The following is a 53,916-nucleotide window of genomic DNA, read 5'->3' as shown; positions in this document are numbered from 1 at the left end:
TTCAGCCTCCGGCAGAGAGGCGGTGGGCGCGCGACCGGTGCTGCTGCGCCGGTCCGCTTCCAGGAACCGCGGGGTGGGCTTGTGGCTGGCGAGGCTGCGCATCCACCAGATCACCGCGAAGAACGCCATCGCGATCAGTACCAGCACCAGCTGCCCGAGCGGGGTCCGGTACGGCGCGGTGTAGGCGCGGTTCAGCGAGCCGACCCCGATCACTCCCAGGATGATCATCACCATCCAGCGCACCGTGGCCCGGTGCTTGGCCCGGTCCGCCTCGATGGCGCGGCGTTGCCGCACCTCCTCGCGCACCGACTCGGCGAGGTCGGCGAGCGCGCTCGCGAGGCCGGGTCCCCGGTCGGCGGCGCGCAGCAGCAGGGCCGCCAGGACCTTGTCCGCGGTGGAGTCGTTGAGCTCGTCGGCGAAGGCGCGCAGCGCGTCCTCCGGGGTCCAGCGGGACTGGAGCCGTCCGACCAGGTCGGTGATCTGGCGCTCCAGCGCGGCGGGGGCGGTGCGGCGGCTGGTGACGATGGCCTGTTCCAGACCGACGCCGAGGAGCAGCACGTCGGCGATCCGCTGGGTCCATTCGGCCAGTGCCTCCAACTGCTCGATGCGGCCGGTGTGGGAGCGGGTGGAGGCGAGCAGCCAGGGGACCAGGAAGACCAGCGCGGGCAGCAGCAGCGCCGTCAGCGGGACGCCGGTGTAGAGCCAGGCCCCGGCGCCGGCCGCCACCGCGATGCCGATCTGGATCCGCCGCCGGGACAGGTCCTCGGCCAGCCGTTCGGAGCGGCTCGGTCCCGGCCGGTACTGCTCCGGCCTGGGCTCGCTGCCGCGCAGGAACCAGACCAGCGCGACCAGCCCGGCCACCACGGCGGCGCCGCAGAGCATGTAGAGCAGCGTCACCTCGCACCTCCGGCCGTGATCCGAAGGTCCAGCGGCCGGCCCCAGGACCCGTGCGGGGAGTCCAGCAGCCGGGCGTCGAAGCCGACCCGGCGCAGGTCGTCCAGGCAGGCCGGCGGGGTCTGCGGGACGGCCCGTTCCTCCGCTCCTCTCGGGCCGAAGATGCTGTTCAGGGCCGGACGGCCGCTCTCCCCCATGCCGACGACCTCCAGGACGTGCGAGACGAAGCGGTGCCGCCGGCCGCCGATGGGCGTCTCGTCGACCATGGTGACGTGGACGACGAAGTCCAGGGCGTTGGCGGTGAGCCGGTAGGCGAGGGTGTCGGTCATCTGCGAGCCGTACTCCAGGCAGAGTTCGGCGATGCGGTCGATGACCATGTGCGGGGTGCGGGCGTGCAGGGTGCACATCGAGCCGCCCTCGCCGTTGGTCATCACCCGGAGCATGGGGACGACCTCGGCGGAGCGGACCTCGCCGACGATGATGCGGGTGAGCGTCATCCGCAGGGCCGCGGGGATCAGCTCACCGATCGTCAGCTCGCCCGCGGAGCGGCCGTCGACGCGTTCACCGTTGCCCTCGCGGGCCTCCATCGGGACGACCTGACGCAGATGGCCCAGGGTGTGCAGCCACAGCTCGTACTCGGACTCCAGGGTGCCGACCCGCTCGTCCGGGGGGATCTCGCCGGCCATGGCGCGCAGCAGGCTGGTCTTGCCGACACCTTGGGTGCCGGTGATCATGACGTTCTTGCGGGCCCGGATCGCGGCGGCGAGGAAGGCGGCGAGGGTGCTGTCGATGGTGCCCATGGCGACCATGTCGCCGAGGGTGGCGCTGGCGATGCGGTGGCGCCGGATCGCGACATAGGGGCGGGGGGTGACCCCGGTCATGGCCTGGAGCCGCATGCCTCCTTCCAGCCGCAGGGCCAGGGTGGGGCTGGACGTGGAGAGGCTACGTTCGCCGCCGCCGTGACGGCGCGCCAGGTCCTGGAGCAGCTCGATGAGTTCCTCGTCGCTGTCGGCGACCGGCGGCACCTGCCGCAGCGGCTGGTGGGCCCGTGAGATCCAGACGTCGTCGCAGCCGTTGACCAGGATGTTCTCGATCTCCGGGTCGTCCAGGTAGGGCTGCAGCCGGCCGGCCCGGAACAGCAGGTCGTAGACCGCCTCGGCGAGGGCGCGGTCCTCCTCGCGGGTCGGCGGCGCTCCGTGGGTGAGGGCGTAGGTGTCGGACCAGCGGGCGACGGCGTCCTCGATCAGCGCGCGGCCGCGCTGGCGCCTGGTGGCCGGGTCGGCGGCGGCGCCGCGCTGGTCGTCGAGCAGGGCGAGCTGCTCGTGCAGTTCGGAGGCGACCTGCCGCTTGAGGACGCGGGCGACCTGCGGGTCGGGAGCGGGGGCGGCCGCGAACGGGGAGACGGTGGGCGGGACCGCCGAGGCGGGGGACGGCGGTACCGGCGCGGGCAGCACCGGGTGCTGGACTGCGGTCGGCGACCAGGCGCCGAAGCCGCTGCCGTTGGCGGGTCCGGAGCCGTTGCCGTTCAACGGCGCTGCGTGACGGGAGGTCATCGTGCACCTCCGCTGGGCGTCGCGGCGTGCCGGGGCTGCGTGCCGGTGTCCGTTCTCCAGCGCGGCTCCACCTCCTGGCCGGGGCCGGTGGGGCCGCCCGGCGTCTGCGGCGCGAACGGCTGCGGTACGGGCTGGCGCGGCGCGAAGCCCGCGAGCGGGGCGGGTTGAGGCTGCGGTTGCTGCTGGTGCTGCGGGTGAGCCGCAGGCTGGGGTTGGGGCTCGGGCTGCGGGAACGGAGCGGCCTGCGGCGCGGGGGCCGGTGCGGAGGTGCCGAGCCGCAGTCGCCGGCGGCCCGTCAGCAGCCGGACCTCGTCGGCCGTCGAGCGCACCGCGCGCATCAGCGCCGAGCGGACGAACCGCCGGTCGCCGCTGTCGCCGCCGTCGGACAGCACCCGCGCGCTGCGCGGTTCGTACGGCAGCAGCCCCAGCACCGGTGCGCCGAGCGCCCGGCCGACCTCGGCCGCCGCGTACGGGCCCTCGTGCACCAGGATCAGCCCCAGAGCGTCGGAGCCGGTGCCGTTCGCGTCCAGGTCGCCCGCCAGCGCGGCCACCCTCGGCCGGGCCGCGCTCAGCCCGCGCAGCGTGGTGCGCACCGTGACCAGGACCGCGTCGGCGCGCCGGGCCAGCGGCGCGGAGGGGCCGTGGGCGCCGTTGCGGCCCAGGTCGACGATGACGTCGCAGCCGGCCGCGTCCAGGTCGTGACAGGCCGCCACCAGCGGCTCCCAGGTGTAGGCGAGGCCGGGGGCCTGGGCGGGGTCGGTGAGACCGGGAAGCAGCAGCCGGTTGCCGGCGCCGTCCGTGGAGAGGTCGACGAGTTGCTCCCACAGTGTCTCGGCCAGTCGCCCGCGTCGGTCGGCGACGGCGAGGTGGCGCAGTCCGTACCCGGCGTCCAGTCGGCCTTCGAGGGCCCCGGCGAGGACTGCGCCGCCGTCCGGGTCGCATTCCAGCAGGACCGCCCGGCGGCCCTCGGCGAGTGGCCAGGCCAGCAGCAGCGCCAGGGCCGTGGTGGTGGCCCCCGGGGCGCCGGGGCCTCCGCTGATCGCGACGACTGCCATCAGCCGCTCCCCTGGGCTGCCAGCAACAGGGCGAACTTCCCGCTCGCCGCGAGGTCGGCGACGGCCGCGCCCTGGGCGGACGGGACGGCGAGGTCCACGACGACCGTGCCGTCGGTGTCCGGCGTCCCGATGTCGACAACGGTCGCGGTCAGCGCGCTCAGGGCGTTCGCGGAGGACGAGCCGTTCCCCGACGACGAGTTGCCGGCCGCGGACGGGGTGGCCACCAGCACGATCCTGGTGCCGGGCTGCAGTTTCACGGCCGGGAGCTGGGTGTGCTTGGTGGCGACGCCCACCACCTGCTGGCCGGACTGCACCAGCGGCGCGTTGGTGAGGTCGCCGCTGGTGAGCAGGGTGCCGGCCTTGAGGTCGGCGGTGGCGCGCAGCCCGACCACCCTGCTGTTGACGGAGAGGGGCTTGAGCGCCGGGTCCAGCGGGATGTGGGCCTCCGTCAGATCGGCGCTGGTGATCGCCTGTCCGGCCGGGACGTTGCGGGCCAGGGCGATGACGGCGACGCGTTTGCCGGTCGCCGTGTAGAGCGCGGCGCCGCCGAGGCCGCCGGCGGCGATCAGCGCGACCGCGAGCGCGAGCACGGCCGGCCGCCGGCGACGGGCTCCGCCGATCCGGTAGGGGGCGGGGGCGCCCGTGGCGAGCGGTGGGCGGGTGGCCGTGAGCGGCCCGGTCGGGGTATCCACCGTGCGGTCGCCTCTCAGGAGTTCTTCGTGGGCTGGTTGAGTACCTGGAGCTCGTCGACCCGCAGGGTGGTCGCCGGTCCGGCGATGGAGTCGGCGTCGAAATCCCCGCCGAAGCCGAGGACGTTCGACGACCAGTGGACGTGCCAGGCGACGGTGGCGGTGATGGCGTAGAGCTGTCCGGGCTGGTTCGCCGAGGGCTGCCGGTAGGTGTAGCCGCAGTCGGGTGAGGGATTGCTGCCGTCCGACACGTTGTAGGGGGTCCCCGGATTGTCGCCGGTGCAGCCCACCGACCCGCCGTCGCCCATGTTCCAGGTGATCCCGGTGGACCACGCCTCCAGCTTCACCCAGATCCCGTCCTTGCTCGCGATTCGGATGATCTTGCCGCCGGCGCCGGCCCAGGCGTTGTTCCCCCTCTCGATCCACAGCCAGATCGGTGCTCCCACCAGAGCGGTCCCGCCGGGGGCGGTGCGCACGACCGGGCGACCGCGTTGGACCGCGTCCCACGCCTGCCTGGCCAGCACGCCGGGGTTCACCCCTTGCGCGACCGGCGGAGCGCCGGCCAGATAGATCTCCACGGAGTCGCCTGCGGCCTGGTTGGAGCAGGTACGGAGGTAGATGGCTCCCGCGCCCGGCGCGTGGCCCGCCCAGAGCGGGTCGCCGGCCGGCGGCTGCGGCTGCACCTCCATGTAGTAGCAGCCGTCCTGGGGATCCAGCGCGCCGTACTGGTTGCTGCAGTCGACGACCTTGCCGCCGTACGTGCAGATGTTCGCGCCGCCGCCCCCTCCCCCGCCGCCCCCGGTGGAACCCGGCGAGGGCGGTGTGCTGGCGCCGACGCAGAGCCAGTCGACGGCGCACGGCCCGCTGGTGGCTGCCGCCGCGCGCGGGCTGTGCAGCCACAGTGGCGAGGACAGGGCGAAGACCAGGGCGGCGAGCAGGGCCGCCCAGCGCCGGTGACGGACCGTCGGGGCCTGTGGCCCCGGTCCGGCTGCCCTCAGCATGACTGCCCTGTGTCTTCACGGACTTCGGAGATCATCCAGACACCCCCCACCGTTCGTGCCGTCGCGGTCACCCGGTAGCGCGTCAGCCGCTGGGCCGGATCGCGCAGTTGACGTGTCTTCTGGTCGATCTGGTGCCAGTCGGTGATGTCCAGGCAGTCCTGGACGGTCGCGCTCTGCACCCCGCTGGACGGGGCGACGGTGCCGATTCCGGTCACCGCCGGGTTGTTGCGCGGGGCCCCCGACATCAGCAGTCCGGCCTGGTTCAGCCGTTGGGAGTCCGTGTACGCGCCGCTCAGTGCCGTCCCGGTGGAGTACGTCTGCAAACCGCTCCCGGTGACCACTCCGCTGTCCAGCGCCTTGACCTGAGCCGCCCAGTACCCCGCGTAGGCGCGCAGCACCAGCACCGCCGTGGTGCTGCTCGGCAGCGCCGAGGCCGCGGCCTGCAGCGAGACCCCGGCGGAGGGCGCCAGCGCAGCGGTCTGCGCCGTGCTCGGCAGCGTCTGCACGGTGCCGCCCGACGAGCAGGCGGCGAGAACCGGCGTGGCCGAAGCGGCGGCAGCGGCGATCGCGGCACCACACCGCAACGTCCTACCCATGTGTCGCATTGATGCCCCCTCGCCGCGTACTCCCCAGGTGGCGATGAATCAGCACACTATTACTCGTTTGCTGTCATGTCCTGAGTGTGGCTGATTTTCTCGTTAACGAAATGTGCACGTCAATCACTTCCGTACGGCTGTTCCCCACTGGTCTCCCGCAGTACCCCCCGTAGCACCGCGCGGTTGCGCAGCAGCAGCCTGGACGCGGCCGGGGGACCCAGCCAGCGCGAACCGGGGGTGTCCCGGGCCTCCAGGGTGCTGTGCAGCGCCGCGGGGTCCAGCACCGCGGGCTGGCCCGGCAGTCCCTGCCGTACCGCCTGGTCCAGCAGCGCGGAGAAGCCTCCCGCCGTGGCCGTCACCGCGCCGACCCCGGTGACCGCCCCCGCGGACCCGGACCGGCCCCAGCGCGGCGGCGCGTACGGCTGGAGCCGTCCCCAGAGCCGGACGCCGACCGCGTCGAAGGCGGCACTCGCCCAGGCCTCGGCGCCGACGACGGCGTCGACCACCAGCAGCGACTCGCCCCGGGCCGCCCCCGCGCCGTGCGCCAGCGCGCTGACCACCCAGTCCCAGGCCAGACCGCGGCCGTGCGCGTTGTCACGCCCGCTGCCCGCGGTGACCAGCACCGGGCGCCGGCGCCGGACGTCCCAGGTGAACTGGCCGCCCAGATAGACGACCAGCAGCCTGCTGTCCCGTTCCACGGCCTCCTTGACCGCGGTGAGCAGCATGTTCGCGTCCGCGTCCGGCGGAATCGCGGTGACCTGGCAGCGCCCCGCCCCCGCGTCGAACATCGCTCCCGTCACCACCCGCGCGAACAGCTCGCCCCCTGCGGCCGCCCCGATCGATCCCGCGAAGGCACGTTCCTCGGGGCACTCCGCCCCCAGCAGCACCAACTCCACCACCATGCCCACTGCCCCCCATCAACGGATGCCCCTTTCCCACTACTGACCGGGACTATGTGCCCTACCCCCGACAAGTTTCCGACCGCAGACTCGAAGCCATGGACCCGATCGACCTTCCCCGGACCCCGCACACGACGCTCAGTGCCGACGAATGCCTGCGCCTGCTCGCCCGCGGCTCGCTCGGCTCGCTGGGCCGGATCGTCTACACCCGCCACGCGCTGCCGGTGGTGCTGCCGGTCCGCTTCGACCTGGACTTCTCCGGCGCGCTGACCGTCACCACCCCCGACGGCAGCGGCCTGGCCGCCGACCTGGACGGCACCGTCGTCGCGTTCCAGGTGGACAGTGCACATCAAGACGCCGCGCATCAAGACGCCGCACCTCAAGACGCCGCCGACCGGGGGCCCTACGACGCGGCGAGCGTCTCGGTGATGGTGCACGGCACCGCCCGGGCGACCAAGGACGGTACCGGGCTGCGGCTGGTGCCCGAGCTGATCAGCGGCCTGCGGCTGGAGACGGGGTCGGCGGAGAAGTGACCCGCCAGTAGCTGTAGCCTCCACCCAACACCGGACCTGCAGGAGGAGTGTCAGCATGGCGGCTTTCGCATCGCTCGCCGAGTTCACCGCGGCCGTGGGCACCGAGCTGGGCAGCAGCGAGTGGCTCACCATCGACCAGGAGCGGATCAACCTCTTCGCCGAGGCCACCGGCGACCACCAGTGGATCCATGTGGACCCCGAGCGCGCTGCGGAGGGCCCGTTCGGGACCACCATCGCGCACGGCTATCTGACGCTGTCGCTGATCCCGGTGCTGGTCAAGGAGTGCTACAGCATCGAGGGCAGCATCCAGATGGCCGTCAACTACGGCTCGGACAAGGTCCGTTTCCCGGCTCCGGTGCCGGTCGGCTCCACCATCCGGGCGACCGCCGAACTGGTGTCCGTCACCGAGGTGACCGGCGGGGTCCAGGCCGTGATCCGGGTGACCATCAGCGGCAAGGACGGCGGCAAGCCGCACTGCGTCGCCGACACCATCACCCGCTTCTACGCCTGACGACTGCCGAGCCGCGGCGGCGGGCCGCGGGTACGCTTCCCGGGAATCATGGATTCCTCGTCCTAGGAGGCGCTGTGCCCGGTTCCGGCCCCTGGTACGCACGCTACGCACGCATCGCTGATCTGCGTCCCGCGGCGTTCGGCGCGGAGCCGACCGGGGAGCGGCTGGCGCGGATCCGCCGCTCCCCCAACTTCGTGGACGGCGCGTTCCGCAACCCCGTCCCCACCCGGCGGCTGGCCGACGGGGCGTTCCCGGGGGCTCTGCGGGTGGGGCTGGCCAAGAAGCGGACCCGGCCGGCCGAGACCGTGCCGGTGCACCGGCTCACCGGGGCCGAGCTGGACGTGCCGCCGGCGAGCGGGCTGCGACTCACCTGGATGGGGCACGCCACGGTGCTCGCCGAGATCGGCGGGCGGCGGGTGCTGTTCGACCCGGTCTGGGGCGAGCGCTGCTCCCCCTTCGCCGGGTTCGGACCGCGTCGGCTGCACCCCGCACCGCTGCCGCTGGCCGAGCTCGGCCCGATCGACGTGGTCGTGGTCTCGCACGACCACTACGACCACCTGGACATGCACGCGATCCGGGCACTGGTCCGCTCCGGCGCGGACTTCGCCGTCCCGCTGGGGGTCGGCGCCCACCTGGAGCACTGGGGCGTGCCTGCGGACCGGATCACCGAGCTCGACTGGAACGAGTCCGCGCGGATCGCCGGGCTCACCCTCACCGCGACCCCGGCCCGGCACTACTGCAGCCGCGGGCCGCGGACCAGCCGCTACCAGCTGTGGGCCTCCTGGGTGGTCCAGGGAGGTGACCACCGGGTCTTCCACAGCGGCGACACCGGCTACTTCCCCGGCTTCGCCGCGATCGGGGCCCAACACGGCCCCTTCGACGCCACCATGGTCCAGGTCGGCGCCTACAGCGAGTTCTGGCCGGAGGTGCACATGACCCCGGAGGAGGGCGTCCGCGCCCACGGCGACCTGACCGGCGAGAGCGGCTCGGTGCTGCTGCCGATCCACTGGTGCACCTTCGACCTGGCACCGCACGCCTGGGAGGAGCCGATCGAGCGCACCCTGGCCGCGGCCGTGCCGCTCGGGCACACGGTGGCCACCCCGCGCCCCGGCGAACCGTTCGAACCCGCCGCCGGCACCGACTTCCGCCCCTGGTGGCGCGCGGTCGCCGCACCGCTGGACGGAGCGGAGGCGGCGACGGAGACCACCCGTACCTCGGCCGGCTCCGCGGAGCCCGAGGGCGTCCCGGTCTGAGCCTGTCGCCCGGAGCTCGATGTCCGAACGCCGGGACCACGTCACCGAAGGAGTCAGGTCAGCCCATGAGCGCAACCGAGTTCGTCTACCAGATCTACATCCGGACCTCCCCGGAGCGCCTCTACGAGGCGCTGACCGACGCCGAGGCGGCCCAGCAGTACTTCGGCGGCTGGGGACCCAAGTCCGACTGGCGGGTCGGCTCCCCGGTGCTCTGGAAGATGGGTCCCGGCGGGGTGTACGAGGACCTCGACCAGCATGTGATCGCCGCCGAGCCGGGCCGGCGGCTCGCCTACAGCTGGCACCGGGTGCTGCCGATGCACCGTGAACTCTTCGCCTCGGAGGCGGAGTTCAAGGCGGCCCACACCGAGAAGTCGAAGGTCTCCTTCGACATCGAACCGGCCGAGAACCCCACCCTCGGGGTGCGGCTGACGCTCACCCACGACGGCTTCGACACCCCGGAGAGCACCATGCTGGCGGGGATCAGCAGCGGCTGGGTGATGATCCTCTCCTCGCTCAAGACGATGCTGGAGGACGCCCAGCGCTCTCAGCGAACTTAGCGGATCGGCAGGCCGGAGAGGGTGCGGGCGATGACCAGGCGCTGGATCTCGCTGGTGCCCTCGAAGATGGTGAAGATGGCGCTGTCGCGGTGCATCCGCTCGACCGGGTACTCGCGGGTGAAGCCGTTGCCGCCGAGGATCTGGATGGCCTGGGCGGTGACCCACTTGGCCGTCTCGCCGGCGTAGAGCTTGGACATCGAGCCCTCGGCGGAGGTGAACGGCTTGTTGTTGCTGGCCATCCAGGAGGCCCGCCAGACCAGCAGCCGGGCGGCGTCGATGCGGGTGCGCATGTCGGCGATGGTGAAGGCGATGCCCTGGTTGTCGATGATGGGACGGCCGAACTGCTCGCGGGTCTTGGCGTACTCCAGCGCCACCTCGTAGGCGGCCCTGGCCACGCCCACGGCCTGGGCGCCGACGGCGGGCCGGGAGGCCTCGAAGGTGGCCATGGCGGCGTTCTTCACCTTCTCGGTGCGCTCGCCCCGGGCCGCCGCGGCGGCGCGCTCGCGGGCCCGGGCCAGCCGCTCGTCCAGCTTGTCCTTGCCGCCGAGCAGGCAGTCGCCGGGGATCCGGACGTTGTCCAGGACCACCTCGGCGGTGTGCGAGGCGCGGATGCCGTGCTTCTTGAACTTCTGGCCCTGGCTCAGGCCGGGGGTGTTCGGCGGGACCACGAAGGAGGCCTGGCCGCGGGCGCCCAGCGAGGGGTCGACCGAGGCGACGACGACGTGGACGTGAGCGATGCCGCCGTTGGTGGCCCAGGTCTTGGTGCCGTTGAGCACCCACTCGTCCTTGGCCTCGTCGTAGACCGCGCGGGTGCGCATCGCGGCGACGTCCGAACCGGCGTCGGGCTCGGAGGAGCAGAACGCGGCGACCTTGACGTCGTCCGGGGTGCCGAACATCTGCGGGGCCCACAGGCCGACCTGCTCCGGCGTCCCGTTGGCGACCACGCCGATGGCGGCCAGGCCGCTGCCGACCAGCGACAGGCCTATGCCGGCGTCGCCCCAGAACAGCTCCTCCATGGCGATCGGGATCCCGAGGCCGGTGGGGTCGAAGGACTGGGTGGCGAAGAAGTCCAGGGAGTAGATGCCGACCTTGGCGGCCTCCTGGATGACCGGCCAGGGCGTCTCCTCGCGCTCGTCCCACTCGGCGGCGGCCGGACGGATCACGTCGGCGGCGAAGCCGTGCAGCCAGTCGCGGACGGCGATCTGGTCGTCGTTGAGGTCGAGGGTGAAGTTGGACATGATCAATTGCTCCCGGGCAGGTCGGGCGTGGTTTTCATACGGTTTGAGCGGAACTGGTGTTACCTTCGGTAACTGACTGCCCAGTCTGTTACTCACGAGTAAGGAATGTCAAGGAATGCCGACCACCGACCGCCGCAGCGAACTCCTGGACGCCGCCGACCGGGTGGTGCGCCGGGACGGGCCCCGGGCCAGCATGAACACCATCGCCGCGGAGGCCGGCATCACCAAGCCGATCCTGTACCGGCACTTCGGCGACAAGAACGGCCTCTACCGGGCGTTGGCCGAGCGGCACACGGCAGGGCTGCTGGAGGCAGTACGGGCGGCGCTGGCGCTGCAGCTGGAGCGGCGGGACCGGGTCGAGGCGGTCATCGACACCTACCTCGCCGCGATCGAGGCACGGCCCCAGGTGTACCGCTTCCTGGTGCACCCCGACCCGGCGGCGGACGGGCTCTCCCCGGCGGGGCCGCTGGCGCCGGCGCTGCGGATGATCGCGGACGAGCTGACGCTGGCGGTGCGGGAGCAGGTGGATCTGGGGCCGGACAGTTGGGTGCTGGCGGCGGCGTGGGGGCAGGCGATCACCGGGATGGTGCTGGCGGGGGGTGACTGGTGGCTGGAGACGCGGCCGTTTCCGCGGGAGCGGATGGTGCAGACGCTCGCGGATCTGCTGTGGGGGCGGCTCGCGGCGGCGGGTGAGCGGCCTACGGCGGGGGGCCACTGAATACGTTTGTGACGGTTTGTTCGGGGCTCTGCGTAGTGGGTGGTTCTCGCGCGCGCAGTTAATCAAGCACAGCCCCGCGCCCCTAGGTGTGCGGGTGGTACCAGTCCGAGCGGCGGGCTTTGCGATGGGCGGTGGTGGCACGCAGACCGGTGAGGCGGTTCAGGAAGACGGTGCCGTCGAGGTGGTCGGTTTCGTGTTGGAGGCAGCGGGCGAAGAAGCCGGTGCCCTCGATCTCGAGGGCGGCGCCGGTGACGTCCTGACCCCGTACCAGGGCGCGGTCGTGGCGGGGGGTCTGGGCGCGCAGGCCGGGGAGGGAGAGGCAGCCCTCCTCGCCGCGCACCTCGACGCCGTCGGCCTCGACGAGGACCGGATTGACCAGGTGTCCCAGATGGCGGACATCCTCGTCGTCCGGACAGTCGAAGACGAACACCCGCAGACCCACCCCGATCTGATTGGCTGCCAGGCCCACCCCGTCCGCCGCGTACATGGTGGCGAAGAGGTCCTCGACCAGCCGTTCGAGCTGGTCGTCGAAGGTGGTGACGGTGGCACAGGGGGTGCGCAGAACCGGTTCGGCCCAGGGAATGACGGGGTGCACGGTGCCGCTGCTGCCGGGGATGCGGGGACGCGTTCGAGCCATGGGCAGGAGCCTAGGCGTGATGCTGCTGCTTGGCGGAATCGGCCTTGCCGGTAGGCTGAGCGCGTCTGTACACAGGAGGAGAGCGACCACGATGCCAGCGAACCCCGAGCCGGCCGGACCCTCGGCCACGCTGCCCCCGCGCGCCAAGCTCGCCGTGACAGCGGGCAAGGTCGCCGCTGCGGTCTCGCGTACGGCCGGACGCGGCAGCGGTTCCGTGATCGGCGGGAAGGTCGCCCTGCGGCTCGACCCCGACCTGCTGCGCAGCCTGGCCGAGAACCTGGACGTGGTGCTGGTCTCCGCCACCAACGGCAAGACCACCACGACCCGGCTGATCGCCGAGGCGCTGAAGGCGGCCGGGCCCGTGGTGTCCAACGCCCTGGGCGCCAACATGCCGGCCGGGATCACCTCGGCCCTGGCCGACGGCAGCGACGCGCGCTTCGGCGTGATCGAGGTGGACGAGAAGTACCTGGTCGGCGTCGCCAATGACACCGCTCCCAAGGCGATCGCGCTGCTCAACCTGTCCCGGGACCAGCTGGACCGGTCCTCGGAGACCCGGATGCTCGCCGAGAGGTGGCGCGAGGGTCTGCAGGGCAGCGAGGCCGTGATCATCGCCAACGCCGACGACCCGCTGGTCACCTGGGCGGCGTCCTCCTGCCGCAAGGTGGTCTGGGTGGCCGCCGGGCAGGCCTACCGCGAGGACGCCTGGTCCTGCCCCAGCTGCGGCGGCGTGATGCAGCGGCCCGGCGAGGACTGGTTCTGCCCCTCCTGCGGCTTCCGCCGCCCGCAGCCGCACTGGGCGCTGCAGGGCGAGCACGTGGTGGACCCGCAGGGGCAGGGCTGGCTGATCCAGCTGCAGCTGCCGGGCCGCGCCAACCTCTCCAACGCGACCAGCTCCGCCGCCGTCGCCGCGGTCTTCGGGGTGCACCCGCAGATCGCGCTGCAGCGGATGCAGGGCGTCCAGGCCGTGGCCGGGCGCTACGAGTCGGTGCAGTTCGCCGGCCGCGAGGTCCGGCTGCTGCTGGCGAAGAACCCGGCCGGCTGGCTGGAGACCTTCACCCTGATCGACCAGCCGCCCGCGCCGGTGATCCTCTCGGTGAACGCGCTGTCGGCCGACGGCACCGACACCTCCTGGCTGTGGGACGTCGACTACGAGCGGCTGATCGGCCACCCGGTGTTCGTGATGGGCCAGCGCAAGCTGGACCTGGCGGTCCGGCTGGAGGTCGCCGGGGTGCACTTCCAGGTGGTCGAGACGCTGGCGCAGGCCGTCGCCGCGGCCCCGCCCGGACGGATCGAGGCCATCGCCAACTACACCGCGTTCCAGCAGCTGCGCCGCGACGTGCGCGGCTGACGAAGAGGAATCGACTGCCATGAGCGAGAGCGCACTGCGCCTGGTCTGGGTCTACCCGGACCTGCTGAGCACCTACGGTGACCGCGGCAACGTCCTGGTCGTGGAGCGGCGGGCCCGCCAGCGCGGCCTGGAGGTCGCCAGGATCGACGTACGGTCCGACCAGCCGATCCCGACCAGCGGGGACATCTACCTGCTGGGCGGCGGCGAGGACCGTCCGCAGCGGCTGGCCGGCGAGCGGCTCCGGGCCGACCCGGGCCTGGGCCGGGCGGTGGAGAACGGCGCGATCGTGCTGGGCGTCTGCGCCGGGTACCAGATCATGGGCCACGAGTTCATCGACGACATGGGCCAGCGCACCCCGGGCCTCGGCCTGCTGGACGTGTGGAGCACCCGCGGCGAGGGCGCCCGCAATGTCGGCGACATCCTGGCCGAGCCCGACCCGCGGCTCGGCCTGCCCACCCTGACCGGTTTCGAGAACCACCAGGGCATCACCCACCTGGGCCAGGGCGTCTCACCGCTGGCCCGGGTCACCGTCGGCGGCGGCAACGGAACCGGCGACGGAACCGAGGGGGCCTGGCGGGACACCGTCTTCGGCACCTATCTGCACGGTCCGATCCTCGCTCGCAACCCGAGCGTGGCGGATCTGCTGATCAAGCTGGCGCTGGACGTCAGCGCACTGCCGCCGGCCGACAACACCTGGTACGACGCGCTGCGCGCCGAGCGCATCGCGGCCGTCCAGCAGCCGGCGCAGTAACGCACGCCACCGGCGATCCGCAGTCGTCGGCGCACCACCTGTGTGCCGCCCGTCAGGGTGCAGGGCCGCACCCGTCAGGGGCGTGCGGCGCGCAGAGCAGGACCCTCCCCGCGCGGGACGGCGAAGGAGCCGCCCCGCGTCCGCTCCAGCCTGGCCGGAGGCTGGTGGGCGGTATCATCACGATGGGGTAAATAGTCCGATTTGCCATACCTTCATGCAGGCGAAACGCTCACGTCGATCCCCCGTGGGCCGAGCCCTGTACGGTGGGCGGGTTGTCGGGCGCTGAAGTCCGGTCGTTCCGGTTCTGCTCGGGAGTTGCAAAGCGATGCGTATTGGTGTGCTGACCAGCGGCGGAGACTGCCCCGGTCTGAACGCCGTGATCCGCTCCGTGGTCCACCGCGGCGTGGTCGACCACGGCGACGAGATCATCGGCTTCGAGGACGGCTGGCGTGGCCTGCTGGAGGGCCAGTACCGCGAGCTGACCCTGGACTCCGTCAGCGGCATCCTGGCCCAGGGCGGGACCATCCTCGGCTCGACCCGGGTGCAGCCCAGCCATCTGCGCGACGGCGTGGCCCGGGCCAAGGCCTACTGCGAGGAGCTCGGCCTCGACGGGATCATCCCGATCGGCGGCGAGGGCACCCTCAAGGCGGCCCGGCTGCTCTCCGACGGCGGGCTGCCCATCGTGGGCGTGCCCAAGACCATCGACAACGACATCGCCTGCACCGACGTCACCTTCGGATTCGACACCGCGGTCTCGGTGGCCACCGAGGCGCTGGACCGGCTGAAGACCACCGCGGAGTCGCACCAGCGGGTCATGGTGGTGGAGCTGATGGGCCGCCACACCGGCTGGATCGCGCTGCACGCGGGCATGGCGGCGGGCGCCCACGCCATCATCGTCCCCGAACGCCCCTTCAACATCGACCGGGTCACCGCGGTGGTGCGCGAGCGCTTCGAGCGCGGCAAGAAGTTCGCCATCGTGGTCTGCGCCGAGGGCGCCAAGCCGGAGCCCGGCACCATGCACTGGGAGGAGGGCAGCGTGGACATCTACGGCCACGAGCGCTTCACCGGTGTCGCCACCCAGCTGTCCATGGAGCTGGAGCACCGCCTGGGCAAGGAGGCCAAGCCGGTCATCCTCGGGCACGTCCAGCGCGGCGGCACGCCCACCGCGTACGACAGGGTGCTGGCGACCCGCTTCGGCTGGCACGCCGTCGAGGCCGTCCACAAGGGCGCCTTCGGGCACATCACGGCGCTCCAGGGGACCCAGATCAACCTGGTGCCGCTGGCCGAGGCCGTCGCCGACCTGAAGACCGTCCCGGCCGAGCGCTACGCCGAGGCCGAGACGGTCATCTGACGGACCCTGCCATCACCGGGGGCCTCAGCCGGAATGTCCGGTCTGGGGCCTTCGTCATACAGTGTCCGCATGGAGATCCTTGCGTACGGTGTGCAGGCCGACGAGAAGCCCCTGATCGAGAAGGCCTTCGCGGGCCGCCACCCGGTGCACTGCCTGGACGTCTTCCTCAACGCCGACACCGCCCCGCTCGCGGCCGGCCACGAGGTCATCAGCACCAGCGTCAACGCCGGCCTGGACGCCACCGCGCTGCGGATCCTGGCCGCGGGCGGGACCAGGATGATCGCCCAGCGCTCCACCGGCTTCAACAACATCGACCTGCCCGTCGCCGCCGAGCTCGGCCTGACCGTCGCCCGGGTCTCCTCCTACTCCCCCTACTCCGTCGCCGAGTTCGCCTGGACCCTGGCCATGGCGGTGAACCGGAGGATCACCCGGGCGGTGTCGCGGACCCGGGAGTTCGACTTCCGCCTGGACGGCCTGATGGGCCGGGACGTCCACGGGATGACGGTGGGGGTCATCGGCACCGGCAAGATCGGCGAGTGCTTCAGCCGGATCGCCCACGGCTTCGGCACCACCCTGCTCGGCTGGGATGTCGCCGAGAACCCGGCCTGCGTCGGACTGGGCATGGACTACACCTCGCTGGAGCGGCTGCTCACCGAGTCCGACCTGATCAGCCTGCACGTCCCGCTGCTGCCGGACACCCACCACCTGATCGACGACAGCGCGCTGGCCCGGATGAAGCCCGACGCGCTGCTGATCAACTCCAGCCGCGGCGGCCTGATCGACACCGCCGCCCTGGTCGAGTCGCTGCGCTCGGGCCGCCTCGGCGGGGTGGGCCTGGACGTCTACGAGGAGGAGACCGGGCTGTTCTTCTTCGACCGCTCGCTGGAGGTGGTCACCGACGACACCCTGGCCCGGCTGATGACCTTCCCGCAGGTGCTGGTCACCTCGCACCAGGCCTACTTCACCGAGACCGCAGTCTCCCAGATCATCGACACCACGCTGGCCAATGTCGAGGACTTCCTGGCCGGGCGCACCAGCGAGAACACCCTGATCCCGGGGGGCGCGTCCTGAGGACAGACAGGACAGTCCTACCCTGGTCGAGTAACTCGACGCGTCAAAACCAGGGAAAGCAGGACAGCAGATGGGCGACATGCCGGGAATGCCGGGCATGGGCCATGACCTCCCGCCGCTGACCCTCGGCCGGGCGCTGGCCCTGGATCCCTCCGCGGACTGGCCGTTCGTGGCCGGCTGCGCGCTGATGCTGGGTCTGTACCTGGCCGGGGTGGTGCGGTTGCGCCGCCGCGGCGACAGCTGGCCGCTGGGCCGCACCGTCGCCTGGGTGCTGGGCACCCTCACCGTCGCCCTGGTCACCTGCACCCGGCTGGACGCCTACGGGATGCAACTGCTGAGCGCGCACATGCTGCAGCACATGGTGCTGTCGATGCTCTCGCCGATCATCCTGCTGCTGGGCGCGCCGATCACGCTGGCACTGCGGGCCCTGCCGGCGGCCAAGGGTCGGTGGTCACCGCGCGACCTGCTGGTGTCGCTGCTGCACTCGCGCTATGTGAAGGTCGTCTCGCACCCGGCCTTCACCCTCCCGCTGTTCATCGCCAGCCTCTACGGGCTCTACTTCACCCCGCTGTTCGACTTCCTGATGCGGTCCCAGGCCGGGCACACCCTGATGATGCTCCACTTCCTGGGCGTGGGACTGCTGTTCTTCTGGCCGATCATGGGCGTCGACCCCGGCCCGCACCGCCCCGGGCACCTGATGCGGATGCTGGAACTCTTCATCGGGATGCCGTTCCACGCCTTCTTCGGCGTCGCCGTGATGATGGCGTCCGGGCTGATGGTGACCTCGTACGCGCACCCGATGGCCTCGCTGCAGGTGGACCCGCTCAGCGACCAGCACCTGGCCGGCGGGCTCGCCTGGGCGTTCAGCGAGATCCCGACCTTCATCGTGCTGATCGCGCTGACCTTCCAGTGGGCCAAGTCGGAGGAGCGGATCTCCCGGCGCAAGGACCGCACCGCGGACCGCGACGGCGACTCCGAGCTGAACGCCTACAACGCCTATCTGGCGTCGCTGGAGCGGCGCTCGGCCTGAGCGGTCATCCCGGACAGGATGACGTCCAGGCCGAAAACGAACCTCTCGGCAGTCGAGGTCTGCGGGCCGCCGTTCCGACTCTCCTGGCAGGCGGAGGAGACCACATGGAGCGTCATCAGGTCGACGCCGCAGGCGATGAGCTCCTCGGGCAGTCCGCCGGCCCGCAGCAGCGCGATCACCGTCCCGGCAGCGTCCAGCCGGCTGGGCAGAATCGGGATGTCGGCGACCAGAAGGGCCCTGGCGAGGTCGTTGTGGGCCGCCAGGTTGTTCCTGGACTGCCGCAGGAAGTCCTTGACCTGCCGCTGCCAGTCGTCAGGGTCGGGAACGGGGTGGACCAGGTCCGCGGCGACACGCTCCAGCACCAGGTCGACCAGCAGATCCTTGCTCGGCACGTACGCGTAGAGCGAGGCAGGCCCGGTGTTCAGCTCCTGGGCGATGCGCCGCATGCTCAGCGCGTCCAGGCCCTCGGCGTCGACGATGCCGAGCGCGGTCTCCACGATGGACTCGCGGCTGAGCGAACGCCCCCGGGGAGCGCGCTGCTCCACGGCCTCCCGGAATCCCTGTCGGCCGTTTCCCGCGGCTGCCGCCATCCGGAGCTCCTCGCCAAGCGCTGATCGTCTGCGCGCCCGAGCCTAGTCGGCCCTGCCGGCCCCGGCGCCGTCGCGCGCCGGGGCTGTCGTGACGGTTACGGCAGGTAGTACCTGGGGTTGGGGATCTTGTATGTCTTGTCTACGCGCGATGAATCGTCAACCGGACGGAATCTGACGGATCATCCTGAAAGCCGGTGGCCAGGGGCGGTTACGGCCGACCGGGGCCGGGGCCGATGATGTGCGTATGACGGAGTCGGAAGATCAGCACGGGGACCCGGGCGAGGAAACCCCCGGGGAGGCGGGCGCGCCCCGGCGCGGGGGCACGGGCGGGGCCCCTGGAGGGGCCTGGCGGCCGACGCTCCAGGAGGTGGCCGCGCTCGCCGGGGTCTCCCGGGCGACGGCGTCCCGGGTGGTCAACGGCGGGGCGGGGGTGCGGGACTCCGTCCAGGTGAAGGTGCGGCGGGCCGTGGACGAGCTCGGGTATGTGCCCAATCCGGCGGCGCGGGCGCTGATGACACGGCGTCACGACGCGGTGGCGGTGGTGGTGGCGGAGCCGGAGAGCCGGGTGTTCTCCGACCCGTTCTTCGCGCGGCAGCTGCGCGGCATCGGCCGGGAGCTGTCGGCCTCGGCGGTGCAGCTGGTGCTGCTGCTGGTGACCGAGGCCGGCGACTACGCGCAGGTGGGGCGCTATCTGGCGGCCGGCCATGTGGACGGCGCGCTGATCTTCTCGGTGCACAACGACGACCCGCTGCCCGCGATCGTGGACGGGCTCGGCCTGCCCACCGTCTACGGCGGCCGGCCGGGATGGGAGCCCACCGGCGCGGCGCCGCTGTACGTCGACACCGACAACCGGGGCGGGGCGCAGGCGGCGGTCCGGCACCTGCGGGACCGCGGGCGGCGTCGGATCGCCGTGATCACCGGGCCGCTGGACCAGGCCTCGGCGCTGGACCGGCTCTCGGGCTACCGCGACGTCCTGCCGCAGGGCGATCCGGCGCTGGTCGCCGAGGGCGACTTCACCGCCGAGGGCGGTCGGCGGGCGATGACCGAACTGCTGGACCGGGCCGGGGAGGCGGGCGGACCGGACGCGGTGTTCGCCTGTTCGGACCTGATGGCGGCGGGGGCGATGGCCGTCCTCGCGGAACGCGGGCTGCGCGTTCCGGAGGACGTCGCCGTGGTCGGCTTCGACGACGGCGACACCGCGGCGCAGTGGGCGTCGCCGCCGCTGACGACGGTCCGTCAGGACATCGAGGGAATAGGGCGGTTGATGGCCAGGCTGCTGCTGACCCGGCTCCAGCTGACCGTTGAGGGGAACACGGAGGCAGCGGCCGGGCTGGCGCCGGTGGTGACCCCCGTGGAGCTGGTCGTCCGCGCCTCCAGCTGAGGAGGCGGGAGGGGAGGGGCACCACCGGTGGGTGCCAGGTGCCGGGCGCTACTGGGTCGGGAAGCTGACGTAGTGGAGGCTCACATACGGCGGGTTGCCCGAGGCGCCGGAGACGAACACCAGGTAGACGTCATGGGTGCCGGTGGTGTTGGTGATGTTGGCCGGGACGGTGGTCCAGGTGGACCAGCCGCCGGTGTTGCCGACCGCGAAGCTGCCGATCGGCGTGTTGGCCGGGTTGTCGAGGACCACCTCGACCAGCCCGCTGACGCCGCCCGCGGCGCCGGAGGCCACTCGGGCGTGGAACTGGCTGGACCCGGTGCCGAAGTTGATGCCGGAGTACTTCAGCCACGCCCCGTTGGACAGTTGGGCGACCTGGTTGCCGTCGACGCCGGTGGGGTTGGTGTCACCGGTCGCCGCCTGGACGGTGGCGCTCCCCTGGTGCGCGCTGAAGCAGTCGGCGGAGATGTTGGAGACGGCAGTGGTGCTGCAGCTGGTGCCGCCGCCCGAACCGCCGGTGGAGGTCGCGGTGGGCGTCGGGGTCGGGGTCGCCGTGCTGGTGCTGCTGCCGGCGGCCTTCTCGTACGCGGCGAACCAGTCCACGCTCATGGCCGCACCGGAGGTGGTGGCCGCCGAAGGCGAGGTGCAGCCGCAGATGGCGTTGGGGTAGGCGCCGCCGATGGCCACGTTGAAGATGGCGAAGAAACCGTGGTCGACCGCCGCCTGCCAGGTGGCGACCGGGACCTGGCTCTCGTTGACCGTGAAGGTCTGCGTGCCGTCCAGGTAGAAGCGCAGCTGCTCGGCCGAGGTGTTGGTGCGGTCGAGGATCACCGAGTAGGTGTGGTACCCGGTCTGGCAGCCGGAGCAGGCCTGCAGCCCGCTGCCGATGCCGGTGGTCTCGTTGCAGGGTCCGCCGGGGTCCACCCCGCAGTGCAGGGTCGCGGAGTGCTCACTGAGGGCGTTGACGTCCTCCATGATGTCCAGCTCGCCGATGCTGGGCCAGTTGGTCGCGCCGACCGGACGGGCGGCCGCGCCGAGGGCCCAGAACGCGGGCCAGTATCCGCTGCCCGAGGCGGGGTTGGGCTGCTGCAGGCTGGCGCTGAGCTCCAGCTCGCCGCCGGCCGGGGCGGCGAAGTCGGTGCGCTGGGTCTCGACCCGGCCCGAGGTCCAGTTGCCCGAGGCGTCGCGGACCGGCTTGATGATCAGGTGGCCCGAGCCGTCCTGGTAGACGTTGGCAGTCGAGCTGGTCGCCGTCTCGACCTCGCCGGTGCCCCAGTTCGCGGCGCCGCCGGCATAGCTGGTGCCGGTGTCATAGAGCCAGTTCGCGGTGTTGAGGCCGGTCCCGGCGGCGCCGTTGAAGTCGTCGCTGAACGCCGTGGTCCAGCCGGCGGGCGCGGACGGGACGGCCGCGGCGGCGCTGCCGGAGCTGGCGGTCAGGGCGAGCACCCCCGCCAGCGGCAGCGCGAGGGCGGTGAGCAGCGCCGCGGTACGTCGGCGGATCGGTACGTGGTGAGGGCGCGGAAGGGTGGTTCTGCGCATGGGGAACTCTCCAGGCTTAGGGAAGTGAACGCTGACTGGTGCTTCTTCCTTCGGCTCAGCGAATTGGAAGCGCTCTCAATTCGCTGATGTACGGTTCCGGAACGCGTAACGCAGTGTCAGCCTGAAGCTGACACGTCGTCAATACGCCGCGCAGCGTTCACTTGTCGAAGACACGCCACTACTCGGGCGGGCGGGCCAGCAGTTCGTCCAGCCCGGCGGCGTCCAGCACCTTCTGCAGCGTCCCCCGCACCTGGATCAGATACAGCGGCACCCCCCGGAGCGCAGCCATCCGGTGCGAGGCGAGCAGCGCGCTGAGCCCTCCGGCGTCGCAGAACCGGACCAGGGCGACGTCCAGCTCGATGCGCCGCACGGCCTGGTCCCGCAGGAGGCCGGCGACCGTCCGCTCCAGCGCGGGAGTGGCGTCGAGGTCGACCTCACCGGCCAGCAGCAGCTGCGCCGTACTGCGTCCGTCCAGGACGAGGACGGTCAGGCGGGTATCGCCACGCACCGGACCACCTCCACCAACGGAAAGGAACCTCACTGTAGTTGGGAAACAGTGCGGGTGAATATGCCGTCAGCACGTGTAACACATATGGGTGACGAACCTCTCTTCGGGCGCAGGACAGGCGACATGGAGCCGCCGCCTTCGGGTAGACGCCGCTGCGGGTGCCGAGGGGCGCCGGGGGTCGACGAGGAGGCTGGTCAATGAGGCGCACGGTCGCGGCGGCGGGGAGAGTGACCGCCGAGGGCGGGGACGCGGGCAGGGGCGGAGCCGGGCAGCATCGGGCGGCCTTTGCGCTGCCCGGTCGGGAGATGTTCCGTCGGCGGCGCGGCGCGGGTGTGACGGTCACCAGGAAGCCGACGAGCGCTCCGGCCGCAGCCAGGGTCCCCCGGCCCCGCGCCCGGCGGGTCCGGAGTCTGGGGGCGCGGCTGCTGCGGGCGGTGGTCGGTACGGTGGCGATGTTCGGCCTCGCGTTGTGCGCTGCGGTGATCGTCAAGCTGACGCTCACCCCGTCGCCCGCGTCGGTGGGGATCGCGCACACCAATCTGCACCCGGGGACGTCGATCAGGCTCTACCTGGACCGACCGTCCGTGCGCGAGGCGCTGCTGCAGATCGGCGGGAACATCCTCATCGGCGTCCCCTTCGGGCTGCTGCTGCCGGTGATCACGCCGCGCGCCCGCGGGCTGCTCCGCACGGTGCTGATCTGCTCGTTCGTCGTCCTGCTGCTGGAGCTGGCGCAGCACTTCTTCGTCAAGGGGCGTTCCTTCGACGTCGACGACATCATCCTCGCCGCCCTCGGCGCGGCGATCGGCTACCTGCCGCTGGGGCGGAGGCTCTCGCTGCGGATACACCCGTCCCACCGGCACGGGTGGCAGCGCCGCTGGGACGCGGCGCGGAGGCGTCCGCGCGGCACGGTACGGTGACGTCTTCGCCGCGATCACCGCGATCACCGCACCGGGAGCCGAAGCCGTGTCCGAGGTCCAGCCCTTGCAGCGCCCGCGCCGGCTCACCGCCGGGGACCGGGTCGCCGTCGTCGCACCCTCGGGGGCCCTGGTCCCGGATCGGTTGGAGCGAGGGGTGTCGATCCTGGAGTCCTGGGGGCTGCGGGTCGAGGTGATGCCCAGTGTGCTGGCGGGCAACCCGGAGCTGCCCTACCTCTCCGCCCCGGACGCCGGGCGGGCCGCCGACCTGGAGAAGGCCTGGCTGGACCCCGACATCGCCGCCGTGGTCTGCGCGCGCGGCGGCTACGGCGCCCAGCGGATCGTCGACCAGCTCGACTGGGCCGCGATGGGCGCCCTGCCCGAGCCCAAAGTGTTCGTCGGCTACAGCGATGTGACGGCGCTCCACGAGGCTTTCGCGGTCCGGCTCGGGCTGTCCACGCTGCACGGGCCGATGGCCGCGGCGGCGGTGTTCGGCGCCGACCCGGCCACGGCCGAGGGGCTGCGCCGGACGCTGTTCGAGCCGGAGTCGGTGCAACTGCTCACCTCGCCCACCGCCGAGTGCCTGCTGCCCGGCCGGGCCCGCGGCGTCACCGCCGGCGGCTGCCTCAGCCTGCTGGCCGCCGACCGCGGCACGCCCTTTGCCCGGGCGGGCTTCGAGGGCGCGATCCTGCTGCTGGAGGACGTGGACGAGGACCTCTACGCACTGGACCGGCTGCTCACCCAGCTGCTGCGCTCAGGAGCCCTGGCGGGGGTGGCCGGAATCGCGCTGGGCTCGTGGCAGGACTGCCGCCCCTCCCCCGAACGGATCCGCCGGCTGATGCTGGACCGGCTGGGCCCGCTGGGCGTCCCGGTGGTCTGGGAGCTGGGCTTCGGCCACGGCCCCACCAGCCTCACCGTCCCGCTGGGCGCCCCGGCCGTGCTGGACGCGGACGCGGGGACGCTGCGGCTGGAGCTGCCGGCGCTGCGCTGAGCCGCCCGTCGTCGAAATCGGCTTGGCCGCCGGTCCGGTCGTCACCTAGCGTTGGCGGACGTGAGCAGCAGCCTCCGTCAGTACGCGACGGTCAACGAGGGGATCGCAGCAGCCGGGCACTACACGGCCGCTGACGGTACGAAGGTCGTGGTGGGCCCAGCCCTGGCGACCGCAGCGGAGCGGACGCGGTGCTACCCGCCCGGGGAGCAGCTCGACGCGCCGAAGCGCACGGACGGCGCCGCCCGTGCCGGGCTCCGCGTCGAGGTGACCGCAGAGGGCAGCCTGGAGGCGGCGCGGCGGCTGTACCAGGCCGGCCCCGGTGAGGTGGCGGTGCTGAACTTCGCCTCCGCCCGGAACCCCGGCGGCGGGTATCTGGGCGGGGCGCGGGCGCAGGAGGAGGACCTGTGCCGGCACGCGCTGCTCTACCACTGCCTGCTGCGGGCGCCGGAGTACTACGAGGCGCACCGGGCCTCCGACGACCTGCTCTACAGCGACCGGGTGATCTGGTCGCCCGGAGTGCCGGTGATCCGCGGCGAGGACGGCGAACTGCTGGCCGAACCGTACCCGGTGTCCTTCCTGACCAGTCCGGCGCCGAACGCCGGCGAGGTGCTGCGGCGACGGCCGGGAGCCGGTGCGGAGATCCGGGAGGCGCTGCGGACCCGGGCGGCGCGGGTGCTGGCGGTGGCCGCGCGGCACGGGGTGCGCCGGCTGGTGCTGGGCGCCTGGGGCTGTGGAGTGTTCCGCAACGACCCGACGGAGGTCGCGTCCGCCTTCCGCGACCTGCTCCTCCCCGGCGGGGAGTTCCAGCAGGCCTTCGACGAGGTGGTCTTCGCCGTCTGGGACCGCACCTCGCCGTCCGCCAACCGTGATGCGTTCTCCGCGGCGTTCGCCGATCCCGTGTTCACCTCAAGCTCAACGGAGTTGTGATGACCGATCCCGCGTCCGAACCGTCCGGGTCCCATCCCGAAGTCCGCACGGTGGCCGGGGCGGTGCGCGGCAGCCGGGAGGCGGGGGTGGCGGTCTTCCGCGGCATCCCGTTCGCCGAACCGCCGGTGGGTCCGCTGCGTTTCGCCGCACCGCGACCGGTGCGCGGCTGGGACGGGGTGCGGCCGGCGCTGTCGTACGGGCCCCCGCCCCCACAGGGCGGTGCGTTCGGCATGGGCGCGCTGACGCCGGACGCGGGCGGCGGTGACTGGCTGACGGTCAACGTCTGGTCGCCCGAGCCTGACCCCGGCGCAGGGCTCCCAGTGATGGTGTGGATCCATGGCGGCGGCTACACGATCGGCACGTCGGGTCTTCCCGAGTACGACGGCAGCCGGCTGGCGGGCGACGGCGGGGTCGTCCTGGTGACGTTCAACTACCGTGTGGGCCTTGAGGGTTTCGGGCAGTTCGAGGGGGCGCCCGGCAATCGGGGCCTGCTCGATCAGGTCGCGGCTCTGGAGTGGGTGCGCGACAACATCCGGGCCTTCGGCGGTGATCCGGACAACGTCACGCTCTTCGGTGAGTCGGCGGGCGCCGGATCGATCGCCGCGCTGCTCGCGATGGAACGCGCGTCCGGACTCTTCGTCCGGGCCGTCGCGCAGAGTGTGCCGGGCACGTTCTTCTCCCCGGAACTCGCCGCTGACATCGCCACCACCTGCGCCGCGGAGCTGGGGCTGCGGCCCACGGTGGCCGACCTCTCCGCGGTGGCCCCGCCCCGGCTGTCCGCAGCCGGTGATGCGATCACCGCCAAGTCGGCCCAGTGGGCCGAACGTTGGGGTCGGATCGCGCACCGGTCGATCCTCTTCTCGCCGGTGGTCGACGGTCCTGATCTGCCGGTGACGCCATGGCAGGCCCTGGCGGACGGCGCCGGTAGGGGCGTCGAACTCCTCGTCGGCCACACCCGCGACGAACACCGGCTGTTCAGCGCGGTCGACGGCATGCTCGGCCAGGTGACCCAGGAGCAGGCGGCGACCGCGCTGCATCTCTTCGCCCCCGGCCAGGACGGCGCACGCCGCTACCGGGAGGGCTTTCCGGCGGCGAGCCCGGAGGAGCTCTACGAACTGGTCCACTCCGACTGGCTGTTCCGGATGCCGTCCCTGCACCTCGCCGAGTCCCAGATCGCCGGTGGCGGCCACACCCACGTGTACGAGCTCACCTGGCCCGCCCCGGGCATGGGCGGCGCCCTCGGCGCCTGCCACGGCCTCGACGTGCCGCTCGTCTTCGGCAACCTGGACCAGGGCCATGCCGCCGCGCTGATCGGCGGGGGCCCGCCGCCGGAGGCAGAAGCGCTGTCCGCACGTATGCGCTCCGCGTGGACGGCGTTCGCCGCCCACGGAGACCCCGGCTGGCCCGCGTACGACACCGGGCAACGCCTGGTGCAGGTTTTGGACGCCCGGCCGGTGGTCACCGCTTACCCGGAGGAGACCTCACGGCTGATCTGGCAGGACCACACCTTTGCCGCTCTGCCGCTGCTCAGCCGGTAGCGTCAGGCATCCTGGGTGAGGAGCGCGCTGGGGCTGCGGCCGTTGTGGACATCCGTGGCCGCCGCCATCAGCTGGGCCGCGCGGTCGGGATCGCATTCGGGCGGGATGACAAGCAGGTCCCAGCGTCCGACCGTGAAGGAGAGCAGGCACAGGTCCGCGGGCTCCTGCTCCGAGTCGAACCAGCCCAGGCGGACGACGTGTCCTGCTACGGCGACCTTGGCCGGCAGGTCGGGCCACATGCCCTCGTGCACGGTCACCCGGGTGATCCGCCCCCACACCTGGTCCAGGACAGCGACGAGCGGCGGCAGCTCACGGGCCATGTCGCGGGACCGGGGCCACCAGGCCCCGTCCACCCGCCCACGGATCCGACTGGCAGCTCGCAATTCCAGCCGCGCGGCCGGCGGCTGCGGCTGTGACGGCGGCACGATGGGTACGGCTTCGGGGGGAATGCTGATGGTGGTCACGTTGCGGACCCGTCCCCGGGCCGTCGAGCGCCCGGTGTCGTCGCTCGCCGGAGACGACGCCACCCAACCGGCAACGCGCGAAAAGCCCTCGGTGACTCAACAGTACCGCGCTTGGTTTTCGACTGCGGACCGTAGGTGGCTTGTCGCGCAGTTCCCCGCGCCCCTATGCAGGTGCGACTTGCCCGCAGTGGGTCAGTTGCAGCACCGTTAGGGGCGCGGGGAACTGCGCGACCAGCCATCTACGGTCCGCAGCCGAAAAGCCGTCCTCAGCCGAGGGTGGCCTCAAAAGGCGACCACGTCTCCCCCAGCGGCTCCGGCGTCTCACAGCTGGAGCTGACACCACGGAACGCCCCGGCCGCCGCCGAGTCGGTGACCGCGGCCATGGTTTCCAGAACGTGCTGCGCCAGCTCGCCGGAAGCACGGTGCGGGCGCTCCGCCCGCACCGCGCGGGCCATCTCCAGAACGCCGATGCCGCGTCCGGCGGTGGTGCCGCCGACCCGCAGCTCGCGCCAGTCCTCGTCCGCGCCGCCGCGCACCCGCAGCACCCCGTCGAAGGTGTTGGGGTCGGGGATCGCCAGGGTGCCCTCGGTGCCGGTGACCTCGAACTGGATCCGGGGCAGCGCCGAGTCGAAGCTGAAGGTGGTCGCCGCGGTGGCGCCGCGTTCGAAGTCCAGCAGCGCGGTGACGTGCGTGGGCACCTCGACCGCGAAGCCGGTCCCGGCCCGCGGCCCGGAGCCGATGACCCGTTCGGCCCGGCCCTGCCTGGCCGTGGCGGCGACCTGGGACACCGGTCCCAGCAGCGCGACCAGGGCGGTGAGGTAGTAGGGCCCCAGGTCGAACAGAGGCCCGGCCCCGTACTGGAACAGGAACTCGGGGCTGGGGTGCCAGCGCTCGGGCCCGAAGTTCATCACCGCGGTGTTGGCGGCCACCGGGGTCCCGATGTGACCTGTGGCGATGGCCCGGAGGGCGCTCTGCAGACCGGCGCCGAGGAAGGTGTCGGGAGCGCTCCCGACCCGCAGGCCGCGAGCCGCCGCCTCCGCGAGCAGCTTCTCCCCCTCGACCGGGTCCAGCGCGAGCGGCTTCTCGCCGTAGACGTGCTTTCCGGCCTCCAGCGCGGCCTGCGCCACGGCCGTGTGGGCGGCCGGAATGGTCAGGTTGACGACCAGTTCGACCTCGGGCCGGGCCAGCACGCTGTCCAGGTCACCGGAGAACGGGACGCCGTACTCCTCGGCGGCGGCCTGGGCCCGTTCGGTGTCCAGGTCGGCGATGCCGACGACCCGCACGTCCGGGAAGGTGGTGAGGTTGCGCAGGTACTGGGTGCTGATGACGCCCGCGCCGACCAGGGCGACGCCGACAGGGCCGGATCGGGTGCCGGTCATGCTCTGCGTCATGCCTGGGCCTCCAGGGCGGCGAGGTAGCGGCGGCTGTCGGCGAGGGCCTCGATGATGTCGGTGGCGCACTGGTCGAGTTCGACGATGCGCCAGGCGTCGGCGGGCGCGGCGGCGAGGATCGCGGGCACCGGCATGGCGCCGGCGCCGACCGCGGTGTGCGGCTCGCCCTTGACGATCGGGCCGTCCTTGACGTGCAGCGCCTTCACCCGGTCGCCGAGACCTCCGAGGACCACGGGGACGTCGGCGCCGCCGACGGCGGCCCAGTAGGTGTCGACCTCCAGGAAGACCTGGGGGTCGAGCAGGTCCGCCAGCACCTCCAGGGCGTGACGGCCGTTCACCCGGGGCTCGAACTCCCACCAGTGGTTGTGGTAGCCGAGCTGCAGACCGTGGCCGGCGGCGCGCTCGGCCAAGGCGTTGAGCGTGTCCGCGGTCCGGGTCAGGCCCGCGGTGCCGGTGAACTCCTCCTCGGCGATGCCGGCCGGGACGATGACCAGGCCGGTGCCGAGGACCGCGGCCGCGTCGAAGACGGCGTCGGCCTCGGTCTCGCTGCCGAGCAGGTCCATGGCGTGGACGCTGGACACGGCCAGCCCCAGGTCGTCGGCGACCTTGCGGAAGCCGCGCGGGTCCTCGGTGGGCCGGAACGGCTCCACCGCGCCGAACCCGGCCTCGGCGATCCGGCGCAGCACGCCGTCGCGGTCGTCGGAGATCAGCTCGCGGACGGAGTAGAGCTGGACGGAGAGGGGGTGGGACATCTCTATTGCGCTCCTCGGGACACAGTGACGGATGGTGGGTGGAACCGCTCAGGCGACGATCAGCGGGCGCAGGGTGCGGTGGGCGACGATCAGGCCCTGCTTGACCTTCTCCTCGGTGCCGCCCCAGACCGGGTCCTCGTGCTCGACCGAGAGCGTCCCGGTGAAGCCGCCCTCGTAGAGGGTGTCGACGACGGCGCGCCAGTCGACGTCGCCGAGGCCGGGGACGCGGTAGCGCCACCAGCCCACGTCCCAGGGGCTGTCGCGCTCCAGGGTCTTGCCGAAGAAGCCGTAGCGGGTGCGGGCGCGCGGGTCGAGCTGGGCGTCCTTGGCCTGGGCGTGCGGGATCCGGTCGACGTAGGGGCGCAGCGCCTCGACCGGGTCGATGCCGAGCCACATCAGGTGGGAGGGGTCGTAGTTGAGGTAGAAGCCGAGCGAGAACATCCACTCCCACAACTCCGGGGAGTAGGCGAGGTTGCCCGGGTAGCCGTCCGGGTGCCAGCCCTCCATCACACAGTTCTCGATGATGAGCTTGACGCCGCGTTCGGTCGCGTAGTCGACCAGCGGCGGGAGCACCTTGTCGCCGATCGCGATGTTCTCCTTGACGGAGCGTCCGGGGTCGCGCCCGATGAAGGTGCCGACGTAGGGGACGCCGAGCAGGGCGGCGGCGTCGATGTTGCGGCGCAGGTGCTCGGCGATCTCGGCGCGGCGCCGCTCGTCGGGGTGCAGGTTGTTCTCGTAGTAGGCGAAGGCGGAGATCTCCACGCCGTGCTGGTCGAACAGCGCCTTGACCTGCTCGGCGCCGTCCTGGTCCAGGGCTGCGACGTCGAGGTGACTGGCTTCGAAGTCCCGTGACCCGGTGGACGGCCAGGTGGCCACCTCCAGCGCGTCGTAGTCGTGGGCGGCGGCCCAGGGGACGATCTGCTCCAGGGTGAGCTGGGGCAGGCAGGCGGTCAGGAATCCCAGTTTCATGCGGGTACCTCGGTCCAGGAGCGGGTGTGTGCGGAGGCGAGGACGGCGTCGGTCAGGGCCGCGGTGCGGGCGGCGTCGGCGAAGCCGGGGTGGCGGACCTCGCCGCCGCGTACGGCGTCGTGCACGTCGCGGACGAAGGCGGCGAAGCAGTCGTGGTAGCCGAGCGGATGGCCGGGGGGCAGGGTGGAGAGCCGGGCCGCGTCCGGGGCCAGCAGGGCGGCGTCGCGGCTGAGCACCTCGGTGCTCTCGCGGCGGCCCAGCAGCAGCGTCTCCGGGTTCTCCTGGTCGAAGGTGACGCTGGCTCCGGCCGCGTCGACCTCCAGCCAGAGCCGGTTCTTGCGGCCGGGCGAGACCTGGGAGACCAGCAGCGATCCGGTGGCCCCGCGGTCGGTGCGGAACAGCAGGTGGGCGGCGTCCTCGGTGGTGACGGCCTGCCGCTCCCCCACACCGCCGGCGGCCGGTGCGCCGAAGGTGCCGCTCATGGCGGCGCTGCGCTCGCCGTGGACGGTCGCGGTGGAGGCGACCAGTTCGGTGATGCGGTGTCCGGTGATCCACTCGGCGAGGTCGCACCAGTGCGAGCCGATGTCGGCGAAGGCCCGGGAGGGTCCTCCGACAACCGGGTCGACCCGCCAGTTGCTGTCGGCGGGGTCGGCGAGCCAGTCCTGGAGGTAGTGGCCGTGCAGCAGGTGCACCGCACCCAGCGCCCCGGACCGCACCCTGGCCCTCGCCTCGGCGGCCATCGGGTGGTAGCGGTAGACGAACGGCACCGCCGCCACCACACCCTGCCCGGCGGCGAGCCGGGTCAGTTCCGCGGCCTCCGCCGCGGACGTCGCCAGCGGCTTCTCGCAGACCACGTGTTTGCCGGCCCGCAGCGCGCGTTCGGCCAGCGGGCGGTGCAGTCCGTTGGGCGTGCAGATGTGCACGATGTCGACCTCGTCGCTGACGACCAGGTCCTCGGAGGTGTCATAGGCGCGCTCGGCGCCCAGCTCCGCCGCCGCGGCCTTGCCGCGCTCCGGGGTGGAGGCGGAGACGCCGACCAGTCGGGCCCCCGCCCGTCGGACGGCGTCCGCGTGGACCCGGGCGACCATGCCTGCTCCGGCGATGGCGACCCGGAGTTGACCGTGCATCACAGCGCGGCTCCTTTCCGATTCGCCAGAACCGTAATCCCGCTGGTATCCGCTTGACAATGACGTGATTTACGCTAACTTCTGGCATAAATAGCGGGCCGAGCATGCGGGTGCGGGTGGGGCTGATGAGCACGATCGACGCGCGGCAGTACGCGGCGCTGAGCGAGGTGGCCCGGCTGGTGGCCTCCGGCGCCGCCGGGACCAGGAGCGCCCTCGCCACCGCGACCGGGATGTCCAGGGCCACCGTGTCGCAGCGGGTGGACACCCTGATCGGGGCCGGGCTGCTGCTGGACGGCGAGCCCGCGAGCGCGGCGCGCGGCCGGCCGCCGCTGACCCTGCGGCTCAACCCGCTGACCGGGACGGTCGTCGCGGTGGACCTCGGCGCCACCCACTGCCGGGTGCTGCTCACCGACCTCGGCGGCGCCCCGCTGGCCGAGACCGCCGCGAGCATCGCCATCGGCGAGGGCCCGGTGCCGATCCTGACCCGGGTCGACACCCTGCTTCGGGCCCTGCTGGAGCAGTGCGGCAGGAAGACCTCCGATGTCCGGGCGATCAGCGTGGGCGTGCCCGGACCGGTCGACTTCGCCACCGGCACCCCGGTCCGTCCGCCGATCATGCCGGGCTGGGACGGTTACCCGGTTCCCTCCTTCTTCGCCGAGGTCTACGACGCACCGGTGCTGGTGGACAACGACGTCAACCTGATGGCCCTGGGCGAGTACGCGCACCGCGACGCGGTCAAGCACCTGCTCTACGTCAAGGTCGGCACCGGCATCGGCTGCGGCATCGTCTCCGGCGGCGAGCTGCACCGCGGCGCGGCCGGGGCCGCCGGGGACATCGGCCATGTCCGGGTGCCCGGCCACGAGGACGTGCCCTGCCACTGCGGCAACACCGGCTGCATCGAGGCCGTAGCCTCCGGCGGAGCGCTGGTCGCGGCGCTGCGCGAGGCCGGGTGCGAGGTGCACACCACCCGGGACGTGGTCCGGCTCAGCAGCGAGGGCAACGCCCTGGCCCGGCGTCAGGTCCGGCTGGCCGGACAGCGGCTCGGCGAGGTGCTGGCCACCGCGGTGAGCTTCCACAACCCCGACCTGATCGTCATCGGCGGCAGCCTGGCCGAGCTGCACGAGGACCTGCTCGCCGAGATCCGCGGCGTGGTCTACCGGCGGGCGCTGCCGTTGGCCACCCGCAGCCTGGCCATCGAGACCTCGCTGCTGGCCGGTCGCGCCGGGGTCGAGGGCGCGAGCCGGCTGGCGCTGCGTCACCTGCTCTCCCCCGCCGGCCTGGCCCGGCTGCTCGGCACCGGCTGACTTCCGGGTGTCCGCCCCCACCAGCCGCGACAGCCAGGGAACCGCGTACTTCGGGACCGTCTCCCTGACGTTCCAAGTTAACTGACGGGTAATCAGATCTGACGCACCGTCATTGACTTCTCGCGGCAAGGGACGGATCCTCTCCCCACCGCACCCGCCGTGGCGGCTCGACAGGTACCCGGAACCACCAGTCCGGGACCACCGGTCGGGACCGCCACCCGCCGTGCGCCACCACCACGGACTCCACCAGTCAGGATTCCTCTCGTCACGGTTCCACGGAGTGCCCGCACCGCCTCCGTGCTGGGCGCGCCCACGCGCGCCCCAGGGGCCGGTCCGGCCCCCAGCGCTCCGCACAGCGCCCTCCCACGCTGATTCAGCATGCCCTCCGCCGCCCAGGCTGGCATGCCCCCACCTCTCTGCGGAGGTTCGCCATGGCTCCATCCGAATCCGATCAGCCGTCCCGCCTGTCCCGCCGCACCTTTCTCGGCGCAGCCGGTGCCACTGCCGCGCTCTCCGGCCTCACCTGGACGCCCGCGTTCAGGGTCACCCCCGCCGAGGCGGCCACCGCGGCCCCGCCCTCGTTCCCCAGCGGCATCAGCGTCTACCAGCAGGCGTGGACCAACTGGTCCGGGGAGATCGTCCTCAGCCCGCAGTGGACCTGCGCGCCGGCCACCCCCGCCGATGTGGTCACCCTCGCCAACTGGGCCCACGCGCAGGGCTGGAAGATCCGCGCCAAGGGCATGGGCCACGGCTGGTCCCCGCTGCTGGAGCCCAGCGGCGCCACCGGGAACATCCTGCTGGTCGACACCACCCAGCACCTCACCGCCGTCACCGTCAACAGCGGCAGCCCGGCAAGCGTCACCGCCCAGGCCGGCATCTCCATGCTCAGCCTGCTCACCGCACTGGAGAACGCCGGCTACGGGCTCACCCACACCCCCGCCCCCGGCGACCTCAGCCTGGGCGGCGTGCTGGCCATCGACGGCCACGGCAGCGCGGTTCCGGCCACCGGCGAGACCCTGACCACCGGGCACACCTTCGGCTCGGTCAGCAACCTGGTCACCTCGCTGACCGCGGTGGTCTGGGACTCCGCCCAGAGCGCCTACGTCCTCAAGACCTTCCAGCGCAGCGACCCCGACATCGCCGCGTTCCTGGTCCACCTCGGCCGGGCCTTCGTCACCGAGGCCACCCTGCGGGTCGGCGCCAACGTCCGGCTGCGCTGCCAGAGCAGCTACACCACCAACGTCGGCACCCTGTTCGCCCCACCCGCCTCCGCCGGGTCCAGTTCCTTCGCCTCGCTGGTCAACCAGAGCGGGCGGGTGGAGACCATCTGGTTCCCCTTCACCACCGTGCCCTGGCTCAAGGTCTGGTCGGTGTCCCCCAGCAAGCCGACGTTCTCCGTGGAGAACGAGAACCCCTTCCCGTTCAGCTTCGCCGACTCCGTCAGCACCCAGGAGTCCGCCTTCATCGCCGACATCGTCGCCGGCGACGTCTCGGTAACCCCGAGCTTCGAGAACCTGGAGATGAGCATCGTCGGCTCCGGGCTGATCCTCACCGGCACCTGGGACATCTGGGGCTGGGCCAAGAACTCCCAGCTGTACGTCAGGCCGACCACGCTCCAGGTCACCGCGAACGGCTACGCCATCCTCTGCGCCCGATCCGATGTGCAGCGGGTGGTCAGCGAGTTCTACACCTACCTCAACAACGCGCTGACGACCTATCAGGCCAGGGGCCAGTACCCGATGAACGGCCCCTGGGAGGTCCGGGTCACCGGACTGGACAACGCGGCCGACTGCGGGGTGGCCGGGGCCGTGCAGCCGCTGCTCAGCGCGCTGCGTCCGCGACCGGACCACCCGAGCTGGGACACCGCGGTGTGGATGGACCTGCTGACCATCCCCGGCACTCCGCGGTCCCAGCAGTTCTACCGGGAGACCGAGCAGTGGGTGCTCTCCAACTACACCGGCGGCTACGCCGCGGTCCGCCCCGAGTGGTCCAAGGGCTGGGCCTACTCGGGCAGCGCCGCCTGGGCGGACTCGACCATCCTCGGCACCACCATCCCGGCCGCCTACCGCACCGGGCAGCCGTCCGGGAGCAACTGGGACACCGCGCTGTCGATCCTCGACAGTTACGACCCCGGCCGGATCTACAGCAACACCTTCCTGGACGGCCTGATGCCGTAGGCCGAGCCGGGAGTGGTCAGCCGTCCCGCACCGGTGTCAGCACCAGGACCGGCAGCGGGCGGCCGGCCCGGGCCTGGTGCCGGTCGTAGCCGGAGTAGACCCGGAGCAGCAGCGGCCACAGCCGGTCCCGTTCCTCCCCCACGGCCTCGTGGGCGGTGACCCGGACCCGGCTGCGGCGGTACTGGATCTCGGCCTGGTCCGCAGCCATGAGGTTGTAGTACCAGCCGGGCCGGCGCGGGGCGCCGTTGTCGGAGGCCACGACGACAAGGCGCCCGGCGTCGCGCAGGAACACCAGCCCGTTCACCCGGTGTTCGCCGGTTCTGCGCCCGACGGTGCTGAGCAGCAGGATCGGCTGCCCGAACCACCACGCCCCGAGAACACCGCCGGTGGCCCGGTAGACGGCGTTGCACGCCGCCAGCACCGGCCTGCTCAGAAGTCGCACGGTCCGCCGGACCCGCTCAGCTGCCGGGACGGAACGACTTGAAGGCGTTCATCAGACCCTTGCGGGGGTCGTCGTCGAGGACGCGGTCGTAGTAGTAGACAGCGGACAGGGCGAGGAGGGTGCTGACCCGCTCGTCGTGGAGGAGCAGCGAGTAGCGCGGGTGGCGGGTGCCGGTGAGGCGGGCGAACTCGAACCCCTCGGACCCGGGGCCCCGGAACCTGACCCGGTAGGTGAAGAGCATGTCCATGGTGCGCTTCATCGGCGCGAGGTTGAGCGGTCCGCTGTAGCGGGCCCTGGTGGCCCCGACGGGGCGTCCGGTCAGGGCGGGCAGGCCGTTCTGCTCGAAGGTCCACTGCTCACCGCCGACGACCCGGCTCTCGGTGTGGTCCACAGTGCCCAGACGGGTCTTGTTCGCGTCCGCGGCCCAGCGCGGGGTCACCCAGCCCTCCAGCACGTCCAGGCCCGGGCCGGTGAGGACGGACAGGGCATGGACCGAGGTGAAGACATGGTCCTTGTGCAGCCGGGCGACCGGGGCCGACTGCCCTTCCACCGACACCTCGAAGGTGGTGCTGTGCAGGGTGTGCCTGCTGGTCAGGGTGAGCTCGCGCAGCGTCTCGATCACCGGCGGACCCCGCGGTCGACCGAGCGGGCCTGGTCCGTGACGGCCTGCCGAAGCCGGTCGATGAGGGGCCGGACCTGGTCGACGTCAGCGCCGGCCTTGAGCTCCGCGTAGATGTGGGCGGCGATCGCGCGCTGCTCCGGGCTCTCGGTGGCCGAGCGCCACTTGGCGGCGGCGGCGTCGCCCCGGAGCGGACCGGCCGCGGGAGGGGCTGCGGGAACGGCGGCCGGGCCTCGCCGCCCGGGCCGGTCGGGGAGCGGTCGGCCGCCGAGGCCGCTGCCGTGGAAGGCTGATGACATGGGGTCGGGTCTCCGATCGTGCGGACGGCGGGGTGGCGGGGGCGGGCGGGTTCAGGCGGAGGGGAGCATACCGACGCGGACCGCGCCGAGGGTCGGGTCCCAGGCGCCCTTCTCGAAGTCGAAGCCGCGCTGCTCGACGTCGTTGACCAGGCTGCCGAGGGTCGGCATCGGCGAGTTGATCATCTTGATCACGGCCTGCACCCCGCTCTCGATGCCCTTGATCGCCTTCTGGATGGCGGTGAACACGGTCTCGACGGCGTTGATGATGGTGATGGCCAAGGATATGTCCTTGTAGATCTCATACATCTTGTAGGCGGTGAAGAAACCCGCGACCACATCGGCGACCGGGTCCTCGGGACCGCCGCCGATCGCCTCGATCGCGGCGTCGCCCTCCACCATCGAGGCGCCGTCCTCGGCCAGTTTGGGCAGGACGTTGTTGATCAGCGAGTCCATCTCCCGCAGCGCCGCCTGCACCAGCAGCACGATGGTGTCGTAGCCGTCCTTGTAGAGCTTCGCCACCACCTTGGCCGCGTCGCCCAGTCCGCCGACTCCCATGCTCCAGCTGAACAGGTAGGAGTCGAAGGCGGTGGCCGCCGCGCCGGTCCACTCCTGGGCCAGCCCCCAGGAGCCCTTCCGGATCGTCCCCGCGACCGTGTAGATCCCGTCGCCGAGCTGGTCGTAGGCGTCGTGCAGATAGAGCAGCTGCCCGTACTGCCCGGCCAGCGGTTCGAGCAGCAGCCCGACCAGGCTCTGGCCGGTGAAGTACTTGAAGACCTTCTGGGCGGTCGCCAGCGGCCCCGCGCTGAAGCCCTGACGGATGATCATCAGCTGGTGCCCGATGTTCTTGGCGGTGTCGTCGGCGCCGCTGGCGGGCTCGGTGAGGGTGACGTCCTGGTCGGTGAAGTTCCCGACGAGCGAGGTGCCGGGGATGGCGCCGATGTCGGGGAAACCGGTGATCGGCGCCGGGTAGATCTTGGCCAGCTGGGCCGCTACGTCCTGGTCCGTGCCGGCGTACTCCGCGCTGGTCTGCTGGATCTTGGAGGACACCAGGGCCATCCCGCGCACGCACTGGCTGAGCTTCTCGGCGAAGTATCCGGAGAGCTCCGGGACCACCGGACGCGCCAGCGTCAACAGCCCGTCGAGCCCGGTCGTCTCCGAACACTGGTGCCCGCACCACTGGTTCAGCGTGGACAGGTGTCCGCCCTGTGTGGTCATCAGTCCGGCGTAGGTGTGGAAGTCACCCAGCGGCGGCGTCTTGAACCCTGTCATCCGTTGTCCCCCGACCCGTTGTTCCGACTCGGGCGACGGTAGCAAACCCTTTCGATCCGCTGTGGATCAACAGGCGTATCCCGCCTTACGGTAGTGCCATGAGCAACCACTCGGAAGCGCCCGTCACCCCTGTCCAGGCCTATGAACCCCCTTACTACGCGGCTGTCTTCACGACGGTGCGGACCCAGGACCAGAGCGGCTACAGCGAGACCAGCGCACGCATGGAAGACCTGGTGAAGGACGTCCCCGGGTTCCTGGGCATGGACCACGCGCAGACCCCTGGTGGGCTGGGCATCACCGTCGGCTACTTCCGCGACGCCGACGCCCTCACCGAGTGGCGGACCAACGCCGAGCACCGCGCGGCGCAGAAGCGCGGGCAGGCCGAGTGGTACCAGAGCTACACCCTGCATGTGGCGAAAGTGGAACGGAGCCACGGGTTCACCCGATCCGCGGAAGCCGCCCTACCGGGCGAGTGACGTGGTCAGACGGGCTGCCACAGCTCGACACTTGCGCCCGGGCTCTCTCGACGAAGACCGCACCTCGGGCACATACTCGTCCGATGACCACTCAGGCCCCGTCCTCCTCCTCGCCCCAGCCCGCAGGGATCCGCGCTGTGCTGCTGGACTCCGGCGGGGTGCTGATGCAGCCGAAGGGTGGGCGCTGGAATCCGCGGGCGGACTTCGAGCCGACCGTGCTCGAGTGGGCCCCGGACGTCACGCCCGAGCAGTTCGCGCGGGCCGTCGTCGCGGGCGACCGCTTCATGGCCGCGTCGCGCACGACGCCGGACCTGGACGCCTACCACCGCGTCATGCTCGACACCCTCGGCGTCGACTCCCCCGCCGAGCTGCTGGCCGCCCTGGTGCGGCCGGTGCCGCCGGAGACCGTCCTGGAGACGTTCCCGGAAGTCGTCGAGGCTCTGCTCGAACTGCGCCGCCGCGGGATCCGTCTGGCCGTGGTCTCCGACGCGTGGCCGAATCTGCCGGAGCTCCACGCCGCGCTCGGTATCGACGAGTTCTTCGAGGTGTACGCGATCTCCGCGGTGCTCGGCTGCCGCAAGCCCGACCCGCGCATGTACCACCACGCAAGCGAGGGGCTCGGGTTGGAGCCGGGCGAGTGCCTGTTCGTCGACGACGATCCGGAACTGGTCCGGGCGGCGATCGACCTCGGCTACCAGGGCCTGGCGATGTGCCGGGACGGAGCCGAGGCCGGATCCGCGAGCGACGGCGTTGCGTCGATCACGTCGCTGACGGGGCTGCTGGAGCTGGTATGACGCCGGTGGCCAGGATCAGCTGGCGCAGCGCGGTGTAGTAGACGTCGTGGTCCACCATGGCGGCCAGCACGTCCGGCTGAAGGGCCGTCAGGGCGGGGAAGTCGGCGGGCTCCAGGGCGGCGAGGGCGAGCCTGGTGGCGGTCAGGGCCGGCCTGGGGTCGCGGTGGTCGACGAAGGCGGCGTGGCCGAGGGTGAGCAGGTACATCCGGCGGTAGGCGGCGACGGCCTCGGCCGGGGTCAGCCCGGCGGCGAGGTTGTCGGCGAGCTGGGGTTCGGTGAGGCGGGCCAGCAGGTGGCGGCCGAGCCAGGGATGGCCGCCGCGCAGCGCCATCAGGCCGGGGTGCGCGGCCATGACCCGGTAGAGGCCGGTGAAGCGGGCCTCGGTGGCTGCCGCCCAGGCCATGCTCCCTGACGGGATGTCAGGAAGCTCCGTCGCCAGCTGGTCGGCGCAGATGTCGAGCAGCCCGGCCGCGTCGGTGACCCGGCGCTGCAGGGTGGCGTGCGGCACCCCCAGCCGGGCCGCGACGGCACGGAAGGTGACCGCCCCCGGCCCCTGCTCGTCGGCCAGCGCGATCGCCGCCCGGGCGACCAGCTCGGGGGCGGCCCGGTCCGTTGCGACTGTTTGCCTTGGCATGTGGGACAGCGTACGGTACAGCGTATCGGTCCGTCACCGCCCATCGGGGGATGCCATGCAGCACCAGCTCGCGTACACCGACGTCAAGGCCGCCGCCGACCGGATCGCGGGGCGGGTCAGGCCGGTCTCGGTGGTGGCGATGGACGAGTTCGACGACAGGCCGTTCCAGGTGTCGCTCGCCCTGGAGTACATGCAGCACACCGGCAGCTTCAAGGCCCGCGGCGCGCAGAACTTCGTGCTGGCCCATCGCGAGGCCGGGACGCTGCCGGACGCGGGCGTCACCATCGCCTCGGGCGGCAACGCCGGGCTCGCCTGCGCCTGGGCAGCGGGGCAGCAGGGCGTCCCGGCGACGGTGTTCCTGCCCGCGAACGCCCCGACGGTGAAGGTGGAGCGGCTGCGCGGCTACGGCGCGGACGTACGGCTGGTCGGCCTTGAGTACGCGCAGGCCCTGCAGGCATGCGAGGAGTTCACCGCACGGACCGGCGCACTCGCCTCGCACGCCTACGACCATCCGCTGATCGCGGCCGGCGCCGGCACCCTGCTGGACGAGATCCTGGTGCAGGACCCCCGGCTGGACACCGTCGTGGTGGTGGCCGGCGGCGGCGGGCTGTTCGCCGGCGTCGCCACGGCCGCCCGGCACCACGGCGTGCGCACAGTCGTGGTCGAACCGGAGAACTGCTGCGCGCTGCACGCCGCGTTGGAGGCCGGGCATCCGGTCGACAGCCCGGTGGACTCGGTGGCCGCGGACTCGCTGGGCGCCCGCCGCGTCACCGGGCTGGCGGTCGCCGCCGCACAGTACGACGGCGCGCACAGCGTCCTGGTCAGCGACGAGCAGATCGTCGCCGCCCGCCGCGCCCTCTGGCACGACCGCCGCATCGCCGTCGAACACGGCACCGCCGCCGCCCTGGCGGCCCTCACCACCGGGGCCTACACCCCGACCGAGGACGAGCGGGTGTGCGTGGTGCTCTGCGGGGCGAACACGTCGCCGTCCGACCTGGGGTAACGGCAGACTGGTCCCATGACTCCCGACACCCTCAAGGCCTTCTGCCTCGACCTCAACGGATCCGTCGAGACCTTCCCCTTCAGCGAGGAGCTGTCGGTGTTCAAGGTCGGCGGCAAGGTCTTCGCCCTCACCGACCTGGCCGGGGAGCCGCTGAAGGTCAGCCTGAAGTGCGACCCCGAGCTCGCCGTCCAACTGCGTGAGCGGTACCCGTGCATCGTGCCGGGGTGGCACCTCAACAAGCGGCACTGGAACACCGTCACCATCGACGGATCGCTGCCGGACACCCTGCTGCAGGAAATGGTCGAGGACTCCTACGACCTGATCGTCACTCAGCTCCCGCGCAAACAGCAACTGGTGCTCGACTGGCCCGGGCTGCGCCGCACCCAGGGCCAGGCGGACGGGCCGAGCAGTTCGACGAGCCGTCCGTGTGCTCGCTGACGGGCTCTCAGGCGGCTTTCGCCGGGGCGCCCACCTTCAGCGTGAAGGGGATGCTGCCCAGCAGTTGGGCGATGCGGGTGTGCAGTGCCTGGGAGTTCACGCCCTGGCGGCTGCTGGTGAAGTCGACGCCGGTGGCGTCGGTCGCGGGCGCCGAGCTGTAGATCGGGAAGCCGGCCAGTTCACCCTTGGCGTTCATCGCGTACACCACCTTGTGCGTGGCGACATCCAGGGTGCGCTGCGAGTAGGGGCACAGATAGAGGTCCAGCCGGGACAGGTCGATGCCGGGGGCGGCGTGCTTGGCGGCCTGGGCCAGGGCGCGGCCGCGGGCCAGGTCGGTGACGCAGAGGGCGACCCGCCCGGCCGGGAAGTCGGTGATCTGCGAGCCGTAGACGTCGGCGAAGGCCTGGCGGCCCTGGTCGCCCACGGCCTGGCTGAGGGCCTCCGCCTGCGGGGTGTTCATCGGCGTTCCGGCGATCGCGGTGGGCGCGGGTGCGCCCTGCCACTGGGCTGCGGTCGGACAGGGCCTGGAGCCGGCCGGCGGCGCGCTGCTGACGGGCGGTGAGGCGATCGAGACGGCGACACGTTCGGCGCCGGCCGAGGCGCAACCCGCCGTGAGCAGGCCGACCAGCGTACCTGTGAGCAGAGCGGCGGGAAGGCGGCGCATGGGAACCCCCGTGATGGTGTGCTGGGCCGCACCCCTGTGGTGCGTCGGCGATGTGACGTGCGACCACGCCCGCCGGTTCCGCCTCGCCGGTCGGTCCTAGCTGTCGTAGTCCACCGTGAGGGTGTCCGAGACCGGGTAGCTCTGGCAGGTCAGCACATAGCCGGCGGCGACCTCGGCCGGTTCCAGGGCGAAGTTGCGGCGCATCTCCGCCTTTCCGTCGACCACGAGGGCACGGCAGGTGCCGCAGACCCCGCCCTTGCAGGCGAACGGGAGGTCGGGGCGGGACCGCTGGGCGCCGTCCAGGATGCTGTGGTCGCGGGGCAGGACCGCGCTGGTGCTGCGGCCGTCCAGGACCAGGGTGGCAGTGGAGACCGGGCCCTCGGGCGCGGCGTCGCTGTGGCGCAGCGGGGTGACCGGCTCGTCCTCGGCGTAGAAGAGTTCACGGTGCAGCCGGTCGGCGGGGACGCCGAGCCCGGTGAGCAGTTCGCGGGCCCCGGTGACCATGCCCAGCGGACCGCAGAGCCACCAGTGGTTCACCGAGTCCACCTCGACCAGTGCGTCCAGCAGCACGGCGAGCCGCTCCGGGTCGAGCCGGCCGGAGAGCAGTTCGGCCTCGCGCGGCTCCCGGGAGAGGACATGGGCGAGCTGGAACCGGTCGGGGTGACGGTCCTTCAGGTCGGCGAGGTCGTCGGCGAACATGACGGTGTCGCTGCGCCGGTTGCCGTAGAGCAGGGTGACGGTGGAGACCGGGTCGGCGGCGAGCACCGCGGAGGCGATCGACACCATCGGGGTGATCCCGGAGCCCGCCGCGACCAGGACGTGCCGGCCCGGGGTGGTCAGGTCGGGGGTGAAGGCCCCGGTGGGCTCCGTCACCTCGACGGCGTCGCCCGGTCGTACCTCGTTGACCAGCCAGGACGAGAAGAGACCGGCAGGGACGGTGCGGACGCCGATCCGGGGTGCGCCGCCCGCGAGCGAGCAGATCGAGTAGGAGCGGCGCTCGTCACGTCCGTCGACGGTACGGCGGAGCGTCAGCGACTGGCCCGGGGCGAAGGCGAAGGCGGCCGCGAGGTCGTCCGGGACGGCGAAGGTGACGGCGGCGGCGTCCTCGCACAGCGGCTCGACCGAGGCGACCCGCAGCGTGTGGAAGACCGGGCGGCGGCGCATCGGGGCGGCGGGGGCGGTGATGGCTGCCGTCGTGGCGGGGGCCGGCATCAGATCTCCTTGAGGTGTTCGAAGGGCTCACGGCAGGCGCGGCAGCGCCACAGCGCCTTGCAGGCGGTGCCGGAGAAGCGCGAGGTCTCCTCGGTGTCTGCGGACCCGCAGCGGGGGCAGGGCAGCGACGGCCTCCGGGCGGACAGCACCAGCGGTACCGGTCCGGACGCGGGGCGGGGTGCGCTGCCGGGCGGGGCGATGCCGTGCTCGGCGAGGGTGCGGCGGGCCGACTCGGTGATCCAGTCGGTGGTCCACGGGGGGTCCAGCACCGTGCGGATGCTGACCTGGGCGAAGCCGGCGGCGCGCAGGCGGCGGTCGACCTCGGCCCGCATCTCGGCCATGGCCGGGCAGCCGGAGTAGGTGGGGGTGAGGGTCGCGGTGACAGCCCCGTCCGGTGCGACCTCGACGTCGCGCAGCACTCCGAGGTCGGCGAGGGTGAGCATGGGCAGCTCGGGGTCCGGGACGGCTCCGGCCACCCGGCGCGCCAGCGCCAGCGCCAGGTCCGATCCCAGGTCAGGTGCGGTGGTCATCACCATGTCGCCCCCGGGTTGGCCCTGGCCACGCTCTGCAGCTCGGCGAGCAGCGGGGCGAGGTGCTCGCTGTGATCGCCGTCGCGACCGGATCCCGGGAGCCCGGCAGCACCGGTGAGGACCAGCCCCGCGCCGTCCGCGACCTGCCGCAGCACCGGTTCGACCTGCGCGCGGACGTCCTCGGCCGCGAACAGCTCGTCCAGGTACGGCGCCACCGCGTCCAGACCCTGCTGCATCCGGCGGTGCGACTCCTCGGTGCCGTCCCCCAGCCGCACGGTCCACTCGGCGGCGTAGAGGCGGTGGTAGGTCAGCTCCTTGACGCCCTTGGCGGCGACGGCGGCCAGCACCGGGTCCGGCGCCCCGGCCAGCTGCTCGAACACGGCCAGCCGCCAGGCCGACAGCACCAGCAGCCGGGCGATGCAGTGGGCGAAGTCGCCGTTCGGCAGCTCGGCGAGGCGGACGTTGCGGAAGGCGTCGGCGTCGCGCCGGTAGGCGTAGTCGTCCTCGCTGCGGCCACTGCCGTCGGCCTGGCCGGCCCTGGTGTAGAGCAGCCGGGTCTGGCCGAGCAGGTCCAGGCCGATGTTGGCCAGCGCCAGCTCCTCCTCCAGCTCCGGCGCCCTGGTGCACCACTGCGCCAGCCGCTGGGCCAGCACCAGCGCGTCGTCGCCCAGGGCGAGGCAGCGCGCGGCCAGCGCCGCGCCGTCGACGCCGGGCGGGAGCGCGGTGTCGGTGCCGTGCAGTGGGTCCTCGAAGCCGGTGCCGAAGGCCCAGTGCGCCTCGTCGCCCTCGTGCGCCTCGGCGAGGCCGAGGTAGGCGTTGTCGTCGTCGCTCACGTGGCGCTCCTAGATGTGACGGCCCTAGATGTGCGGGACGTCGGCGGGGATGTCGTAGAAGGTGGGGTGCCGGTACACCTTGTCGCCGCTGGGTGCGAAGAAGGGGTCCTTCTCGTCCGGCGTGGAGGCGGTGATCGCCGAGCTGCGGACCACCCAGATGCTCACGCCCTCGTTGCGCCGGGTGTAGAGGTCCCGCGCGTGGGTGAGCGCCATCCGGTCGTCGGCGGCGTGCAGCGAGCCGACATGGACGTGGTTGAGGCCGCGCTTGCCGCGTACGAAGACCTCGTAGAGGGGCCAGTCGGCGTTCATGGTGTTACTCCTTCTTGTCGCTGCGCCTGCTTGGCCGCGTGGGCGGCGGCGGCCTCGCGGACCCAGGCGCCCTCCTCGTGGGCCGCCCGGCGCCGGGCGACCCGCTCGGCGTTGCACGGGCCGTCGCCTGAGATCACCCGCTGCAGTTCGGTCCAGTCCGGGGTGCCGAAGTCGTGGCTGCCGCGCTCCTCGTTCCAGCGCAGTTCCGGGTCGGGCAGGGTCACGCCCAGCCGCTCGGCCTGAGGGACCGTCATGTCCACGAAGCGCTGCCGGAGTTCGTCGTTGGAGTGGCGCTTGATCTTCCAGGCGGTGGACTGCGCCGAGTTGGGCGAGTCGCCGTCCGGCGGGCCGAACATCATCAGCGAGGGCCACCACCAGCGGTCCACCGCGTCCTGCACCATGGCCCGCTGGGCCTCGGTGCCGCCCATCATCGTCAGCAGCAGTTCATAGCCCTGGCGCTGGTGGAAGGACTCCTCCTTGCAGACCCGCACCATCGCTCTGGCATAGGGGCCGTAGGAGCTGCGGCACAGCGGCACCTGGTTGCAGATCGCGGCGCCGTCCACGAACCAGCCGATGACGCCGACGTCGGCGAAGCTGCTCGCCGGGTAGTTGAAGATCGACGAGTACTTCTGCCGTCCCTCGATCAGCCGCTGGGTGAGGTCGGCGCGGTCCGCGCCCAGGGTCTCGGCCGCCGAGTAGAGGTAGAGGCCGTGCCCGGCCTCGTCCTGCACCTTGGCGAAGAGGATCGCCTTGCGGCGCAGCGAGGGGGCGCGGGTGATCCAGTCGCCCTCCGGCTGCATGCCGATGATCTCGGAGTGCGCGTGCTGGGCGATCTGCCGGACCAGGGTCCGCCGGTAGCCGTCCGGCATCCAGTCCCGCGGCTCGACGCGCTGGTCGCGGGCGATGGTGTCGTCGAAGTGCCGCTGGAGCGGATCTGCCGGTGCTGCGGCTTCGACTGCTGCTGTCGTCACTGGTTCTGTCCCACCCTCCGGGGGTGTACGGGGCCCGCGTCGTCCCTTGACAGCCGATTGCGGGGCTGGATTACTTGACCTCACCACCACGCTAACCGAATGTTCGGTCGGGAGACAAGAAGGAGCCGGAATGCCACCCACCAGGTCGGCCCCACCAGGCCCGGCCCAGCTGATGTTCGCCGCCGACGCGGCCTCCCTGGGCCTCGGCATCGAGCTGCTGGAGGCCGGCGCGGGCGAGGCAGTGCTGCGGATGGCGGTCACCCCCGCCATGGTCAACGGACACGGTCTGGCCCACGGCGGCTACCTCTTCCTGCTGGCCGACAGCGCCTTCGCCTGCGCCTGCAACAGCCACGGCCCGGTGACCGTGGCCGCCGGCGGCGACATCGACTTCGTCGCCCCGGCCCACGAGGGGGACGTGCTCGTGGCGACGGCTCAGGAACGCGCCCGATTCGGTCGCAGCGGGATCTACGACGTCACGGTCCGCCGCGGCAGCGAGCTGATCGCGGAGTTCCGCGGGCGCAGCCGCACGCTGCGGACCGGCACCAAGGATGAGCGGAGCATGCCATGAACAGCCGTCCCGACCGCCGACTGGGCGAGCCGCTGCCGGAGGACCTGCTGGACGCGGGCGAGCGGATGACCGGCCCCGAGCTGCGGGACCTCCAGCTGCGGCGGCTGCGGCAGACCCTGCAGCTCGCGTACAACCAGGTCGAGCTGTACCGGAAGAAGTTCGACGCCGCCGGGGTCAGCCCCTACGACTGCCGCACCCTGGCCGACCTGGCCCGCTTCCCCTTCACCACCAAGGCCGACCTGCGCGACACCTACCCGTTCGGCATGTTCGCCGTCCCGATGGACCAGGTGCGCCGGATCCACGCCTCCAGCGGGACGACGGGGAACCCCACCGTGGTCGGCTACACCGAGAACGACCTGTCGATGTGGGCCGACGTGGTGGCCCGCTCGATCCGCGCGGCCGGCGGCCGCCCGGGGCACAAGGTGCACATCTCCTACGGCTACGGCCTGTTCACCGGCGGCCTGGGCGCGCACTACGGCGCCGAGCGGGCCGGCTGCACGGTGATCCCCGCCTCGGGTGGGATGACGGCGCGGCAGGTGCAGATCATCCAGGACTTCCGCCCCGAGATCATCATGGTCACTCCCTCCTACATGCTGACCCTGCTGGACGAGTTCGAGCGCCGGGGCATCGACCCGCGCAGCACCTCACTGCGGATCGGCATCTTCGGCGCCGAGCCCTGGACCGAGGAGATGCGCCGGGAGATCGAAGATCGGCTGGACCTGCAAGCGGTGGACATCTACGGCCTGTCCGAGGTGATCGGCCCCGGGGTGGCGCAGGAGTGCGTGGACACCAAGGACGGCCTGCACATCTGGGAGGATCACTTCCTCCCGGAGGTGGTGGACCCGCTCACCGACGAGGTGATGGCCGAGGGCGTCGGCGGCGAGCTGGTGTTCACCTCGCTCACCAAGGAGGCGCTGCCGATCGTCCGCTACCGCACCCGCGACCTGACCCGGCTGCTGCCCGGCACCGCCCGGCCCGCGTTCCGGCGGATGGAGAAGGTCACCGGCCGCTGCGACGACATGATCATCCTGCGCGGCGTCAATGTCTTCCCCAGTCAGATCGAGGAGATCGTGCTGCGGACCCCGGGCGTCGCCCCGCACTTCCAGGTCCGGCTCACCCGGCAGGACCGGCTGGACCGGATGACCGTCCGCGCCGAGGCCAGGCCCGACGCCTCCCCCGACACCCGCGCCGCCGCCGCGGCCGCCATCGCCCGGGCCGTCAAGGACGGCGTCGGTGTGACGGTCGAGGTCGAGATCACCGATCCGGACACCTTGGAACGCTCGCTCGGCAAGCTCCGCCGCATCGTCGACGAGCGGAGGACATCGACTGCTGGCTGAGCCGCTGCGGTTCGGATTCCTGCTCGGATTTCTGTTGTCGGAGGGCTCGCCTCCGGTCTCCTGTATGAGGCGTCCGCCTCATCGGCGAGGGGACAGGCAGGTCATGGCACGCAGGAAGAAGCACCGGACCCGGTCGGGGCGGAGTTGGTGGCTCGCTCTCACGGCAGCCGTAGTGGCGGCGCTGGTCATCGTCTTCTGGCCGTCCCCGCCCAACGGGGTCGTGATCACGCAGGTGGCCGACCGGCCCACGGCCGTCGCCACCGCCGGCGCTGCCCCCACTGCCTCGCTCGCCGCCTCCCACGCCGTGCCTTCGGCGACGCCGTCGCCCAGCCGCACCCCCAGCGGCACGCCGTCCCGCACGCCCTCTCCGACGGCCACTGCCAAGGCCACACACCCCGCCACGGCGCCTCAGCCCACCCAGGCGGCCCCGGCCGGGCAGCGGTCCATCGCCCTGGTGAACAGCACCCAGCAGACCGTCTGGGTCATCGTCACCAACACCACCGTCGCCTACCCCGGCGGCCTGAAGCTCCAGCCCGGCCAGAGCGCCACCCTCACCGTGGGCAACACGTGGGGCGGGCGGATCTGGGGCCGGACCGGCTGCGCCACCAGCGGTGCGGGGACCTGCCTCACCGGCGACTGCACGACGACCTGCTCCGGCCCGACCACGCCGACCACGCTGGGCGAGTTCACCTTCGACGCCTTCGACAACCTGGACTTCTACGACGTCAGCATGGTCGACGGCGCCAACCTGCCGATGTACATCAACATCTCCCACACCGTCACCGCGGATCCGATCACCGCCTCCGGCTGCTACAAGGGGACGTGCACCACCCCGATCGTCTGCCCCAGCGCCATGCAGGCCCTCAACGGCGGCCAGGTCATCGGCTGCAAGCCTCCCTGCGCCGCTTTCGGCGGTGACACCTACTGCTGCCGCGGCGCCTGGGCCGGCCGGGCCAACTGCGTTCCGGCGAAGTGGCCGGTCGACTACACCCAGGTCTTCAAGAAGGCCGAGCCGTACGCCTACTCCTATGCCTTCGACGACTCCGCGACCATGTCCTGCAAGGGTTCCTGCTTCTACCGGGTGACCTTCGGGACCACCGGTTAGGTCGTCACACCGTCGATCACCACGTTGGTCAGCTCCAGGTCGGTGACATTGGTCGCGACGTTGGCCTTGGTCAGCGCGGTGGCGACGGTGATGTCGCTGAGCCGCACGGTGCCGACCGGGTCGGTGGCGTAGCCCTGGATGTTCCAGCCCTGGGCGGCTGCGGCGACGGTCCAGTCGCCGAGGTTGATGTCGGTGACGGTCGGCGGGTAGGTGCCGGTGTTGCCCTCGCCGTAGTTGTAGTCGATGAGCAGCAGCGGCCCGCCGATGGCGCTGACGTCCACCCGGTAGACGTTGCTGTTCTCGATGAAGCCGCCGCGCACCGAGTTGGTCTTCAGCCGGTGGCCCGACTGGAGTCCGGTGCTGGTCATGGTGAGGTCGCGGGCGTAGACGTTCCGCACCCCGCCGGTCATCTCGCTGCCGATGGTGATGCCGCCGTGGCCGTTGGCGAAGGTGGTGTTCTGGACGACGATGTTCTGGCTGGGGATGTTCAGCCTACGGCCGTCGGTGTTGCGGCCGGACTTGATGGCGATGCAGTCGTCGCCGACGTTGATGTTCGCGCCGTCGATGAGCACGCCGTCGCAGCTCTCGGGGTCGATGCCGTCGGTGTTGGGGCCGGTGGAGGCGATGGTGACGCCGCGTACGGTGACGTCCCGGCTGAGGGTGGGATGCAGGTGCCAGAGCGGGGAGTTGCGGAAGGTGACGCCCTCGATCAGGACCCGTTCGCAGCGGTAGGGCTCCACGAAGGTCGGCCGGAAGTGGTAGAGCGTGCCGTCGCGTTGGGCGACCGGCAGTCCGGCGTTGACGGTGGCCTCGAAGACGGCGAAGTCCAGGTCGCCCTGGGCCTTCCAGGCCCACCAGTTGGCAGTGGAGGCCCGGCCGTCCAGGACGCCACTGCCGGTGACGGCGATGTCGTGCTGCTCGAAGGCGTAGATCAGCGGCGAGTAGTTCATCAGCTCGATGCCCTGCCAGCGGCTGAAGACGGTGGGCAGGTAGTCGGCCGGGTCGGTGGAGAAGAGCAGGGTGGAGCCGGCCTCCAGATGCAGTTCGACCCGGGAGAGCAGGTGGATCGCGCCGGTGGCCCACTCCCCCGCCGGGACGGTGACCACCCCGCCGCCCCGCCGGTTGGCGGCCTCGACGGCGGCGGCGATGGCAGCGGTGTTGGTCGCGGTGGTGTCGGCGCCGCCGCCGGGGAGTGCCCCGAAGCGGGTGATGGCGAAGGCGCACCGGGGAATCTCGGGCCGGCGGATGGAGTGGACGATGCGGTCGGCCGCGCGGTCGGCGAGCCGGTTGGCGCTGTTCCCGCTCGCTGTGACGGGGGTCGCCCCGGGCCGGGTCGCGGCTGAGCCGGTGCCGCCGAGGGCGGCGGTGGTCGCGGCGGCACCGCCCAGGGCGACGGCGGCGCTGAGGATCTGACGGCGGGTCGGATTCGGCTGGCGCATGGCGTGGCTCTGCCTCTCAGTCCGATGAGCGGGCGACGAGCTGGGTGGGGTTGACGAAGCGCAGTGCGATCAGCAGCAGCACGGCCATCGTTCCGGTGTAGATCACGGCCATGGCGTCGATCGACTGGGTGGAGCGGATGCCGGCCGAGTTGACGGCCGAGAACAGCGTGACGATCAGAGTCTGGCTGGTGGGTCCCGAGGTGAGGAAGGTCAGCTCGAACATCCCGAAGGTGCGCACCAGCACCAGGATTCCGGCGGCGAGCATCCCGGGCAGCAGCAGCGGCGCGAGGATCCGGATCAGCACGGTCCAGGTCCTCGCCCCGCACATCCGGGCCGCCGCCTCGATCCTGGGGTCGATCTGCTCGATGAACGGGGTCATCGTGAACACCACGAAGGGGATCGAGGGGACCAGGTTGGCGAGCACCACCCCGGTGACCGAGCCGGCCAGGTGGAACTTGTAGAGCACGGTGGCCAGCGGGATGCCGTAGGCGATCGGCGGCACCAGGATCGGCAGCACGAACAGTCCCATGACCAGCTTCTTGCCGGGGAAGTCCCGTCGGGCCAGCGCATAGGAGGCGGGGACGGCCAGTACCAGCGAGATCAGCACCACCAGGAAGGTCACCTCGACCGTGGTGCCCAGCACCTGGCCGAGACTGAACTCGGTCCAGGCGTCGCTGTACCAATGGGCGGTCCAGCCGCCGGGCAGCCAGCTCCTGAACCAGCTGCGGCCGAAGGAGTTCAGCAGCACCGTGCCGATCACGCCGAGCAGGTTGACGAAGAAGAACGCGAGGGCGGCCCAGGTGAGCCAGGCGCCCGGTCTGATGGCGATCCGTCGGCGCGCGGCCTCGGGCTCCGCGCCGGGGGCCGCGGTCGGGGGCCTGTCGAGAACGGCGCTCATCCCTTGCCTCCGGTCGATCCGCTGTAGAGCCGGGAGCGCAGGGTGGTGACCGCGACGATGACGACGAGCATCAGCGCCGTCATGATCATCGCGTCGGCGCAGCCCTGGGCGTAGTCGAAGTGCTCCAGCGCCGCCTCATATGCCTCGATGGAGATGACATGCGTCTTCCCGTCCGGGTCGCCGACCATCATCGCGGAGGGGAAGACCGCGAAGGCCATCACGAAGCTGAGACAGAAGGTGGTCATCAGCCCCGGCAGCAGCAGCGGGAAGGTGATGTGCCGGAACCGCTGCCACCAGTCCGCGCCCAGGGTGGAGGCGGCCTTCTCCAGGCTGGGGTGGATGCCGGAGAGGTAGGAGTGGGTGAGCAGGTAGGCGAAGGGGAAGCCGCTGATGATCAGTGAGAGCAGCACCCCGGTGTAGTTCATGGTGAGCTGCACCGGGGAGGAGGCCAGGCCGAGCAGGTTCAGGGTGTGGTTGAACCAGCCGGCCGGGCCGTAGAACTCCAGGATCCCCTCGGCGGTGAGCACGGTTCCCAGCGTGATCGGGACCACCAGCAGGGCGAGCAGCAGCCGCTTGCCCCGGAAGTCGCGGCGCATCCGGTAGGAGATGGGGACGGACACTCCGACGTTGATCAGCGAGGCCGGGATGGCCAGCGAGAAGGTCTGCCAGATCGACTTGCGGGCGAACGGCTCGGCGAAGAAGGCATGGTAGGCGCCGAGGACGCCCCCGGAGGCGGGCTGGAAGGACAGTTGCAGCCCGTAGAGGAAGGGGTAGCAGAACAGCGCGATGACGGCGAGGGCCCCGGGGAGCACCAGCAGCAGGGTACGGTCCACGCCGCGCTCAGCGAGGCGGTGCCGCAGGGCGGGGCGGCGAGCCGTAGGCGGGAGGGCGACGGTCATGCCGGCACCTCCTCCGACGCCGGGTCCGGCACAGCCTCGGGGAAGAACAGCGCGCGTTCGGCGTCGACCGCGACGGACAGGACGTCGCCGGGGCGGACCTGCCCGGAGGACTTGAGGTGGATCCTGTCCCCCTCCCGGGTCAGCGCCTCCACGTGCAGCACCCGGCCGTGGTACTCGACGACCTCGGCCACGGCCTCGCCCAGCACCTGCTCGTCCACCTCGGCGATCCGCAGGTCCTCCGGGCGGATGGCGACCGTCACCGACTGACCCTGCGTCAACTGCGCTGTGCCGACGGCCGTTCCGCGTACGGTCAGCCCCCGTCCCGCAGCCGCCGCACCCTGGGCGTCGGCCTGGGTGACGGTGAGCGGGAGCAGGTTGCGGTAGCCCATGAAGGCCGCCACATGTGGATTGGCCGGGTGCTCGTAGAGGTCGGCGGGGGTGCCGATCTGGCTGACCCGTCCCTCGTGCAGCACCACCAGCCGGTCGGCCATCGACAGCGCCTCTTCCTGATCGTGCGTCACATACAGGGTGGTGAGGCCGAACTCCTGGTGGATGCGCCGGATCTCGCTGCGCATCTCCAGCCGCAGCGCCGCGTCCAGGTTGGACAGCGGCTCGTCCATCATCACCAGCGGCGGTTCCATCACGATGGCGCGGGCGATGGCCACGCGCTGCTGCTGGCCGCCGGAGAGCTGTCCCGGATGCTTGTGGGCCTGCTCGGTGAGATGGACCAGGGCGAGCACGGCGCCCACCCTGCGTGCGGTCTCGGCCTTGCCGACGCCGCGCATCTTCAGGCCGAAGGCGACGTTGGCGCGTACCGTCAGATGCGGGAACAGGGCGTAGTTCTGGAACACCATGCCGAAGCCGCGCTTCTCCGGCGGCAGGGTGTCGATGCGCCTGCCGTCCAGCACGATCTCGCCCGAGGTCAGCGGCAGCAGGCCGGCCAGCGAGTTGAGCGCGGTGGTCTTGCCGCAGCCGGAGGGGCCGAGCAGGGCGACGAACTCGCCGCCCCTGATGGTGAGGTCCAGCGGGTGCAGCGCGGTGTGGGCGCCGTAGGCGCGGCTGATGCCGCGCAGTTCCAGCTCCCCCAGCTGGGAGACGGGACGAGCGGTCGCCGCCGCGGCGGCGGGCTTGGCGGTCGTCATCGGGGTCACCGTGCTCACTTGGTCGAGCCGATCTTCTTGTCCCACAGGTCGAAGGCGGTGACCTGGGCGGTGGCGGGCAGCGAGTTCTTGACCGGGTTGTTGGCGATCCAGCCGTCGAAGTCCGGGTCGCCGAACGTGGCGATGGCCTGCTGGGAACTGGCCGGTGCCTGACTGAGCGTCACCCCTTTGACTGCCGGGGCGGGGTAGAAGTAGCCCTGGTCGTAGGTGACGGCCTGCTGCTCCGGAGTGAGGATGAAGGCCAGCAGCTTCAGCGCCGCGATCAGCTCGTCACTGCTGACGCCCTTCGGGACGACCCCGTACTGGGCGTCGCTGACCCAGGTCATGCTGTCGAACTTGGCGACCTTCATGGACGCCGGGACGGTGCCCAGGGCCCTGGGGTTGATGTACCAGCCGGTGGTGCTGGCGATCAGGGTGCAGGTGCCCTGGGCCAGGCTGGTCATGGTGGCCGAGGTCTTCGAGGGGTAGCTGCCGACGTACTTGTTGAGCTCGGTGAGATAGGCCCAGGTCCTGGCCCAGCCGTTGACCGGGTCGGTCGGGTCGGTGTCGCCGAGCAGGTACGGCAGGCCCATCAGGAAGGTGCGCCCGGGACCGGAGTTGCGCGGCTGGGCGTACTGGAACCTGCCGGGGTTGGCCTTGGCCCAGTCCAGCAGCGCGTTGGTGGTGGTGGGCACCGTGGTCACCTTGGCCGGGTCGTACTCCAGCAGCGGGCCGGACGGGTACCAGACCAGCTCGATGCCCTGGTCCTGGGCGAGCGAGGCCATCGAGGCGGCGGCGGTCTGGTAGTTGGACATCAGGCCCGGGAAGAAGGTGTCGTAGTACGGCTTGAGGTCGTACCACAGGCTCTTCTGGATTCCGGCCGCCAGGCCGTCGGTTCCGGTCAGCACCAGCTGGATCTGGACGTTGCCGCCCTGCTGCTGGGCCTGGACCTTCGGGGCCAGCTCGGGGGCGGTGCCGGTGGTCGTGGTGATCTTCGAGACGTAGTCCGGGAACCGGGCCTTGAAGGAGTCGATGATCGGCTGGGTCAGCTTCAGGTTCCCGGCTACGTCGAGGATGTTCAGGGTCACCGGCTTGGACGGCTTGCTCGCGAGGGTGCTGGGTGCGGGACTCCCGGTGCCGGTGCTGCTGCTGGGCGCACCGCAGGCGGCGAGCACCGGGACGGCGGCTGCGCCGGCGGCGAGGGTGCTGATCACCCGGCGGCGGGACGGGCCTCTGGGGGCGTCGGTGCTGCCGTCGGTGGAGTCGGTGATGGTGCGGACAACGCTGTCTGCGGACATGGCTGTTGGAGCCCTTCGGTCAGTGGTGGTGAACGGGGCTGTGCAGGCCGGGCTGAGTGGGGCTGGGCTGAGTAAGGCTGGGGTGACGCCGGTTCAGCTGGGGTCGGGGGAAGGGTTGTTGCCCTGCCGGGCCAGGAAGTCGAAGTCGCAGCCCTGGTCGGCCTGGGTGATGTGCTCGGAGTACAGCGCTCCGTAGCCGCGTTCGAAGCGGGGCTCGGGCGGCTGCCATGCGGCGCGACGGCGTTCCAGTTCCTCAGCGGTCACCTCCAGTTGCAGCAGCCGGGTCGGGACGTCCAGGGTGACCAGGTCGCCGGTGCGGACCAGGGCGAGCGGTCCGCCCGCGTGCGACTCGGGGGCGACGTGCAGCACGCAGGTGCCGTAGCTGGTGCCGGACATCCGTGCGTCGGAGATCCGGACCAGGTCCTTGACCCCGCGCTCCAGCAGGTAGGCCGGGATCGGCAGCATCCCGTACTCGGGCATACCGGG

General features: G+C 71.9%; 58 protein-coding genes (2 of these 58 running past the window's edge). 24 read left to right on the top strand and 34 right to left on the bottom strand.

Annotated elements, in window-relative coordinates:
- The 7 genes from ABH941_RS10190 to ABH941_RS10160 form a co-directional block, all read right to left on the bottom strand.
- A protein-coding gene (locus ABH941_RS10190) for a type II secretion system F family protein (protein ID WP_370128379.1) crosses the window boundary here: on the bottom strand, positions 1–897 show its 5' portion. 36 nt of this gene lie to the left of the window's left edge; 897 of the gene's 933 nt are visible here — the first part of the coding sequence; it begins with the start codon at positions 895–897; its stop codon lies off the left edge, out of view.
- A complete protein-coding gene (locus ABH941_RS10185; RefSeq protein ID WP_370128378.1) occupies positions 894–2,447 on the bottom strand; it encodes a CpaF family protein in 1,554 nt (517 codons plus the stop codon). The genes ABH941_RS10190 and ABH941_RS10185 overlap by 4 nt, the downstream gene beginning before the upstream one ends.
- A complete protein-coding gene (locus tag ABH941_RS10180; protein WP_370128376.1) occupies positions 2,444–3,502 on the bottom strand; it encodes a hypothetical protein in 1,059 nt (352 codons plus the stop codon). The genes ABH941_RS10185 and ABH941_RS10180 overlap by 4 nt, the downstream gene beginning before the upstream one ends.
- Positions 3,502–4,194 (bottom strand): SAF domain-containing protein, encoded by a 693-nt coding sequence (locus ABH941_RS10175; RefSeq protein WP_370128374.1) that lies wholly within the window; start codon positions 4,192–4,194, stop codon positions 3,502–3,504. Before ABH941_RS10175 ends, ABH941_RS10180 begins: the two co-directional genes overlap by 1 nt.
- A gap of 14 nt (positions 4,195–4,208) precedes the next feature.
- Positions 4,209–5,192: a hypothetical protein gene (locus ABH941_RS10170; RefSeq protein WP_370128372.1), complete on the bottom strand. Its 984-nt coding sequence runs from the start codon at positions 5,190–5,192 to the stop codon at positions 4,209–4,211.
- Positions 5,186–5,788 carry a hypothetical protein gene (locus ABH941_RS10165; protein WP_370128371.1) on the bottom strand — a complete coding sequence of 201 codons (603 nt, stop codon included), beginning with the start codon at positions 5,786–5,788 and terminating at the stop codon, positions 5,186–5,188. Before ABH941_RS10165 ends, ABH941_RS10170 begins: the two co-directional genes overlap by 7 nt.
- 119 nt (positions 5,789–5,907) lie before the next feature.
- Positions 5,908–6,690, bottom strand: a complete 783-nt coding sequence (locus ABH941_RS10160; protein WP_370128370.1) for a hypothetical protein — start codon at positions 6,688–6,690, stop codon at positions 5,908–5,910.
- A gap of 95 nt (positions 6,691–6,785) precedes the next feature.
- Here ABH941_RS10160 and ABH941_RS10155 point away from each other — a divergent pair, with 95 nt between their 5' ends.
- From ABH941_RS10155 to ABH941_RS10140, 4 genes are all read left to right on the top strand, one after another.
- On the top strand, positions 6,786–7,220 hold the full coding sequence (locus ABH941_RS10155) for a pyridoxamine 5'-phosphate oxidase family protein (protein ID WP_370128369.1): 435 nt from the start codon (positions 6,786–6,788) through the stop codon (positions 7,218–7,220).
- A 55-nt stretch (positions 7,221–7,275) separates the two neighbouring features.
- Entirely contained in the window at positions 7,276–7,731 is a 456-nt protein-coding gene (locus ABH941_RS10150) for a MaoC family dehydratase (RefSeq protein ID WP_370128368.1), read from the top strand.
- A gap of 74 nt (positions 7,732–7,805) precedes the next feature.
- Positions 7,806–8,984 carry an MBL fold metallo-hydrolase gene (locus tag ABH941_RS10145; protein WP_370128367.1) on the top strand — a complete coding sequence of 393 codons (1,179 nt, stop codon included), beginning with the start codon at positions 7,806–7,808 and terminating at the stop codon, positions 8,982–8,984.
- Between the two features lie 65 nt (positions 8,985–9,049).
- Positions 9,050–9,541 carry an SRPBCC family protein gene (locus ABH941_RS10140; RefSeq protein WP_370128366.1) on the top strand — a complete coding sequence of 164 codons (492 nt, stop codon included), beginning with the start codon at positions 9,050–9,052 and terminating at the stop codon, positions 9,539–9,541.
- On the opposite strand, the gene ABH941_RS10135 is transcribed toward ABH941_RS10140, so the two are convergent.
- On the bottom strand, positions 9,538–10,779 hold the full coding sequence (locus ABH941_RS10135) for an acyl-CoA dehydrogenase family protein (RefSeq protein WP_133996323.1): 1,242 nt from the start codon (positions 10,777–10,779) through the stop codon (positions 9,538–9,540). The genes ABH941_RS10140 and ABH941_RS10135 overlap by 4 nt on opposite strands.
- A 115-nt stretch (positions 10,780–10,894) precedes the next feature.
- Between ABH941_RS10135 and ABH941_RS10130 the strand changes: the two genes are divergently transcribed.
- Positions 10,895–11,497 carry a TetR family transcriptional regulator gene (locus tag ABH941_RS10130; RefSeq protein WP_370128365.1) on the top strand — a complete coding sequence of 201 codons (603 nt, stop codon included), beginning with the start codon at positions 10,895–10,897 and terminating at the stop codon, positions 11,495–11,497.
- 82 nt (positions 11,498–11,579) lie between these two features.
- On the opposite strand, the gene def is transcribed toward ABH941_RS10130, so the two are convergent.
- Positions 11,580–12,134 (bottom strand): peptide deformylase, encoded by a 555-nt coding sequence (gene def / locus ABH941_RS10125; protein ID WP_370128363.1) that lies wholly within the window; start codon positions 12,132–12,134, stop codon positions 11,580–11,582.
- A 91-nt stretch (positions 12,135–12,225) separates the two neighbouring features.
- On the opposite strand from def, the gene ABH941_RS10120 reads away from it, so the two are divergent.
- The 5 genes from ABH941_RS10120 to ABH941_RS10100 all read left to right on the top strand — a co-directional run bounded on the left by ABH941_RS10120 (position 12,226) and on the right by ABH941_RS10100 (position 17,685).
- The gene (locus ABH941_RS10120) at positions 12,226–13,482 is read left to right on the top strand and encodes a MurT ligase domain-containing protein (RefSeq protein WP_370128362.1); all 1,257 of its coding nucleotides are present in this window, start codon (positions 12,226–12,228) and stop codon (positions 13,480–13,482) included.
- A 19-nt stretch (positions 13,483–13,501) separates the two neighbouring features.
- Complete coding sequence (locus tag ABH941_RS10115; protein WP_133996331.1) at positions 13,502–14,233, top strand: type 1 glutamine amidotransferase; 732 nt, start codon at positions 13,502–13,504, stop codon at positions 14,231–14,233.
- Positions 14,234–14,558: 325 nt separating this feature from the next.
- Complete coding sequence (locus tag ABH941_RS10110; RefSeq protein ID WP_133996333.1) at positions 14,559–15,584, top strand: 6-phosphofructokinase; 1,026 nt, start codon at positions 14,559–14,561, stop codon at positions 15,582–15,584.
- Between the two features lie 69 nt (positions 15,585–15,653).
- Positions 15,654–16,655, top strand: coding sequence for a 2-hydroxyacid dehydrogenase (locus ABH941_RS10105; RefSeq protein WP_370128361.1), 1,002 nt, complete (start codon positions 15,654–15,656; stop codon positions 16,653–16,655).
- 70 nt (positions 16,656–16,725) lie between these two features.
- Positions 16,726–17,685 carry a cytochrome c oxidase assembly protein gene (locus tag ABH941_RS10100; protein ID WP_370128360.1) on the top strand — a complete coding sequence of 320 codons (960 nt, stop codon included), beginning with the start codon at positions 16,726–16,728 and terminating at the stop codon, positions 17,683–17,685.
- Here ABH941_RS10100 and ABH941_RS10095 read toward each other — a convergent pair.
- Positions 17,652–18,275 carry a TetR/AcrR family transcriptional regulator gene (locus ABH941_RS10095; protein ID WP_370128358.1) on the bottom strand — a complete coding sequence of 208 codons (624 nt, stop codon included), beginning with the start codon at positions 18,273–18,275 and terminating at the stop codon, positions 17,652–17,654. The genes ABH941_RS10100 and ABH941_RS10095 overlap by 34 nt on opposite strands.
- A gap of 244 nt (positions 18,276–18,519) precedes the next feature.
- On the opposite strand from ABH941_RS10095, the gene ABH941_RS10090 reads away from it, so the two are divergent.
- Positions 18,520–19,656 (top strand): LacI family DNA-binding transcriptional regulator, encoded by a 1,137-nt coding sequence (locus ABH941_RS10090; RefSeq protein ID WP_370128357.1) that lies wholly within the window; start codon positions 18,520–18,522, stop codon positions 19,654–19,656.
- A gap of 48 nt (positions 19,657–19,704) precedes the next feature.
- Here ABH941_RS10090 and ABH941_RS10085 read toward each other — a convergent pair whose 3' ends face one another.
- Both ABH941_RS10085 and ABH941_RS10080 read right to left on the bottom strand, forming a co-directional pair.
- Positions 19,705–21,192, bottom strand: coding sequence for a carbohydrate-binding protein (locus ABH941_RS10085; RefSeq protein ID WP_370128356.1), 1,488 nt, complete (start codon positions 21,190–21,192; stop codon positions 19,705–19,707).
- Positions 21,193–21,370: 178 nt separating this feature from the next.
- Complete coding sequence (locus ABH941_RS10080; protein ID WP_370128355.1) at positions 21,371–21,700, bottom strand: STAS domain-containing protein; 330 nt, start codon at positions 21,698–21,700, stop codon at positions 21,371–21,373.
- A 197-nt stretch (positions 21,701–21,897) separates the two neighbouring features.
- Between ABH941_RS10080 and ABH941_RS10075 the strand changes: the two genes are divergently transcribed.
- The 4 genes from ABH941_RS10075 to ABH941_RS10060 are packed head-to-tail and all read left to right on the top strand — an operon-like array spanning position 21,898 to position 26,070.
- Complete coding sequence (locus ABH941_RS10075; RefSeq protein WP_370128354.1) at positions 21,898–22,617, top strand: VanZ family protein; 720 nt, start codon at positions 21,898–21,900, stop codon at positions 22,615–22,617.
- A 46-nt stretch (positions 22,618–22,663) separates the two neighbouring features.
- Complete coding sequence (locus ABH941_RS10070) at positions 22,664–23,605, top strand: LD-carboxypeptidase (protein ID WP_370128353.1); 942 nt, start codon at positions 22,664–22,666, stop codon at positions 23,603–23,605.
- Positions 23,606–23,665: 60 nt separating this feature from the next.
- Positions 23,666–24,532, top strand: a complete 867-nt coding sequence (locus tag ABH941_RS10065; RefSeq protein WP_370128352.1) for a TIGR02452 family protein — start codon at positions 23,666–23,668, stop codon at positions 24,530–24,532.
- On the top strand, positions 24,532–26,070 hold the full coding sequence (locus ABH941_RS10060) for a carboxylesterase/lipase family protein (protein ID WP_370128351.1): 1,539 nt from the start codon (positions 24,532–24,534) through the stop codon (positions 26,068–26,070). Before ABH941_RS10065 ends, ABH941_RS10060 begins: the two co-directional genes overlap by 1 nt.
- Positions 26,071–26,072: 2 nt before the next feature.
- On the opposite strand, the gene ABH941_RS10055 is transcribed toward ABH941_RS10060, so the two are convergent.
- From ABH941_RS10055 to ABH941_RS10035, 5 genes are all read right to left on the bottom strand, one after another.
- Complete coding sequence (locus ABH941_RS10055) at positions 26,073–26,534, bottom strand: DUF5994 family protein (protein ID WP_370128350.1); 462 nt, start codon at positions 26,532–26,534, stop codon at positions 26,073–26,075.
- Between the two features lie 266 nt (positions 26,535–26,800).
- A complete protein-coding gene (locus tag ABH941_RS10050; RefSeq protein ID WP_370128349.1) occupies positions 26,801–27,925 on the bottom strand; it encodes a Gfo/Idh/MocA family protein in 1,125 nt (374 codons plus the stop codon).
- Positions 27,922–28,677: a sugar phosphate isomerase/epimerase family protein gene (locus ABH941_RS10045; protein WP_370128347.1), complete on the bottom strand. Its 756-nt coding sequence runs from the start codon at positions 28,675–28,677 to the stop codon at positions 27,922–27,924. Before ABH941_RS10045 ends, ABH941_RS10050 begins: the two co-directional genes overlap by 4 nt.
- A 48-nt stretch (positions 28,678–28,725) precedes the next feature.
- Positions 28,726–29,646 (bottom strand): sugar phosphate isomerase/epimerase family protein, encoded by a 921-nt coding sequence (locus tag ABH941_RS10040; RefSeq protein WP_370128345.1) that lies wholly within the window; start codon positions 29,644–29,646, stop codon positions 28,726–28,728.
- Positions 29,643–30,773 carry a Gfo/Idh/MocA family protein gene (locus tag ABH941_RS10035; RefSeq protein WP_370128343.1) on the bottom strand — a complete coding sequence of 377 codons (1,131 nt, stop codon included), beginning with the start codon at positions 30,771–30,773 and terminating at the stop codon, positions 29,643–29,645. The genes ABH941_RS10040 and ABH941_RS10035 overlap by 4 nt, the downstream gene beginning before the upstream one ends.
- A 125-nt stretch (positions 30,774–30,898) precedes the next feature.
- Here ABH941_RS10035 and ABH941_RS10030 point away from each other — a divergent pair, with 125 nt between their 5' ends.
- Complete coding sequence (locus ABH941_RS10030) at positions 30,899–32,077, top strand: ROK family protein (protein WP_370128341.1); 1,179 nt, start codon at positions 30,899–30,901, stop codon at positions 32,075–32,077.
- A gap of 431 nt (positions 32,078–32,508) precedes the next feature.
- On the top strand, positions 32,509–34,254 hold the full coding sequence (locus tag ABH941_RS10025; RefSeq protein WP_370128339.1) for a cholesterol oxidase substrate-binding domain-containing protein: 1,746 nt from the start codon (positions 32,509–32,511) through the stop codon (positions 34,252–34,254).
- A 16-nt stretch (positions 34,255–34,270) separates the two neighbouring features.
- Here ABH941_RS10025 and ABH941_RS10020 read toward each other — a convergent pair whose 3' ends face one another.
- From ABH941_RS10020 to ABH941_RS10005, 4 genes are read right to left on the bottom strand one after another with little or no spacing between them, the layout of a single operon-like run.
- Complete coding sequence (locus ABH941_RS10020) at positions 34,271–34,696, bottom strand: nitroreductase family deazaflavin-dependent oxidoreductase (protein WP_370128338.1); 426 nt, start codon at positions 34,694–34,696, stop codon at positions 34,271–34,273.
- A 16-nt stretch (positions 34,697–34,712) separates the two neighbouring features.
- Positions 34,713–35,318 (bottom strand): hypothetical protein, encoded by a 606-nt coding sequence (locus ABH941_RS10015; protein WP_370128336.1) that lies wholly within the window; start codon positions 35,316–35,318, stop codon positions 34,713–34,715.
- Positions 35,315–35,614, bottom strand: coding sequence for a hypothetical protein (locus tag ABH941_RS10010; protein ID WP_370128334.1), 300 nt, complete (start codon positions 35,612–35,614; stop codon positions 35,315–35,317). The genes ABH941_RS10015 and ABH941_RS10010 overlap by 4 nt, the downstream gene beginning before the upstream one ends.
- Before the next feature lie 51 nt (positions 35,615–35,665).
- Complete coding sequence (locus ABH941_RS10005; protein ID WP_370128333.1) at positions 35,666–36,883, bottom strand: hypothetical protein; 1,218 nt, start codon at positions 36,881–36,883, stop codon at positions 35,666–35,668.
- A gap of 98 nt (positions 36,884–36,981) precedes the next feature.
- Here ABH941_RS10005 and ABH941_RS10000 point away from each other — a divergent pair, with 98 nt between their 5' ends.
- Positions 36,982–37,359 carry an antibiotic biosynthesis monooxygenase gene (locus ABH941_RS10000; RefSeq protein WP_370128331.1) on the top strand — a complete coding sequence of 126 codons (378 nt, stop codon included), beginning with the start codon at positions 36,982–36,984 and terminating at the stop codon, positions 37,357–37,359.
- 83 nt (positions 37,360–37,442) lie between these two features.
- A complete protein-coding gene (locus tag ABH941_RS09995; RefSeq protein WP_370128330.1) occupies positions 37,443–38,153 on the top strand; it encodes an HAD family hydrolase in 711 nt (236 codons plus the stop codon).
- Here ABH941_RS09995 and ABH941_RS09990 read toward each other — a convergent pair.
- A complete protein-coding gene (locus ABH941_RS09990; RefSeq protein WP_370128329.1) occupies positions 38,119–38,787 on the bottom strand; it encodes a TetR/AcrR family transcriptional regulator in 669 nt (222 codons plus the stop codon). The genes ABH941_RS09995 and ABH941_RS09990 overlap by 35 nt on opposite strands.
- Positions 38,788–38,842: 55 nt before the next feature.
- Between ABH941_RS09990 and ABH941_RS09985 the strand changes: the two genes are divergently transcribed.
- Together ABH941_RS09985 and ABH941_RS09980 are read left to right on the top strand one after the other, a co-directional pair.
- Positions 38,843–39,790 (top strand): threonine/serine dehydratase, encoded by a 948-nt coding sequence (locus ABH941_RS09985; RefSeq protein ID WP_370128328.1) that lies wholly within the window; start codon positions 38,843–38,845, stop codon positions 39,788–39,790.
- Positions 39,791–39,805: 15 nt separating this feature from the next.
- Positions 39,806–40,228 carry an MmcQ/YjbR family DNA-binding protein gene (locus ABH941_RS09980; RefSeq protein WP_370128327.1) on the top strand — a complete coding sequence of 141 codons (423 nt, stop codon included), beginning with the start codon at positions 39,806–39,808 and terminating at the stop codon, positions 40,226–40,228.
- Between the two features lie 7 nt (positions 40,229–40,235).
- Here the strand turns inward: ABH941_RS09980 and ABH941_RS09975 are convergent, their stop codons facing one another.
- From ABH941_RS09975 to paaA, 6 genes are all read right to left on the bottom strand, one after another.
- On the bottom strand, positions 40,236–40,892 hold the full coding sequence (locus ABH941_RS09975) for a hypothetical protein (RefSeq protein WP_370128325.1): 657 nt from the start codon (positions 40,890–40,892) through the stop codon (positions 40,236–40,238).
- A 96-nt stretch (positions 40,893–40,988) separates the two neighbouring features.
- A complete protein-coding gene (gene paaE, locus ABH941_RS09970; RefSeq protein ID WP_370128323.1) occupies positions 40,989–42,104 on the bottom strand; it encodes a 1,2-phenylacetyl-CoA epoxidase subunit PaaE in 1,116 nt (371 codons plus the stop codon).
- Positions 42,104–42,634: a 1,2-phenylacetyl-CoA epoxidase subunit PaaD gene (paaD, locus tag ABH941_RS09965; RefSeq protein WP_370128321.1), complete on the bottom strand. Its 531-nt coding sequence runs from the start codon at positions 42,632–42,634 to the stop codon at positions 42,104–42,106. Before paaD ends, paaE begins: the two co-directional genes overlap by 1 nt.
- Positions 42,634–43,467 carry a 1,2-phenylacetyl-CoA epoxidase subunit PaaC gene (gene paaC, locus ABH941_RS09960; protein WP_370128319.1) on the bottom strand — a complete coding sequence of 278 codons (834 nt, stop codon included), beginning with the start codon at positions 43,465–43,467 and terminating at the stop codon, positions 42,634–42,636. The genes paaD and paaC overlap by 1 nt, the downstream gene beginning before the upstream one ends.
- A gap of 24 nt (positions 43,468–43,491) precedes the next feature.
- Entirely contained in the window at positions 43,492–43,776 is a 285-nt protein-coding gene (gene paaB / locus ABH941_RS09955; RefSeq protein ID WP_133996437.1) for a 1,2-phenylacetyl-CoA epoxidase subunit PaaB, read from the bottom strand.
- Complete coding sequence (gene paaA, locus ABH941_RS09950) at positions 43,773–44,747, bottom strand: 1,2-phenylacetyl-CoA epoxidase subunit PaaA (protein ID WP_370128316.1); 975 nt, start codon at positions 44,745–44,747, stop codon at positions 43,773–43,775. Before paaA ends, paaB begins: the two co-directional genes overlap by 4 nt.
- Positions 44,748–44,877: 130 nt before the next feature.
- Between paaA and paaI the strand changes: the two genes are divergently transcribed.
- The 3 genes from paaI (at position 44,878) to ABH941_RS09935 (ending at position 47,757) form a co-directional block, all read left to right on the top strand.
- The gene (gene paaI / locus ABH941_RS09945) at positions 44,878–45,315 is read left to right on the top strand and encodes a hydroxyphenylacetyl-CoA thioesterase PaaI (RefSeq protein ID WP_370128314.1); all 438 of its coding nucleotides are present in this window, start codon (positions 44,878–44,880) and stop codon (positions 45,313–45,315) included.
- Positions 45,312–46,652, top strand: coding sequence for a phenylacetate--CoA ligase PaaK (gene paaK / locus ABH941_RS09940; RefSeq protein ID WP_370128312.1), 1,341 nt, complete (start codon positions 45,312–45,314; stop codon positions 46,650–46,652). The genes paaI and paaK overlap by 4 nt, the downstream gene beginning before the upstream one ends.
- Positions 46,653–46,755: 103 nt before the next feature.
- Positions 46,756–47,757: a thaumatin family protein gene (locus ABH941_RS09935; RefSeq protein WP_370128310.1), complete on the top strand. Its 1,002-nt coding sequence runs from the start codon at positions 46,756–46,758 to the stop codon at positions 47,755–47,757.
- Here ABH941_RS09935 and ABH941_RS09930 read toward each other — a convergent pair.
- The 6 genes from ABH941_RS09930 to araD form a co-directional block, all read right to left on the bottom strand.
- Complete coding sequence (locus tag ABH941_RS09930) at positions 47,754–49,196, bottom strand: glycoside hydrolase family 28 protein (protein WP_370128309.1); 1,443 nt, start codon at positions 49,194–49,196, stop codon at positions 47,754–47,756. The genes ABH941_RS09935 and ABH941_RS09930 overlap by 4 nt on opposite strands.
- 16 nt (positions 49,197–49,212) lie before the next feature.
- Positions 49,213–50,094, bottom strand: a complete 882-nt coding sequence (locus tag ABH941_RS09925) for an ABC transporter permease (protein ID WP_370128307.1) — start codon at positions 50,092–50,094, stop codon at positions 49,213–49,215.
- Positions 50,091–50,993 carry an ABC transporter permease gene (locus ABH941_RS09920; RefSeq protein ID WP_370128305.1) on the bottom strand — a complete coding sequence of 301 codons (903 nt, stop codon included), beginning with the start codon at positions 50,991–50,993 and terminating at the stop codon, positions 50,091–50,093. The genes ABH941_RS09925 and ABH941_RS09920 overlap by 4 nt, the downstream gene beginning before the upstream one ends.
- Positions 50,990–52,135 carry an ABC transporter ATP-binding protein gene (locus ABH941_RS09915; protein ID WP_370128304.1) on the bottom strand — a complete coding sequence of 382 codons (1,146 nt, stop codon included), beginning with the start codon at positions 52,133–52,135 and terminating at the stop codon, positions 50,990–50,992. Before ABH941_RS09915 ends, ABH941_RS09920 begins: the two co-directional genes overlap by 4 nt.
- 14 nt (positions 52,136–52,149) lie before the next feature.
- The gene (locus tag ABH941_RS09910) at positions 52,150–53,430 is read right to left on the bottom strand and encodes an extracellular solute-binding protein (protein ID WP_370128302.1); all 1,281 of its coding nucleotides are present in this window, start codon (positions 53,428–53,430) and stop codon (positions 52,150–52,152) included.
- A gap of 93 nt (positions 53,431–53,523) precedes the next feature.
- A protein-coding gene (gene araD, locus ABH941_RS09905) for an L-arabinonate dehydratase (RefSeq protein ID WP_370128300.1) crosses the window boundary here: on the bottom strand, positions 53,524–53,916 show its 3' end. 1,386 nt of this gene lie beyond the right edge of the window; only the last 393 of its 1,779 coding nucleotides appear in the window; its start codon lies off the right edge, out of view; it ends in the stop codon at positions 53,524–53,526.

Origin of the sequence: Streptacidiphilus sp. EB103A, assembly GCF_041261405.1 — a bacterium.
Taxonomy (GTDB): Bacteria; Actinomycetota; Actinomycetes; order Streptomycetales; family Streptomycetaceae; genus Streptacidiphilus.
This window is presented reverse-complemented; position numbering and strand designations above follow the sequence as displayed.

Bases quoted from the DNA above. Each gene is read 5' to 3' on its own strand.
- ABH941_RS10095 (WP_370128358.1), bottom strand. From the start codon at position 18,275: ATGGCGGCAGCCGCGGGAAACGGCCGACAGGGATTCCGGGAGGCCGTG.
- ABH941_RS10180 (WP_370128376.1), bottom strand. From the start codon at position 3,502: ATGGCAGTCGTCGCGATCAGCGGAGGCCCCGGCGCCCCGGGGGCCACC.
- ABH941_RS09915 (WP_370128304.1), bottom strand. From the start codon at position 52,135: ATGACGACCGCCAAGCCCGCCGCCGCGGCGGCGACCGCTCGTCCCGTC.
- ABH941_RS09910 (WP_370128302.1), bottom strand. From the start codon at position 53,430: ATGTCCGCAGACAGCGTTGTCCGCACCATCACCGACTCCACCGACGGC.
- paaD (WP_370128321.1), bottom strand. From the start codon at position 42,634: ATGACCACCGCACCTGACCTGGGATCGGACCTGGCGCTGGCGCTGGCG.
- ABH941_RS10035 (WP_370128343.1), bottom strand. From the start codon at position 30,773: ATGCACGGTCAACTCCGGGTCGCCATCGCCGGAGCAGGCATGGTCGCC.
- ABH941_RS10005 (WP_370128333.1), bottom strand. From the start codon at position 36,883: ATGACAGGGTTCAAGACGCCGCCGCTGGGTGACTTCCACACCTACGCC.
- ABH941_RS10160 (WP_370128370.1), bottom strand. From the start codon at position 6,690: ATGGTGGTGGAGTTGGTGCTGCTGGGGGCGGAGTGCCCCGAGGAACGT.
- ABH941_RS10105 (WP_370128361.1), top strand. From the start codon at position 15,654: ATGGAGATCCTTGCGTACGGTGTGCAGGCCGACGAGAAGCCCCTGATC.
- ABH941_RS10170 (WP_370128372.1), bottom strand. From the start codon at position 5,192: ATGCTGAGGGCAGCCGGACCGGGGCCACAGGCCCCGACGGTCCGTCAC.
- ABH941_RS10075 (WP_370128354.1), top strand. From the start codon at position 21,898: ATGAGGCGCACGGTCGCGGCGGCGGGGAGAGTGACCGCCGAGGGCGGG.
- ABH941_RS09975 (WP_370128325.1), bottom strand. From the start codon at position 40,892: ATGCGCCGCCTTCCCGCCGCTCTGCTCACAGGTACGCTGGTCGGCCTG.
- ABH941_RS09925 (WP_370128307.1), bottom strand. From the start codon at position 50,094: ATGAGCGCCGTTCTCGACAGGCCCCCGACCGCGGCCCCCGGCGCGGAG.
- ABH941_RS10025 (WP_370128339.1), top strand. From the start codon at position 32,509: ATGGCTCCATCCGAATCCGATCAGCCGTCCCGCCTGTCCCGCCGCACC.
- paaB (WP_133996437.1), bottom strand. From the start codon at position 43,776: ATGAACGCCGACTGGCCCCTCTACGAGGTCTTCGTACGCGGCAAGCGC.
- ABH941_RS10155 (WP_370128369.1), top strand. From the start codon at position 6,786: ATGGACCCGATCGACCTTCCCCGGACCCCGCACACGACGCTCAGTGCC.
- ABH941_RS10115 (WP_133996331.1), top strand. From the start codon at position 13,502: ATGAGCGAGAGCGCACTGCGCCTGGTCTGGGTCTACCCGGACCTGCTG.
- paaE (WP_370128323.1), bottom strand. From the start codon at position 42,104: ATGCCGGCCCCCGCCACGACGGCAGCCATCACCGCCCCCGCCGCCCCG.
- ABH941_RS09980 (WP_370128327.1), top strand. From the start codon at position 39,806: ATGACTCCCGACACCCTCAAGGCCTTCTGCCTCGACCTCAACGGATCC.
- ABH941_RS10185 (WP_370128378.1), bottom strand. From the start codon at position 2,447: ATGACCTCCCGTCACGCAGCGCCGTTGAACGGCAACGGCTCCGGACCC.
- paaI (WP_370128314.1), top strand. From the start codon at position 44,878: ATGCCACCCACCAGGTCGGCCCCACCAGGCCCGGCCCAGCTGATGTTC.
- ABH941_RS09990 (WP_370128329.1), bottom strand. From the start codon at position 38,787: ATGCCAAGGCAAACAGTCGCAACGGACCGGGCCGCCCCCGAGCTGGTC.
- ABH941_RS10140 (WP_370128366.1), top strand. From the start codon at position 9,050: ATGAGCGCAACCGAGTTCGTCTACCAGATCTACATCCGGACCTCCCCG.
- ABH941_RS09995 (WP_370128330.1), top strand. From the start codon at position 37,443: ATGACCACTCAGGCCCCGTCCTCCTCCTCGCCCCAGCCCGCAGGGATC.
- ABH941_RS10090 (WP_370128357.1), top strand. From the start codon at position 18,520: ATGACGGAGTCGGAAGATCAGCACGGGGACCCGGGCGAGGAAACCCCC.
- ABH941_RS10085 (WP_370128356.1), bottom strand. From the start codon at position 21,192: ATGCGCAGAACCACCCTTCCGCGCCCTCACCACGTACCGATCCGCCGA.
- ABH941_RS10050 (WP_370128349.1), bottom strand. From the start codon at position 27,925: ATGACGCAGAGCATGACCGGCACCCGATCCGGCCCTGTCGGCGTCGCC.
- ABH941_RS10110 (WP_133996333.1), top strand. From the start codon at position 14,559: ATGCGTATTGGTGTGCTGACCAGCGGCGGAGACTGCCCCGGTCTGAAC.
- ABH941_RS10120 (WP_370128362.1), top strand. From the start codon at position 12,226: ATGCCAGCGAACCCCGAGCCGGCCGGACCCTCGGCCACGCTGCCCCCG.
- ABH941_RS10000 (WP_370128331.1), top strand. From the start codon at position 36,982: ATGAGCAACCACTCGGAAGCGCCCGTCACCCCTGTCCAGGCCTATGAA.
- ABH941_RS09935 (WP_370128310.1), top strand. From the start codon at position 46,756: ATGGCACGCAGGAAGAAGCACCGGACCCGGTCGGGGCGGAGTTGGTGG.
- ABH941_RS10040 (WP_370128345.1), bottom strand. From the start codon at position 29,646: ATGAAACTGGGATTCCTGACCGCCTGCCTGCCCCAGCTCACCCTGGAG.
- ABH941_RS09920 (WP_370128305.1), bottom strand. From the start codon at position 50,993: ATGACCGTCGCCCTCCCGCCTACGGCTCGCCGCCCCGCCCTGCGGCAC.
- ABH941_RS10165 (WP_370128371.1), bottom strand. From the start codon at position 5,788: ATGGGTAGGACGTTGCGGTGTGGTGCCGCGATCGCCGCTGCCGCCGCT.
- ABH941_RS10030 (WP_370128341.1), top strand. From the start codon at position 30,899: ATGAGCACGATCGACGCGCGGCAGTACGCGGCGCTGAGCGAGGTGGCC.
- ABH941_RS10060 (WP_370128351.1), top strand. From the start codon at position 24,532: ATGACCGATCCCGCGTCCGAACCGTCCGGGTCCCATCCCGAAGTCCGC.
- ABH941_RS10135 (WP_133996323.1), bottom strand. From the start codon at position 10,779: ATGTCCAACTTCACCCTCGACCTCAACGACGACCAGATCGCCGTCCGC.
- paaK (WP_370128312.1), top strand. From the start codon at position 45,312: ATGAACAGCCGTCCCGACCGCCGACTGGGCGAGCCGCTGCCGGAGGAC.
- ABH941_RS10130 (WP_370128365.1), top strand. From the start codon at position 10,895: ATGCCGACCACCGACCGCCGCAGCGAACTCCTGGACGCCGCCGACCGG.
- ABH941_RS10010 (WP_370128334.1), bottom strand. From the start codon at position 35,614: ATGTCATCAGCCTTCCACGGCAGCGGCCTCGGCGGCCGACCGCTCCCC.
- ABH941_RS09985 (WP_370128328.1), top strand. From the start codon at position 38,843: ATGCAGCACCAGCTCGCGTACACCGACGTCAAGGCCGCCGCCGACCGG.
- ABH941_RS10150 (WP_370128368.1), top strand. From the start codon at position 7,276: ATGGCGGCTTTCGCATCGCTCGCCGAGTTCACCGCGGCCGTGGGCACC.
- ABH941_RS10100 (WP_370128360.1), top strand. From the start codon at position 16,726: ATGGGCGACATGCCGGGAATGCCGGGCATGGGCCATGACCTCCCGCCG.
- ABH941_RS10045 (WP_370128347.1), bottom strand. From the start codon at position 28,677: ATGTCCCACCCCCTCTCCGTCCAGCTCTACTCCGTCCGCGAGCTGATC.
- def (WP_370128363.1), bottom strand. From the start codon at position 12,134: ATGGCTCGAACGCGTCCCCGCATCCCCGGCAGCAGCGGCACCGTGCAC.
- ABH941_RS09930 (WP_370128309.1), bottom strand. From the start codon at position 49,196: ATGCGCCAGCCGAATCCGACCCGCCGTCAGATCCTCAGCGCCGCCGTC.